Raw genomic sequence first — 56,689 nt, 5'->3', positions numbered from 1 at the left:
GCGGGGTGCTCCTCGCGGGCGGCGCGGTGCTCTTCGTCGTCCGCCGCCGACGGGCGGCGGCGACCGGCGCATGATCCCGCGCCCCGGCCGCGCCCTCGCGACCGCCGCACTGGCCGCGCTGCTCGTGGGCTGCGGCGGCGGCCAGGGGGACGCCGACACCGCCCCCGGCCGCCCGGCGCCCACGACGGCCACGGCGGCACCGCCCGCGCAGGCCCCCGCGAAGCCGGTGCGGCCCCTGGCGCGTTCGGTGCCCGTGGGGCTGCGCATCCCCGCTCTCGGGGTCGACACCCCGGTGATGGGCCTAGGGCTGGCCGCGGACGGCACGGTGGAGGTCCCGCCCGTCACGGACGACGACCGCGCCGGCTGGTACCGGCACTCGCCGACCCCGGGCCAGGTGGGGCCGTCGGTCCTCCTCGGCCACGTCACGGTGGGCAGGTACGGCGACGGGGTCTTCCGTCACCTGGCGCGCCTGCACCGCGGCGACCGGATCGAGACGCGCCTGGAGAACGGCACCGCCGCCGAGTTCACGGTCACGGCCGTACGGACGGTGGCGAAGGCGGACTTCCCGACGGAGGACGTCTACGGGGACGTGGCCGGACCGGAGCTGCGGCTCATCACCTGCGGCGGCCCGCGCGACGGCGAGGAGTACCGGGACAACGTGATCGTCTTCGCCGGACTGAGCGCCACCAAGGGCACCCGGCACAGGCCCTAGTACGCACCGCATACCCTCACGACCATGGAGAGCGTTGAAACGGTCCCGTGACAGGGCGGCGTCCGAGCTGTTCGCCGCCCTGTATCCGCGCCTCGCCGGCTGGTGCCGCCGGCTCGTCGACGACGACGAGACGGCCCACGAGATCGCCTCGGAGGCGTTCACCCGGCTCTGGGCCCGCTGGACGTCCGTGGAGGAGCCCCGCGGCTTCCTCTACGTCACCGCCGCCAACCTCGTCCGCGACCACTGGCGCAAGCTGGAGCGCGAGCGCCGGGCGGTGCGCCGGGTCACCGCGGAGGTCGCCGTGCGTCCGCACCCCGAACAGGCCGACCCCTCGGTGCGGTTGCTCGTACAGTCCCTGCCGGAGCGCCTGCGCGTGCCGATCCTGCTCCACTACTACGCCGACATGCCGATCCGGGAGGTGTCCGTGCTCACCGGACGCAAGGAGGGAACCGTCAAGGCCGACCTGCACGCGGCCCGCGAACTGCTCCGCGTCCATCTGAGGAGAAGCCTTGACCACACGCCTTGAGGACGAGATGGACGAGCCCGGCTTCGAACGCGACGGCGACGATCCGCTGCTGGTGGTCCTGCGTCCGGGCGCCGATTTCCTGGGGCCGCCGCCGGGCCGCTACGAGGCGATCCGCCGGGCGGCGTCCCGGCGCCGCCTGCTGCGCGCCGCCGCCGGTGCCGCCGCGACCGCTGCCGCCGCCGCACTGATCGCGCTGCCGCTGCACTGGGCGGCCCCCACCCCGTCCACGCGCCCGGCGCCCCCCATGGCCCCGGCCCCGGCCGCCCCGACACCCGAGGTCTCGCCGAGCCCGGCCCCGCCGAGGGACTCCACACGGGCGCCCGGCACCGGTGCCGCACTGCCGACCGAGGACCCCGCCCCGCCCGCCGCCACGCCGTCGCCCTCCGAGCCGTCCGTTTCCGAGCCGTCGGCCGAGCCGGGCGACCCGCCCGTCGGGCAGGCACCGTCGGGCACTCCCGGCACCGTGGCGCCCACGCCCTCGGCGCCCGACCCCGCCGAGCAGGGCGGCCCGGCCGCCGCGGACGGCGCGGCTGCTACAACAGGGCGATGATCTATCACGTGGTTCCGCTCACCGAGTGGAACGCCGACCCGGGGCAGCCGTACGCGCCCGCCTCCCTCGCGGAGGACGGGTTCGTCCACTGCTCGCCCGACGAGGAGACCACGCTCGCCGTCGTCAACGCCTTCTACCGCGCCGCGCCCCGGCCGCTGGTGGCGCTCCTCCTGGACGAGGACCGGCTCACCGCGAGGTGCGAGTGGGAGGCCGCCGACCCCGCGCCGCCCCCGGGCGTCGCCGCGGGCACGCGCTTCCCGCACGTGTTCGGCCCCCTCGACCGCGCGGCCGTCCAGCGCGTGCTGGAGGTCCGCTGGGACGACGGGGGCCGGGCCACGGGACTGTCCTGACCTCAGTGGTCCTGGGGGACGGTGGTGCCGCCGAGCAGCGCGGACGCCGTCTCGACCGGCGTGGGGGCGGGCGCCGAGGGCGCGGGCTCGGCGCCGGGGGCGGGGTGGCAGGTGAAGCCGAGGCGGGCCATGGCCCGGGTCACCTCGCCGCCGGAGAAGTCGCGTCGGTCCTGCCGGGTGATGACCTCGCCCACCTGCTTGACGGGGTAGCGGCGACGGCCGATCGTGACCGACTCACCGGTGACGGGTTCGGGCGTGACGCCCTTCATCGAGTCCAGGACCCCGCCCTTGGTGAGGTCGAACGGGTACCGGGCGATGACACAGCGCATGATGCCTCCACAAGCGGGATGGGGCGGGGGGTGGGTCCGGTCGGTCCTAGGGCGGGGCGTCCCAGGGGCCTTCCAGGGTTTTCCGGTGGTGTCCGAGGGATGTCCGAGCGGTCTCAGGCCGCCGAGCCGGTCGAACCGGCCGACCCGCCCGCGGACTGGCGGCGCGGCCTGCGGCGCGGGGCCTCACCGGCGGGCCGCCCCTGGCCGGTGCGCGGCTGCGCGGAGCCGGAGCGGCCGGCCTGGGCGCCGGCGCCCTGTCCGCCGGCGCGCCCCTGCGAGGAGGAACGGCCGCGGCGGCCGCGGGACGAGGAACCCGAGCCGGCGGCGGTGCGCCGGGGGCGCTCCACGACCGGCGCGGCGATGACGACGGGGACACCGGAGGGCGTCTGCGCACCGGTGATGCGGGCCAGGTCCGCCTCGCCCGAGCGGACCGGGGTGACCTGCGGGGTGATACCGGCCAGGGACATCAGCCGGGTCATCTCACGCCGCTGGTCCGGCGTCACCAGGGTGACGACGCTGCCGGACTCGCCGGCCCGGGCGGTGCGGCCGCCCCGGTGCAGGTAGTCCTTGTGGTCGCCGGGCGGGTCCACGTTGACGACCAGGTCGAGGTTGTCGACGTGGATGCCGCGGGCCGCGACGTTGGTCGCCACCAGCGCCGTCACCTGCCCGTCCTTGAACTGGGCGAGGGTCCGGGTGCGCTGCGGCTGGGACTTGCCGCCGTGCAGTCCGGCGGCGCGCACCCCGCTCTTCAGCAGCTGCTTCACCAGCCGGTCCACCCGGTGCTTGGTGTCCAGGAACATGATGACCCGGCCGTCGCGGGCCGCGATCTCCACGGTCGCGCGCTGCTTGTCCTCGTCGTGCACGTGCAGCACGTGGTGCTCCATCGTGGTGACGGCACCGGCCGAGGGGTCGACGGAGTGGACCACCGGGTCGGTCAGGTAGCGGCGGACCAGCCGGTCGACGTTGCGGTCGAGGGTGGCCGAGAACAGCATCCGCTGCCCGTCCGGCTGTACCTGGTCGAGCAGGGCGGTGACCTGCGGCATGAAGCCCATGTCGGTCATCTGGTCGGCCTCGTCCAGCACCGTGATGGCGACGTCGCCCAGGACGCAGTCGCCGCGGTCGATGAGGTCCTTGAGCCGTCCGGGCGTCGCGACGACGACCTCCGCGCCGGAGCGCAGCGCCCCGGCCTGCCGGCCGATCGACATGCCGCCGACCACGGTGGCCGACCTGAGGCCGACGGCGCGGGCGTACGGACCGAGCGCGTCGGTGACCTGCTGGGCCAGCTCACGGGTGGGGACGAGGACCAGGGCGAGCGGACGCCGCGGCTCGGCGCGCTTGCCGGCCGTACGGGCCAGCAGGGCGAGACCGAAGGCGAGCGTCTTGCCCGAGCCGGTGCGGCCGCGGCCGAGTACGTCCCGTCCGGCCAGGGAGTTCGGCAGGGTGGCCGCCTGGATCGGGAACGGCACGGCCACGCCCTGGTCGCCGAGGGCGGCCAGCATGCGGGCCGGCAGGTCGAGTTCGGCGAACGTCTCGACGGCGGGCAGCGCCGGGGTGACCGTCTTCGGCAGCGCGAACTCGCCGCCCTGGGGGGCGGCGGCCGGACGGCGGCCGGAGTTCTGCGGGCGGCCGGCCGAACGGGAGCGTCGGGGGCCTTCGCCGGAGCGCCTGCGGTCGTTGGTGCGTGTGCGGTTCATGGGGAACCTTCCTTGATATGGCACGTATCAAGGGAGACCCGCAGCGGACGAGCGGCGCAGGGAATCGCAAGAACGAGCCGACCCGGTCGATTTCGGCGTGATGCGCCGAGTGGACCGGGAGAATTGGTGAATTGCGGGAAACGCGGGTGAATCGAATGCGCGGGGGGAAATCGGTGACCCCCGCGGCGTGGCCGGGCGGCGGGCGCCCGGAAACGCGGCGAGCTGGGGCCCGCACCCCAAGGTGCGGGCCCCAGCTGCGGAGTATGCGTGAGCGTCAGGCCGGGGTGATGTTCTCGGCCGTCGGGCCCTTCTGGCCCTGCGCGATGTCGAAGGTCACCTTCTGACCCTCGAGCAGCTCGCGGAAGCCCTGCGCGTTGATGTTCGAGTAGTGGGCGAAGACGTCGGGGCCGCCGCCGTCCTGCTCGATGAAGCCGAAGCCCTTTTCGGCGTTGAACCACTTCACGGTGCCGGAAGCCATGTTTTCTCCTTCGGTACGGTGCTCGGAGTTCACCCTGTGTGCACTCCGGTCGCCGTGATGATCACCCCGTCGGAAAAAACCTTCAGGCAACCAACCACAACTGCAACTTCCGTCGACACTAGCACGCCGTGATCGGCCGGGTCCCGGCGATAATCCTGACCCGATCGGCCGCCCGGGGAATATTCCCGGGACGGCGACGGATTTTCTCCCGCCGTCGCGGCAGATATCGCCCCCGCCATGCCCCGGACGCCCCCGTCCCGAGACAAAGGACACGTTCGTACCGTCGGTCAGCCGAGGTCGGCCAGGTCCTCCGCGGTGAGGGTGATCGAACCGGCGGCCGTGTTCTCCTCCAGGTGGGCCGGGGAGCCGGTGCCGGGGATGGCCAGGGTGACGGGCGAGGAGGCGAGCAGCCAGGCCAGGGCGATCTGCGGCACCGTGGCGCCGTGCCGGTCCGCGACCTTGGCGATGCGGTCCCCGCGGATGTCGCTCAGGCCGCCGCCCAGCGGGAAGTACGGCACGTAGGCGATGCCGGCCTCCTCGCAGCGGGCCAGCACCTCCGTGTCGTCGCGCTTGTCGGTGTGGAAGTGGTTCTGGACGGCCGCCACGGGGGCGATCGCCCGCGCTTCGGCGAGGTGTCCGGCGTCCACGTGGCTGAGGCCCAGGTGCCGGATCAGGCCCTCCTCGCGCAGCGCGGCCAGCGCCTCGAAGCGGGCGGCGACGGACTCGCCCCGCGGTGGCGGTTCGATGCCGCCGATGCGGAGGTAGACCAGGTCGAGTCGGTCGACGCCGAGGCTCTCCAGGTTCTCCTCGACCAGTGCCCGCAGCGCGCCCGGGTCCGTGGTCGCCTCCAGGCCGCCGTCCGGGGTGCGCAGCGGGCCGACCTTGGTGGCGATCACCAGGCCGTCCGGGTAGGGGTGCAGGGCCTCGCGGATCAGGTCGTTGGCGCGGACGGAGCCGTCGTCGCTGGTGTAGAAGGCGGCGGTGTCGATGTGGTTGACGCCGAGTTCCACGGCACGGCGCAGTACGGCGCGACCGGTCTCCGGGTCGCGGGCCGGACCGTGGAAGCTGTTGGTGGGCAGGCGCATGGCTCCGAAGCCGATCCGTCCGATCGGAAGGTCGCCACCGAGGCGGAAGTCGTTGCTCATGGCCTCACCCTGCGCGGCGCGCTCCCTGCCGACGAGCCCGTGGCAGCTTGCTGCCAAGCGACCGGCAGCCGCCCCACCGGGCCGTGGTGAAGGGGGAGGACAGACGCCCGGCCGACGGGCCCACGCGGCACAATGGCCGTATGGCAGAGAGCATCACGGTGCACGGTGACACGGAGTTGCTGGCTCGCGCCGGGCATCTCTTCTCCTCCGTCCGGGAGGAGTTCGTCTGCGCCGCCCGCGACCTCGACACCTGGCCCCGCCCCGCCGCCCGGCAGGTCGCCCGGGCACGGGTGCGGGACAGCGGCGCTTCACGCGTCCGCAAGCTGCTCAGCCCCGCCGCGCTGGCCGACGAGGGCGGCAGGGCGCATCTGGGCGAGCTGGCCGCCCGGGGTGCCCGGGTGCGGATCGCGGCCAGTGCCCTGCCGCACGAGACGATCATCATCGACCGGCGCTGGGCGATCCTCGCCGGAGCGGACTCGCCCGGCGGCCGCGCGTACACCGTGACCGGTGCGCCGACCCTGGTCGGCGGCGTGCACGCCCTGTTCGAAGCCGCCTGGGAGGCGGCCACCGACCTCGCGTCGTTCCTCCGGGGCGAGCAGCCGCAGCTCGACGCCGGGAGCCGGACGGTGCTGCGCGCGCTCGGCTCGGGCGCCACGGACGAGGCCGCCGCGCGGGAGCTGGGCATGTCGCTGCGCACCTACCGGCGCCGGGTCGCCGCACTGCTCGACGCCCTCGACGCCGGGTCGCGGTTCCAGGCGGGGGTGCGCGCGGGCGAACTGGGCCTGAGCGGCTGACGGCACAACGGCCGAACGGCTCGCGCGGAACGGTTCGGCGTCCGGTTGCGTCGTCCCCTTTCAGGGTGCGGCGGGCGTGCCCCGGGGAGGGGCGGTGCGGTGGGTGGTACGGACGGGTTCGCCAAGTGGACGCGACGGTTCGAGGACGAGCGCGAGCGCAGAGCGGCGCGGGACGACCCGGACTGGGCGCGGGGCGCCGTGCTGCACCGGGCCGTGTGGGCCGGCATCCAGCGCTTCCAGGTCGGCGAGGACGGTGACGGTGCGAACCTCGTCGCCAAGGCGGAGGAGGCGGGCGACGCCGACTACGCGCGGGCCGTGCGGCTCTTCGTCGCCGAGGAGCAGAACCACGCCCGGCTCCTGGCCCGGCTGCTGGCCGCGGGCGGCAGGCCGACGCTGAGCGGCCACTGGAGCGACACCGCCTTCGTACGGCTGCGGCGGCTGCTGGGCCTGCGCACGGAACTGCTGGTGCTGATGATCGCCGAGGTCGTGGCGCTGCGCTACTACCGCGCCCTGCGGGACGGCACCGACGACGCGCTGACCTCGGAGGTGGCGGGCCGGATCCTGGCCGACGAGCGGCGCCACGTCCCCTTCCACTGCGCGCGGCTGCACGACTCGCTGACCGAACTCCCCGCCGTGACGCGCCGCCCCGTGATGGTCCTGTGGCGGTTGCTCCTCCTCGCCGCCACCCTCGTCGTCGTCGCCGACCACGGCGCGGGGCTGCGCCGCCTCGGCGTCGGACGGCGCCGTTTCGCGGCCGACGTCATGGCCTCCTCCGCCGAGGTGGTCCGCGCCGTACTGACCCCGCGGCCGGACGCGTGGACCCCCGGCGCCGGCGCCTGAGACCGGGCGGCGGGGGCGGCGGCGGACGGTCAGTTTTCGAGAAGCACCGCGGGCCCGCCCGCCCCTACCGTCGAGGACATGAACTCCATCGACTCCGTCACCCTCGAGGTGGCCGACACCGAGGCCGCCGCACGCTTCTACTCCGACGCCTTCGGACTCGACGGATCGCGGGTGCGGGTCCGCGCCGGTGACGCCCCGACGAGCGGGTTCCGCGGCTTCACGCTGTCGCTCGTGGTGGCCCAGCCCGGCAACGTCGACGCGCTGTTCTCCGCCGCCGTCGACGCCGGCGCCACCGTCCTCAAGCCCGCCGCCAAGCCGCTGTGGGGCTACGGCGGGGTCGTCCAGGCACCCGACGGCACGGTCTGGCAGATCGCCACGTCGGCGAAGAAGGACACCGCCCCGGTCACCCGCGACGTCGACGAGATCGTGCTCCTGCTGGGCGTCGAGGACGTCAGGGCCACCAAGCGGTTCTACGTCGAGCAGGGCCTGACCGTCGGCAAGAGCTTCGGCGGGAAGTACGTCGAGTTCGCCACCGGCCCGGGCACCGTCAAGCTCTCCCTCTACAAGCGCCGGGCCCTCGCCAAGGTCGCGGGCGTGTCCGCCGAGGGCACCGGTTCGCACCGTCTCGTCGTCTCCGGCGGCACCCGCCCGTTCGACGACCCGGACGGCTTCACCTGGCAGCCGGAACCCAGCCACTGATGGGCTAGTTTCCTGTGCATGTCATCACGGGAAACTCCGCGAATACCCGGGGGCGGGACGCGGGCAGGACTCTGGGCCGTGGCGGGTGCGGCGACCCTCGCGTTCCTCATGGCCCTGGAGATCGCCGCGCGCCGCTACGGCCTGCCGGGGCCGATGACCAACCAGGCCAAGGAGCTGGTGTTCGCCCCCGCGTCGGGACCCCTGCTCTACGCCGGTCTGGCGCTCACGATGGTGGTCCTGACCTGGCGGCAGCGGTTCGTCGCCGCGGCCGTCGCGGTCGGCGTCGACCTCACCATCGCGCTGGTGCGGTGGGCGGCGGACGCCAGCGTGTCCGGCAGCCACTCCTTCGGCAACGGCGCGCTGTGGGTGGTCCTGGGCTGCGGAGTCGTCGCCGTGACGCGGCGCACCGGAGCCGAACGGATCCTCCTGCTGAAGGGCGTCGGGCTCGGCCTCCTGCTGGTGGCCGGGCGCAAGACGGGCGACGCCTGGCTGCTGATCACCTCGAAGACCCGCCCCGACGTCCTCGACCCGTACGTGGCGACCGCCGACCACGCGCTGGGGAACCCGTCGTGGCTGATGGGACGGGCCGTGCAGGCCACCGGAGCGGTCGGTGAGCACGTACTGGACTGGGTCTACGTCCAGCTCGCGGTGGCCGCGGTCGTGGTCGCGCTGTACCAGCTGCGCAACGTGGCGGCCGAGCGCCGGTTCCCGCGCCACCACCTGGTCCGCACCTTCCTGCTGATCGGTCTGCTCGGGCCGGGCATCTACATGATCTTCCCGGTGGTCGGTCCGGTCTTCGCCTACGGCACCGGGGCCTTCGGCACCGGCGGCGCGGAGTGGGCGATCGCCGACCTGTGGCCGCACACGCTCCCGCCGATCGGCACGCCCCACCCGTTCACGTACGACGGGGTCACCCCCCGCAACTGCATGCCCAGCCTGCACACGGCCTGGGCCACCGTGATCTTCATCCACTCCCGGAAGGGTCCGCGCGTCCTGCGCTGGGCGGGAACGTTCTGGCTGGTCGCCACGCTCACCGCGACGCTGGGATTCGGCTACCACTACGCCATCGACCTCGTCGCGGGAGTGGTGTTCGCGGTCACGGTCGAGGCGGGGCTGCGTGCCCTGGACCGCGGCTGGGACCGGTCGGGAACCCTGCTGGTCGCCCACGGGGCGCTGGTGTTCACCGCGATCCTGGCGTCGACGCGCTACCTGTCGCTGGAGATGGCCCGGCACCCGTGGGTCTTCGGGCCGCTCCTGCTGCTGGGGATGGCCTCGGTGATCCACGGCTTCGTACGGACCGCGAAGGGCTGGGAACCGGCGACCGCGCCGCCCCCGGCCCGTCCGGAACCGCAACTCGAAGCGGCCTGAGGGGGCTTGAGGAGCCGGGGGCCGGACCGCCACCGGTGTGCGCCGCGCGGCACCACACCCGGTCACCGGCCCTCGGGCCCCCGGACCAGTACCTTGCACCCATGCCTGATCTGAGCCCCTCCTCCCCCGCCGAGGCCTACGCGGCGTTGCTGCAGGGCAACGCCCGCTTCGTGAGCGGTGACCGCCTGCACCCCAACCAGGACGCCGACCGCCGGTCGGAGCTGGCTCCGCGCCAGCATCCCTTCGCGGTGCTCTTCGGATGCTCTGACTCGCGGCTCGCGGCCGAGATCATCTTCGACCGGGGGCTGGGCGACCTGTTCGTGGTGCGGACGGCCGGCCATGTGGCGGGCGCGGAGGTGCTGGGCAGTGTCGAGTACGGCGTCGACGTGCTGGGCGCACCGCTCGTGGTGGTGCTCGGGCACGACTCCTGCGGCGCGGTCACCGCGGCCGCCGAGGCCGTACAGGGCGGCACCGCGCCGGCCGGTTACCTCGGGGACGTGGTGGAGCGGGTGATCCCGAGCGTGCTCGCGGGGCGCGCCCAGGGCCGTACCGGGATCGACGAGTTCGTGGACGAGCACATCCGCCGGAGCGTCGACGGGCTGGTGGGCCGCTCGGCGCTGCTGGCGGCCGAGGTGGCCGCGGGCCGGTGCGCGGTCGTCGGCCTGTCGTACCGCCTGGCCGGGGGAACCGTGAAGCGCGTGGCGGCCCACGGGCTCCCGGAGTAGCCGACCGCCCCGGTGCCTCCGTGATGCCACGCATGGCACCACGGAGGCATCCATCATTTCTGGAGCGTTTCCGCAGGTCGGAGGGCTGCTCCTGGCGGGCTCGCGAATGTGGTGCCATTGCGGCTTGCGTATGACGCCACTGTGGTGCCATGATGGCGTCATGGACCTCACCCCGTACGTCGACACACTTCGCCGCGAACTCGCGGTGGCCGCCGAAGCCGGTGGCGAAGAAGCCCGCGAGCTGGCCGAGCGGCTCATCGCTCCGCTGGACTCGGCGACCCGGCTGACCATGCTCAACGTGCTCTCCGCCGCGATGGACGAGATCACCCGCGAGCTGGCCCCCGGTTCGGTCGACGTACGGCTGCGCGGGCTCGAGCCCGACTTCGTGGTGACGCTGCCGCCCGCCGACATCGGCGGTGCCGCGGTGCAGGCCGCGCCCGTCGAGACGGTCAAGGCGCCGGCGCCCGGCGACGGCGACGAGGGCGGCACCGCCCGGGTCAACCTGCGGCTGCCGGCCCACCTCAAGACGCGCGCCGAGGAGGCCGCGAGCCGCGAGGGGCTGTCGGTCAACGCCTGGCTGGTGCGGGCCGTGTCGGCCGCCGTCGAAGGCGGCGGCGCCCCGCCCGCGCCGGAGCGGGCGAGCAGCGTCGGTCAGAGCTTCACGGGCTGGGTGCGCTAGCCCCTCGCACCCGCGCCCGGCCCGCACCCGGGCCCCGGAGAACCAAGCACAGCACAGCGCTCACACCACGTCCCACCAGCGGGGACACTCTACGGACCCAAGAGGACGGTACAGCCATGCCTTCTTTCGACACTCCCGGACCGATCGCCGTGACCGCCCACGTGGGCGCCGGTTCCATCCGGTTCACCGCGGGCGACCGGCTCGACACGGTCGTCGAGGTGCGCCCCGGCGACCCGAAGCGGGACAAGGACGTACGGGCCGCCGAGCAGACCGAGGTCTCGTACGCGAGCGGCGTCCTGACGATCAGCACGAAGGAGCGCCGCTTCATCGGCCCCACCGGCACCGTCGACGTGACGGTGGAACTGCCGGCCGGGTCGCGGGTCGACATGGAGGGCTCCTGGACCCAGGTCCTCGGCGAGGGCCGGCTCGGCGAGGTCCGGGTGAAGACCCCGGGCGGTGACGTCCGCCTGGACACGACCGGGCCGCTCCGGCTCGACGCCTCCCACGGTTCGGTCACCGTGGACCGGGTCGAGGGCCCGGCCGAGATCACCACCAGCTCCGGCAGCGTGCGCGTCGGCTTCGTCGACGGCACCGCGGTCCTGAAGAACTCGCACGGCTCCACCACCGTGGGCGTCGCGCTCGGCGACCTGCGGGTCAAGAACGCCAACGGCGACATCAACGTCACCCGCGCCGAGGCCTCGCTCACCGCCACCACCGCCCACGGGACCTTGCGGGTGGACGAGGTGGTCCGCGGCGAGGTCCGGCTGGAGACCTCCTACGGCGCCATCCAGGTCGGCATCCGCGAGGGCACGGCCGCCTGGCTCGACGCCCAGTCCAGCGGAGGGCAGGTGCGCAACACCCTCACCGCGTCCGGCAGCCCCGCGGCGACCGAGGAGACCGTCAAGGTCCACGCCCGCACCCGGTACGGCAACATCGACGTCCGCCGCGCCAAGGCCTGAGCCCCCGCTCTTCCCGCCGGCCGCCGTACGCCCGGTGTCCCCTCTCTCACCGCTCCGATCCGTCGTCCCCGATCCGTCATCCCCTCGAACGGGAGGGCTCCATGCCTTCATCTGTCATGCCCACGACCACCTCGGGATCCGGTCCGCGGGCGTCCGCCGCCGTCTCCGCCGTGGGTCTGCGCAAGTCGTACGGCGACAAGACCGTCCTCGACGGCATCGACCTGCGCATCCCGGCCGGGTCCGTGTTCGCGCTGCTCGGGCCGAACGGCGCCGGCAAGACCACCACCGTGCAGATCCTCTCCACCCTCGTCTCCGCCGACGGCGGTCAGGTCCAGGTGGCGGGCCACGACCTCGCCACCGACCCGCAGGCCGTGCGCGGCGCCATCGGGGTCACCGGGCAGTTCTCGGCCGTGGACGGCCTGATCACCGGCGAGGAGAACATGCTCCTCATGGCGGACCTGCACCTGATCCCCCGGCGCGAGGGGAGGCGGATCGCCGCCGAACTGCTGGAACGCTTCGGCCTCACCGAGGCCGCGAAGAAGCCCGCCTCCACCTACTCCGGCGGCATGAAGCGCCGCCTGGACATCGCCATGACCCTCGTCGGCAGCCCCCGGGTCATCTTCCTCGACGAGCCCACCACCGGGCTCGACCCGCGCTCCCGCCACACCATGTGGCAGATCATCCGCGAACTCGTCACCGGCGGCGTCACCGTCTTCCTCACCACCCAGTACCTGACCGAGGCCGACGAACTCGCCGACCGCATCGCCGTGCTCCACGACGGGAGGATCGCCGCCGAAGGCACCGCCGAGGAACTCAAGCGGCTCGTCCCCGGCGGACACGTCCGGCTCCGCTTCACCGACCCGGACGCCTACCGCGGTGCCGCCGCGGCACTGCCCGACGGCACCGGGGACGACGACTCCCTCACCCTCCGGATCCCCAGCGACGGCAGCCAGCGCGACCTGCGCTCCGTCCTCGACCGCCTCGACGGCGCGGGCATCGAGGCCGACGGGCTGACCGTGCACACCCCCGACCTCGACGACGTCTTCTTCGCCCTGACCGGCGGCGCCGGCGTCCCCGCCCAGTCCGACGTGACCAAGGAGACGGTCCGATGAGCAGCCTCGCCCTCGCCGCGCGCAACTCCTCCACCATGCTGCGCCGCAACCTCCTGCACGCCCGGCGCTACCCCTCCCTCACCCTCAACCTGCTGCTCACGCCGATCATGCTGCTGCTCCTCTTCGTCTACATCTTCGGAGACACGATGAGCGCGGGCATCGGCGGCGGCGCCGACCGGTCCGCCTACGTAGCGTTCATCGTGCCGGGCCTGGTGCTGATGACCATCGGCAGCACCACGGTCGGCACCGCCGTCTCCATCTGCAACGACATGACCGAGGGCATCGTCGCCCGGTTCCGCACCATGCCCATCCACCGCGGCTCGGTGATCACCGGGCACGTCATCGGCAGCGTGCTGCAGTCGGTGGTCAGCGTGGTCCTCGTCGGTGCCGTCGCCGCCGCCATCGGGTTCCGGTCCACCGACGCCACCGTCCTGGAGTGGCTCGCGGCCTTCGCGCTGGTCACCCTGTTCGCCACCGCGCTCACCTGGATCGCGGTCGGCATGGGCCTGATCAGCCCGAACGCCGAGGCCGCCGGCAACAACGCGATGCCGCTGATCTTCCTCCCGCTCATCTCCAGCACCTTCGTGCCCATCGACGCCATGCCGGGCTGGTTCCAGCCGGTCGCCGAGTACCAGCCGTTCACCCCCGCCATCGAGACCCTGCGCGGTCTGCTTCTCGGCACGGAGATCGGCCACAACGGCTGGCTCGCCCTCGCCTGGTGCGTGGCCCTGTGCGCGCTCGGCTACCTCTGGTCGAAGTCGGTCTTCAACCGCGACGCGAAGTAGGCGGCCCGCTGCGCGGGAGGCACCCGCGACCCGTTCCGCCCAAGGGCGGCGCCCCGACACCTCGTCGGGGCGCCGCCCTTGGCGTTGCCCGGGCGAGGGCGAGGTGGTGCAGGTGGCACATGAAATGGCTCCACATGGCGCCAAAGATGTGCCATAGTGGTGCCATCGATGGTGCGACGGAGGGGGACGGACCGACATGGACACAGCCCGGAGCAACCGACGGGCCACGCCCGGCGCCCTCGCGGCCTTCGCCCGCTTCGTGCTCTGCGGGGGCGGGCTGGGCCTCGCCTCCAGCTTCGCCGTGGCCGGCCTCGCCTCCTGGGTCCCCTGGGCCCTGGCCAACGCCCTGGTCACCGCGGCGTCCACGCTCCTCGGCACCGAGCTGCACGCCCGCTTCACCTTCGGCGCGGGCAGGCGTACGACCTGGCGCCAGCACGCCCAGTCGGCCGGATCGGCGGGGGCCGCGTTCGCGGTGACGTCCGTGGCGATGCTCGCCCTGCACCAGGTGGTGGCGGCGCCCGGTGCGGTGCTCGAACAGGCCGTCTACCTGTCCGCCTCCGCCCTCACCGGTGTCGCGCGCTTCGTGGTCCTGCGCCTCGTCGTCTTCGCGCGGTCCGGGGGCGTTCCGTCGGCCCCGTCGTCAGAGAGGTGTCAAGGGCGTTCGCGCCGCCGTATGGAAGCCGTCAACGGTGGCCGAAACCGGTCGGGAGGGGGCTCTCCTCTCCTTGTCAGCTTCTCTCCCGAACCTCTCTAGGAGCTAGCGATGGCCGACGTGGCCTTCGTCGTCACCACGATCGCGGTGTTCGCGCTCGTCGCCCTGGCCGCCAAGGGGGTGACGAGGCTGTGACCGCGGAGAACATCGTCGGTCTGATCGTGGCCGTCGCCCTGCTCGGTTACCTCGTCCTCGCCCTGATCCACCCGGAGAGGTTCTGAGCACCGCATGAGCCCCGTCCTCGCCGGCGTGCTCCAGCTGCTCGCGCTCATGGCCGCGCTGGCGCTCGCCCACGTCCCCCTCGGCACCTACCTGGCCAGGGTCTACTCCTCGTCCACGCACCTGCGGGTCGAGAAGTGGATCTACCGGGGCATCGGTGCCGACCCGGACACGGAGATGCGCTGGCCCGCGTACCTGCGCGGCGTCCTCGCCTTCTCCCTCGCCGGAGTCCTCTTCCTCTACCTGCTCCAGCGGCTCCAGGGCGTCCTGCCCGGCTCGCTCGGCTTCGCCTCCATCGACCCGGACCAGGCGTTCAACACCGCCGCCTCCTTCGTGTCCAACACCAACTGGCAGTCGTACTACGGCGAGCAGGCCATGGGCCACGTCGTGCAGACCGCCGGCCTGGCCGTGCAGAACTTCGTCTCGGCCGCCGTCGGCATCGCCGTGGCCGTCGCCCTCGTCCGCGGCTTCGCCAGGTCCCGCACCGGCGAACTGGGCAACTTCTGGGCCGACCTGGTCCGCGGTGTCGTCCGCGTCCTGGTGCCCATCGCCGTCGTCGGCGCGCTGGTCCTGGTGGCCTGCGGGGTCATCCAGAACTTCTCCGGCATCCACGAGGTCGGCCGGTTCACGGGCGGCTCGCAGCAGTGGAACGGGGGCGCGGTCGCCTCCCAGGAGGTCATCAAGGAGCTGGGCACCAACGGCGGCGGCTACTTCAACGCCAACTCCGCCCACCCCTTCGAGAACCCGACGCCTTTCACCAACCTGTTCGAGATCTTCCTGATCCTGCTGATCCCGGTCGCCCTGACCCGCACCTTCGGCGTCCTGACCGGCTCGGTGCGCCAGGGCTACGCGATCCTCGGGACGATGGCCACCATCTGGCTCGCCTTCGTCGCCCTGATGATGTGGACCGAGTTCGCCCACCACGGCCCGGCGTTGCAGGCGGCCGGGGGCGCGATGGAGGGCAAGGAGGTCCGCTTCGGCATCGGCGGCTCGTCGGTCTTCGCGGTGTCGACCACCCTCACCTCCACCGGCGCCGTGGACTCCTTCCACTCCTCCTACACCGGTCTCGGCGGCGGCATCACCATGCTCGGCATGATGCTGGGCGAGATCGCGCCCGGCGGAGTGGGCTCCGGCCTCTACGGCATGCTGGTCATGGCGGTCATCGCGGTCTTCATCGCGGGCCTGATGGTCGGGCGCACCCCCGAGTACCTGGGCAAGAAGACCGGCATCCGCGAGATCAAGTACGCCGCCTGCTACATCCTGATCACCCCGGCTCTGGTCCTGGTCCTGACCGCCGCCGCGATGGCCCTGCCCACCCCGGGCGACTCGATGACCAACAGCGGGGCGCACGGCTTCTCCGAGATCCTGTACGCCTACACCTCGGCCGCGAACAACAACGGCTCCGCCTTCGCGGGCCTGAACGCCGACACCCAGTGGTTCAACACCACCCTCGGCCTCGCCATGCTCCTCGGCCGCTTCCTGCCGATGGTGTTCGTGCTGGCCCTCGCGGGCTCGCTGGCCGGTCAGCGGCCGGTGCCGGCCACCCGGGGCACCCTGCGCACCGAGAAGCCCCTGTTCGCCGGGCTGCTGGTGGGCGCCGTCCTGATCATCACCGGTCTGACCTACTTCCCGGCCCTCGCCCTGGGCCCGCTCGCCGAGGGGCTGGCATGACCACCGACACGCGGAAGCAAGAGGACGCCATGTCCACAGTCACCATCCCGCCCCGGGCGCCGCACGGCGACGCACCCGCCGGGCCCCGGCCCGGGGAGGCCCGCGTCGGCGCGGGTCTCTTCGCCCCGAAGCACCTGCTCACGTCGCTGCCCGACGCGTTCCGCAAGCTCGACCCGCGCGTGATGGTGAAGTCGCCCGTCATGTTCGTCGTCCTCGTCGGCTCCGTCCTGACCACGGTCTTCTCCTTCACCGACCCCGGCGACTGGTTCGGCTGGACGATCAGCGCCTGGCTCTGGCTGACCGTGCTCTTCGCCAACCTGGCGGAGGCGGTCGCCGAGGGCCGCGGCAAGGCCCAGGCCGACACCCTGCGCAGGGCGAAGACCGACACCGTCGCCCGCCGGGTCGACGGCACCACGGTTCCCGGCACCCGACTCACGGTCGGCGACCTGGTCGTCTGCGAGGCCGGGGACGTCATCCCCGGCGACGGCGATGTCGTCGAGGGCGTCGCCTCGGTCGACGAGTCGGCGATCACCGGAGAGTCGGCGCCCGTCATCCGCGAGTCCGGCGGCGACCGGTCCGCGGTCACCGGCGGGACGAAGGTGCTCTCCGACCGCGTCGTCGTCCGGATCACCACCAAACCCGGCGAGACCTTCATCGACCGGATGATCAGCCTGGTGGAGGGGGCGGCCCGGCAGAAGACGCCGAACGAGATCGCCCTGAACATCCTGCTGGCCTCGCTGACCGTCGTCTTCCTGCTGGCCTGCGCCACCCTCCCGCCGTTCGCCGACTACGCCGGCACCCGTCTGGACCTGGTCGTGCTGGTGGCCCTGCTGGTCTGCCTCATCCCGACCACGATCGGCGCCCTGCTCTCCGCGATCGGCATCGCGGGCATGGACCGACTGGTGCAGCGCAACGTGCTGGCGATGTCGGGCCGCGCGGTCGAGGCCGCCGGTGACGTCTCCACGCTGCTCCTCGACAAGACCGGCACGATCACGCTCGGCAACCGGCAGGCCGCCGAGTTCGTGCCGGTGCGCGGGGCGACGGAGGCCGAGGTCGCCGAGGCCGCCCAGCTCTCCTCGCTCGCCGACGAGACACCCGAGGGCCGCTCCGTCGTCGTCCTCGCGAAGGAGAGGTACGGGCTGCGCGAGTGGCCGCAGGGCGAGCCGGCCGGCGCCGAGTGGATCGGGTTCACCGCCCGGACCCGTATGTCGGGCGTGGACGTGGACGGCCGCAAGGTGCGCAAGGGCGCGGCCGGTTCGGTCGTCGCCTGGGTCGAGGAGCGGGGCGGCAGGGTCGCCGAGGACGCCGCCGCGACCGCCGCACGCATCTCCCAGGCGGGCGGTACGCCGCTGCTCGTCGCGGTCGAGGACGAGCGCGGCGCGCGCGTCCTCGGGGTCGTCCACCTCAAGGACGTCGTCAAGCAGGGCATGCGGGAACGGTTCGACGAGCTGCGCCGCATGGGCATCAAGACCGTCATGATCACGGGCGACAACCCGCTGACCGCGAAGGCGATCGCCGACGAGGCGGGCGTCGACGACTTCCTCGCCGAGGCCACGCCCGAGGACAAGATGGCGCTGATCAAACGGGAGCAGGCCGGCGGCAAGCTGGTCGCGATGACCGGCGACGGCACCAACGACGCCCCCGCGCTGGCCCAGGCGGACGTCGGCGTGGCCATGAACACCGGCACGTCGGCCGCCAAGGAGGCCGGCAACATGGTCGACCTCGACTCCGACCCGACCAAGCTCATCGAGATCGTCGAGATCGGCAAACAGCTGCTGATCACCCGCGGGGCGCTCACGACGTTCTCCATCGCCAACGACGTCGCCAAGTACTTCGCGATCATCCCGGCGCTCTTCGCGGCCGTCCACCCGGGCCTGGACAAGCTCAACATCATGGGGCTGTCCTCCCCGTCCTCCGCGATCCTGTCCGCGGTGGTCTTCAACGCGCTGATCATCGTCGTACTGGTGCCGCTCGCGCTGAAGGGCGTGCGCTACCGGCCCATGAGCGCCGACCGGATGCTGCGCCGCAACCTCGCCGTCTACGGGCTGGGCGGCCTGGTCGCCCCGTTCGCCGGCATCAAGCTCATCGACCTGATCGTCTCCCTCGTTCCCGGGATCGGCTGACCGACATGAACACTTCGCTGACCAACGCTGCCCGGCTGCTCGCGGCGGGCCTGCGCGCCCTGCTCGTCCTGACCGTGGTCACCGGCATCCTCTACCCGCTCGTCGTCACCGGCGTCGCACAGGGGCTGTTCCCCGGAAAGGCCAACGGCTCGGAAGTCACCGCGGACGGCGGCCGGGTCGTCGGCTCGTCCCTCATCGGCCAGGCGTACGAACTGCCGCTGCGGGACGGCCGGAAGACCCCGGAGCCGGACCTGAAGTGGTTCCAGGGCCGCCCCCGGAACGGCCTCGGCGCCAACAGCGTCAACACCCAGTACGACCTCATCCTGTCCGGGGCCACCAACCGCTCCGCCGACGACCCGGAACTGGTCCGGTGGGTGAAGGACGCCAAGGCCGCCGTGGTGAAGGACAACTCCGTGCCCGGCCACCCCGTGCGGCCCGAGGACGTGCCCGCGGACGCCGTCACCTCCTCCGGGTCGGGACTGGACCCGGACATCTCCCCGCGGTACGCCGACCTCCAGGTGCACCGGGTCGCCGAGCGGAACGGCCTGCCCGCCGAGCGCGTCCAGCGGCTCGTCGACGAGCACACCACCTCCCGCACCCTCGGCTTCATCGGCGAACCGCGGGTGAACGTGCTGGAACTGAACATCGCGCTCAAGGAACTGGTGGCACCGGCGGCCGGGAACTGAGGCCTGGTTACAATCCGGGCCATGGCCCTGACCGTGCGCGACGTGGAACGGTTCGAGGCCTCCAGGCCCCGTCTGGAGGCCATCGCCTACCGCCTCCTCGGCTCCGCGAGCGAGGCGGAGGACGCCGTGCAGGAGACCTTCCTGCGCTGGCAGGCGACCGACGTCGAGCGCGTCGAGGTCCCGGAGGCCTGGCTGACCAAGGTCCTCACCAACCTGTGCCTCAACCAGCTCACCTCGGCCCGCGCCCGCCGGGAGACCTACGTGGGCCAGTGGCTGCCCGAGCCGCTGCTCGACGGCGACCCCATGCTCGGCCCGGCGGAGACGGCCGAGCAGCGCGAGTCGGTCTCCCTGGCGGTCCTCGCCCTGCTGGAGCGGCTCTCCCCGGCCGAGCGGGCGGTGTACGTCCTGCGGGAGGCGTTCGGGTACCCGCACCGGGAGATCGCCGCGATCCTCGACATCACGGAGGACGCCAGCCAGCAGACCCTGCACCGGGCCAGGAAGCACGTCGCGCGGGGCACGGCCCGCACCGAGGTCGACGAGGCCGCGGCCCGGCGGATCGTCGAGGAGTTCCTCGCGGCGGCCACCAGCGGCCGGACCGAACCACTGGTCCGGCTGCTCACCCAGGACGCCGTGTCCATCGGCGACGGTGGCGGAAAGGTCCCGGCCCGCGCCAAGGCGTTCGAGGGCGCCCGCGCCGTGGCGACGTTCCTGCGGGGCCTGTTCAAGCCCGGCAAGGCCAAGCGCGCCCTGACCGGCGGTCCCGCCGAGATCTACGCCGCCACCGCGGGCGGCGACCCCGCCGTCGTGGCCGTCGTACACGGCCGGGTCATCGGGATCATGTGCCTGGAGGTCACGCCCGAGGGACTCGCGGGCTTCCGCAACCAGGTCAACCCCGACAAGCTCGAACGCGCCACCCGTCGGTGGACGGCCACCGACCACGGAGAACCCCTGATCCGGGCCTTCTGACCGAATGTGGTGCGCGTCACTCCCCGTCCCTGTCAGGAATCGGCGGGCTGCCCGGTTCAAGGGGCGAGTCCCGCTGGAGAGACCCTCAGCGGCCGGAGACAAGGGAGCACGTCATGCAGCACACCCCGCGGCACCGCATCGTCGTCCTGGGCGCCGGATACGCCGGAGCCGTCGCCGCCGGCCGCCTCGCCAGGCGACTGCGGAGCGAGGACGCGGCCATCACCCTCGTCAACGCCGAGCCCCACTTCGTGGAACGGGTCCGGATGCACCAGCTCGCCGTCGGTCAGGAGCTCAGGACCCGGCCACTGGACGCGATGTTCGCCGGCACCGGGGTCGACGTGCGGATCGCGCGGGTCACCGGCGTGGACGCCGACCGCAAGGCCGTCTCCGTCACCGGTCCGGACGGTGCCGGTGAACTGGCGTACGACACCCTGGTCTACGCCCTCGGCAGCGCCTGGAACCCGCAGGACGTCCCCGGTGCCGTGGAGCACGCCCACGAGATCGCCGGCCGCCCGGGCGCGCTCCGGCTGCGCGAACGCCTGGCGGGGCTGGAGGCAGGGCGGTCCGTGGTCGTGGTCGGCGGCGGACTCACCGGCCTGGAGGCCGCGTCCGAGATCGCCGAGGCCCGCCCGGACCTGGACGTGTCGCTCACGGCGCGCGGCGGCCTCGGCGACTGGCTCTCCCCCCGGGGCCGCCGCCACCTGCGGAAGGTCTTCGCCGCCCTCGGCATCACGGCGTACGAGAACACCCCCGTCACGGCCGTGGCCGCGGACCACGTCGTCACCGCCGACGGCACGTCCGTACCGGCCGACGTGACGGTGTGGACCACCGGATTCGCCGTCCACCCCCTGGCGCGGGCCACCACGCTGGAGGTCACCGACACCGGCCGGATCGTGGTCGACGGGACCATGCGCTCGGTGTCCCACCCGGACGTGTACGCCGTCGGCGACGCCGCGCTCGCGGCGGGCCCCGGCGGCAAGCCGCTGCGGATGTCGTGCGCCTCGGGCGTCCCCACCGCCTGGCAGGCCGCCGACGCCATCGCGGCCCGGCTGACCGGCGGAAAGCTTCCGAACGTGACGCCGCGCTACTTCAACCAGTGCATCTCGCTGGGCCGCGGCCAGGGCCTGATCCAGTACGTCACCGCCGACGACCGTGCCGTGCGCGGGGCGCTGACCGGACGGCTCGCCGCCCTCTACAAGGAACTCGTCTGCAAGTCGGCGGCCTGGGGCGTCGCCAACCCGACCCTCGGCATCCCGACCCGGCGCCGCCCGGTCACGGCCCCGGCTCCGCAGCCGGCGACGACGGGCTGAGCGGCCGCCGCGCTCAGCGCACCGGGAACCCGAAGGTGTGGCCCTGCTCCTTCAGCCAGGGCAGGACCTGCCGCAGGGCCTCGACGGTCTGGGTGCGGTCGCCCCCGGCGTCGTGGAAGAGGATGGTCGGGCCGTTGGACAGCTCCCGCTGGACGGTGGTGACGATGGCGTCCGTGCCGGGCCGCTCGAAGTCCTTGGTGTCCACGTTCCAGCCCAGCGGGCGCATGCCGTGGGAGGCGGCGAGCTTGCGGCTGTAGGGGGTGAACGCCCCGCCGGGGGCCCGGTAGTACATCGGCCGGACGCCCCCGGACGCCTCGATGATCATGCGCTCGGCGTCCAGGATCTCCTTGGACTGGTAGGCCTCGGACTTCTTGTCCATGCCGGTGTCGTGCGACACCGAGTGGTCGCACAGCCGGTGCCCGGCGGCGACGACGTCCTTCACGAGGTCCGGGTGGGCCTGCGCCTGAACGCCCGTCATGCAGAAGGTGGCCTTCACCCCGTACTCGTCCAGCAGGTCCAGCACCTGGGGCGTCCACGCCGGGTCGGGACCGTCGTCGATGGTGATGTTCACGCCGCGGGGCCCGGCGTCCGAGGCGTGCGCGATGCTGATGTCGACCGGCTCGGCGGCGCCGCCCGGCATGGCCGACGCGGACGCCTCCGGCGCCGGACCGCCCCCGACGGAGTCGGCCTGCGCGGTCCACACCGAGGCGCCGACGGCGAGCATCGTCACACCGAGCGCCGCCCCGACCACCTTGCCGTACCAGCCCCGCCCACCACCGTGCCGCGCCATGTCCGCCGCCCCGCCTTCGCGTAGTTCCTCGCCGCCGGTCCCCGCTCACGTCGGGGACCACATGACAGGACGGCAGAACCCGGCCGCGGGATCCCGCCGTTACGGATCACGGACAATCCCGGGGGAGTTCGCGGACAACTCGGCGGGGCTACGGCTCACCCATGGGCGAGGTACTCCCAGAAACAGGCCGCCGCGCCTGTGCAAGCCGTGCACGACCCGACCATCCAGTACAGGGAGAAGGTGTTGAGGGGGACCTTGTCCCAGGGCTTCTCCTCCTGTTCCCGGATGTCGGCCGCGACCTTCTTGACGATCGGCGCCGGCATGACGACGAACGTGAACAGGACGCCGCTGTGGATGTAGAGGGTGTGCGGGACGGAGTAGCCCTTCACCGTGGCGTTGGGCAGCAGGAACAGCCAGCCGGCCAGCGGGCGGCGAACATGCGCAGCCGGGCCTTGGACGTCGGCATGCACCAGTGCATCGCGGCCGTGTGGACGACGGTGGCGCCGAAGGCGATGAGCCACCAGTCCTCCGTGCTCAGTCGAACAGACATGATCGCGGGCCCCTTTCGGACGGAAGCCTGGGCAGCCCGGCCGCTTCGGCGCCCGTGGCGGTCCCCGGCGCGCCCAGGGTGTGCAGGATGCGGGTCAGGTCGGCCGGGGCCGCCGCGAGGCGGACCGGGGCGCCCGCGTCGTCGAGTTCGGCGACGTGCCAGCCGCGGGGGACGAAGTCCCCGTCACCGCCCCGCGGGCGCCGTACGCCCTGGACGGTGAGCCGGTGCACCGGAATCGCTCTCGCCGCGAACCGCCCGGGACCGGGGTGCGGAACGACCGCGGGCGAGCCGTCGCCGAGCACGACGTGGGTGCCGAAGTGGTTCGGGTTGTAGTCGGTGCTCTCCAGGAAACGGGCGGCGAGGAACACGTCCCCGCCCTCGGCCCCGTCCTCGTCGCCGGGCTCCCCGGGTGCCGCCGCGGTGCCCGCGGGCGTATGGATCCGGGTCGCGCGCCAGGCCAGGACGAGGAGGCCCGCCGTGCCGAGCGTCCCCACGACCGCCCACGCGAGCACCCCGGGTGAGGTGGGCAGCCCCATGGGGTGGAGGTGGCACAGCGGCAGCAGCCACAGGGCCGTGGCGAGCAGGGCGCCCGCGAACGGAAGCGCGGACGGCAGGACTTCGTCGTCGGGGAGCCGACGCCCGCGCCGGTGCAGCAGCACCCGGGCACCCGGATACCCGGCCGCGAGGCCGAGCGCGGCGGCGAGGACGGCCAACGAGCCGGCGCTGGTGAAGTGCTCGCGCCATACGTGGTGTTCCGCCGCCACCACCCTCACCTGCCCGCGCCACAGGGTGAGTTCGACACGGTCACCGACCCGGAAACCCTGGGCGCCCTGTCGCGAGACCGTGAGCCGGTCCACCGGCCGGCCGTCGGCGAAGTAGAGCCGGCCGGGCTGCTTCGCCCGGCCCACCTCGGTCCGCGCGATCACGGCCGGCACCGTGGTCAGGCACGCGCCGCGCTCCGCGGACGGCGTCCCGGCGGCGCAGGGGACCGCCGAGTCCCACGCCTCCTTCGCGGCCCCCGTGACCGGCACGAACCACGCGGCCAGACCGGCCCCCGCGAGCAGCAGCACGCACAGGACCAGCGGCACGGCGGCGCCGCGCCCCGCGGTGCGCCTGGAGATGACGGCGAGGTGGTCCGACTCGGGGCTCCCGTGACGGCGGTGCAGGGCCCGCAGCGCGTCCAGGCTCGCGTCGAAGTCCGGCCGGTCGGCCCGGGACACGGACAGCGGCAGGGGCAGCCGCCGGGTCCGCCCGTCGCGCAGCAGCACGCCGACGCGGAAGTACTCCTCCCCGTGCCGCCCGTACTGGATGTGGACGCGCAGGTCGGCGATGTCGCCCCACGGCAGACTCCGGCGGCGGCGCACCAGCGAGCCGTACCGCACGCCGTACGCGTCGGCGCTCACCTCGAGGGTGGCTCCGTGGAGGGACGCGACGCCCAGGAGGGCGGCCGGCAGCCCCCCGCCCACCCACCAGTCCGCGACCCCACCCGAGTACAGCAGGCGCCCCGCGGCCAGCACGGCCCCGGCCGCGCCCAGTCCGACGAGGACCCACAGGGGCCGCGTGCGAAGGGGACGGACGCTCACTTCCCGGCCGACGGTCATGCGCGCATGGTGCCACCGGCCGCTTCGCGTCCGCCTGTACGGCGTCCGGCAGTCTTCCGGCCCGCGACACTGCCGGGGTCGGGCGAGCGGGCGGATCGGCGCGCCCGCCGGGTCACAGCGGACGCCAGGCGGCCCCCTCCCCGTGCTGACCAAGCCTCAAGGCTGCGCGCGGCCCTGCACCACTGGCCGGTGACGGCCCCCCGAGGCGCAGGGCCGTGAACGGCAGGTCCGGGCGGTCACTTGCGCCAGAAGAGATGGTGCGTCACGCCGCTCGGGCTGGGCACGACCTCTCCGTGGAACCGGTCCAGCAGCTGCTCGGGCGAGTCCCACAGCCGCAGTCCGGACCCCATCGTCACCGGCGCGACGACCACGTGCAGGGTGTCGACGAGGTCGGCGTCGAGGAACTCCCGGATGGTGGACACGCCGCCACCGAGCCGGACGTCCTTGCCCTGCGCGGCCTCCCGCGCCCGCGCGAGCACCGTGGCGGGGTCGCCGTCCACGAAGTGGAACGTGGTGTCGGAGAGCGTGAACGACGGGCGCGTGTGGTGGGTCAGGACGAACACCGGTGTGTGGAACGGCGGCTCGTCACCCCACCAGCCGCGCCAGTCGTGGTCCTGCCACGGTCCGCGCTGGGGCCCGAACTTGTTGCGGCCCATGATCTCGGCGCCGATGTTGTGACTGAAGTCCCGGGTGAAGTAGTCGTCGAGGCCCCGGCTCCCCCCTGGCTCGGTGCGGTTGGGCCAGCTCGCCGTGGCGCCGGCCCAGGCCATGAGCCGCGCCGGATCGATGGCGTGGCCGAAGGGCCGCTCCAGACTCTGGTCCTCGCCGGCGGCGACGCCGTCGCTCGAGACGGTGAAGTTCTGCACTCGCAGCAGCTGATCCATGCGTTCCCTCATCAGGTCCTGTGGGTTCCGGGCGATGCGTCCTCCATCAAGATGTCGAACGGGAGGCGACCGGATCGACAGCGCCGCGCGACTTCTTTCGAAGCGTGCCCGGCGCGCGACCCCCGCGCGCGGCCCTCGCGGTCTTCACTTGTCCCTCACATGTCATACGCTGCGTCTTCGGCAGCGCGCGCGCACCCGTCGTCGGGTGCGGGGGGACGCGCGGCCTCTCGTTCTCGCCCGGTGAGAACCGGGCTTCTTCTGTGGGGGTTCACATCACTGTGCGCACGCGCAGCATCGCGACCGCGACGGCACTCGCGGTCGTTCTCAGTTCCGCCGTCCTGGTGGGGGGCGTGGCGGGCCCGGCATCGGCGGACTCGGCGAAGGGCCTGCCGGTGAAGTCGGTCGGCGACATGGTCGTGGACGGAGCCCACCAGCGGGTCTACGTCTCCGACCCGACCGGCGGCAAGATCGTCGTCACCGACTACAGCGGCACCGTGAAGGCGACGCTGACCGGTCTCTCCGGTGTCTCCGGCCTGGCACTGTCCGCCGACTCCGGGCAGCTGTACGCGGCCGTGACCGGCGGCAACCGGATCGTCTCGGTGGCGACGAGCACGTACATCCGGACCGCGAGCTACCCGGTGGGCGCGGCTCCCGGCGACCTGGAGGTGGTGGACGGCCGGATCTGGTTCGCCCACGGGACGGACTTCGGCTCGTTGGACACCTCCGGCCCGGAACCCGTCGTGCACCTCGCCCAGCGCGGCGACGCCGGCTTCTACGGTGCCTCCGGGATGTTCCTGGCGTCGGACCCCGCGGTCCCGGGCGTCCTGGTGGCCGGCAACGGCGGCGACCTCGCCGTCTACGACGTCTCGGCGGACGGGGCCGCGCTGCGGGCCAAGGGCTCCATGGACACGGCCGTGAAGCAGCTGGACCTGACGCCCGACGGCAAGCAGGTCCTCACCTCGTGGGGCGCCCCGGAGTACGGCTACGGCCTCGGCTCCTACTCGACGGCCGACCTCACCGAGCAGTCGGGCTACCCCATCGACGCCTACCCGAACGCCGTGCGGGTCGCGCCGGACGGCAGCGTCGCGGGGGGCAGCTTCTCCTGGTACGAGCCCGACGTCCACGTCCACCGGCCCGGTGACAAGGTGCCCGTGCGGGAGTACGACTTCCCCAACACCGGCGACAGCAGCGGCGCCGACACCCTCGTGGACGGAGCGCTCGCCTGGGCGCCGGACGCGAGCCGGGTCTTCGCCGTCTCCGTGAACACCTACGGCACCCACACCCTGCGTGCCCTGACCGACCCCACCAAGGAACTGCCCTCCCTCAAGGTGGCGGCCCCGGCCAAGTCGGAACGGGCCAAGAAGCTCACCGTCACCGGCAGGCTGACCTCCAGGAAGCCCCTGGCCGCCGGCACCGGCCTGAAGGTGACCCGTACGGACGTCGAGTCGCCGAAGGGCAGGACGCTGGCCGCCGTCAGGACGAAGGCGGACGGCAGCTTCTCCTTCACGGACACACCGCCCGCCGGCGGCAAGGTCACCTACAAGGTCTCCTACGCGGGCGACGCCACGCACGCCCCGGCCTCCGGCTCGGACGCGGTGGACGTCTCACGCAGGACGGCCGCGCTGAGCCTGAACAACAACGGCAAGGTGTACGCGTACGGCAAGAAGGTCACCTTCACCGCGCACCTCGGCACGACGTACAAGAACCGGACCGTCTCGATCTACACGGACCCCTTCGGCACCGACAAGCCGAAGAAGCTGCTCAGGACGGCCGAGGTCAACTCCAAGGGCAACCTGTCGGCCACCGTGACCCTGACCCGCGACACCACCGTCTCCGCGGTCTTCACCGGCGACGCCCGCTACACCTCGAAGACCGTGAAGTCCACGGGGTACGCCCGGGTCAGGGTCTCCACCGCCGTCTCCAAGCACTACAAGACGGGCAGGATCGGCTCCACGACGTACTACTACTTCCACAAGAAGACCGATCCGGTGTTCACCACCACCATGAACTACTACAAGGGCCGCAAGCAGCGCCTCCAGCTCCAGGTCTACTACCGGGGAGCCTGGCGCGACTCCGCCTCCGAGTACTTCGCCCTGGGCACCGGGGGCAAGTCGGCCGTACGCCTGGAGGCCCCCGGCGAGTCCGGCCTCCGCGCCCGCATGCGCTCGTCGTACGTCAACGGCTCCTCCGGCGACACGATCAACACCACGACGCACGGCTCCTGGAAGTACTTCACCTTCACCAAGTAACCCACCCCGTCGCCGGTACTGCCCCCCGGGCCGCACCGGCGGCGGCCGTCCACACGGGCACGCCGGTCCGTGGCTTCTAGGCTCGGACGCGGGAGCGCCGGAGCGGTGCGCCGGCGTTGTGGAGGCTGGCGAGCGCCAGCCGGTACGAGGCGACCAACCCCGTCTCCGCGTAGTCGACGCCCTCTTCCCCGCAGTACCGCCGGACGATGGCGCGGGCCTTGCGCAGGTTGGGGCTCGGCATGCTCGGGAAGAGGTGGTGCTCGATCTGGTGGTTCAGGCCCCCGAGCGCCAGGTCGGTGAGCCGGCCTCCGTTGACATTGCGCGAGGTGAGCACCTGGCGGCGGAGGAAGTCGGGGCGGTCGTCGGCCGACAGGATCGGCATCCCCTTGTGGTTGGGAGCGAAGGCCGAACCGAGGTAGACGCCGAACAGGCACTGGTGGACGGCGAGGAAGGCGATCGCCATGCCCGGCGGCAGCACCCAGAACAGGGCGGTCAGGTAGACCGCGCAGTGCGCGAAGAGCAGGCTGCCGTCGAGTGCGCGGCGCTTGAGCCGGCGGTTGGCGACCGCCCTGCCGCTCGCCACGTGCAGGTTGAAACCCTCCAGCGTGAGCAGCGGAAAGAACAGGAACGCCTGCCAGCGGCCGAGCAGACGGGGGAGACCGGTGGCCGCGCGAGCCTGGTCCGGCGACCAGACGAGCAGGTCGGGGCCGATGTCGGGGTCGAGGTCCTCGGTGTTGGGGTTGGCGTGATGACGCGTGTGCTTGTCCTGCCACCAGCCGTAACTCATGCCGATCGACGCGCCGGCGATCCGACCGGACACTTCACTGGCCCGGCGGCGGCGGAACACCTGCCGGTGGGCCATGTCATGGGCGACCAGCGCGACTTGCCCGTACATGACGGCCAGGAAGGCGGCTACCGCCAGCGTCCACCATGAGGGGCCGACGAAGACGAAGGCGGCCCATCCGGCGGCGTAGAGCCCGGTCACGGCGGTGATCCGTAACGTGTAGTAGCCGGGGCGGCGTCTCATCAGACCGGCGTCCGCGATCTTCTTCGAGAGGCGGGCGAAGTCGCTGCCGGGGTGGTCGGAACGCGTGGTGGAGCTGGTGGCCATGGTCATGAGGGTGAAGCTCCCTGAGAGGCGGGCGGATGACTCGGAGCGGCGAGCGGGACAGCTGCGGGGACCGGGAGGCGCGTACCCGAACCCGCCCTACGGCGGCGCCTACCACCGAGGGGCACGGGTTCCCAACCCGGTGGGTCCCACACGGCTGCGAGGATCCGTCGCCGCCGTCGGCGACGGAGTGCGGGCTTCTCCGTCGGTGCCGGGTACGCGGCCTTCGAGTGCGGTGGCCATGAGGAGGGCGGCGGCTTCCTCCGTCGCGTCCGGCGACACCACCAGCAGGTCCCAGCGGCCGAGACCGGGGGAGAGCAGGGTGACCCTGTCCAGAGCGGGCGGCGAGGCCGGGGCCTTGTTCAGCCGAACGACCTGGTTGGCGACGAACATGCGCCCCGGTGCCGCCGACCAGGCCGCGGCGTCCACGGTGACGCCGACGATGTCGCCCCACGCGCTCGGCAGCGCGGCGAGCAACTGGGGGAGCTGCGTCAGAAGGTCGCGGGAATGCGGCCACCACACTCCGTCGTTCCGGCGGGGCAGCACGTCGCGTGGCGCCAGGCGCAGGCGGACGAGGGGCAGGGGGAGGGCGGACGGTGCGTCCGGAGCCGTGGTGGTCACGTGAGTTCTCTCTGACGATGTGGGTGTTTCTGGTACGCGGGGCGGCGAGGCGGTCCGGTGGGGTGCGGTGGACGTGGGCACCGGGCGCGGCGTAGAGGGATGCGGGGCACGGCGGCTGACGGCCCGCCCGCGCCTGTGGGGGCGGCGTACCGGGAGTCGCGCCCGTCTCTCGAGAAGAGCGGCGACGACGATCACCGAGGGCTCGTGGGAGGAGAGTCGGCGGGTATGAACGGAGTGAGAGGGGCGCCGTCCGGCGTGAGGAACTCCGTTGGATTCCGAGGGTGGAGCCGGCCCGCCGCCGGCGTGCCTGATGCCCTCGGTCCCCTCAGCCTACTCCCCGGCACGTAAAGGCGGCGTGACGGTCGGTCATCGGTGGCGCAGTGGCAGCAAGTGGGCGGACGCCGCCGTCGTCTCACGGCTTCGGCACGCGCAGGGCGAGCAGGGCCACGTCGTCGGTGCTGCCGGGAGGCACGTGGGCGAGTATCTGGTCGCACAGCGTGTCCAGCGGTTCGGCGGCGTGCGCGAGGACGTGCCGTCGCAGCCGGTCCAGCCCCGTGTCCAGGTCGCTGCCCGGTGTCTCGACGAGCCCGTCGGTGTACAGCAGCAGGGTGGAGCCGGGTTCCAGGGGGTGAGTGGCGTCGGGCCGGCCCGGGCCGGTGACCGGACCGGTGCCGAGGAGCAGTCCTTGACCGGCCTCCAGGTAGCACGCGGTGCCGTCCGGCGAGAGGAGCAGCGGAGGCGGGTGTCCCGCACTGGTCCAGCGGAGGGTCCACGGTCCCGTGTCCGGGTCCCCCTCGACGCGGGCGAGGACCAAAGTGGCCAGTGGGACGGTGGTGATGACAGGCATGGCGGCGTCGAGACGGTCGACGACGGCGCCGGGCGGTCCCGTGTGGTCCCAGGCCAGTGAGCGCAGGATGCCGTGCAGTTGCGCCATGCCGGCTGCGGCGGTCAGGTCATGGCCCACGACGTCACCGATGACCAGGGCGAGCGCGCCGTCCTTCAGTGCGAAGGCGTCGTACCAGTCCCCGCCGACCTGCGAACCCGCCGGGGCGGGCTGGTAACGGGCGGCCAGCCGGAGGCGGCCGGGCCGGGGCAGCGGGGCGAGCAGATTGCGCTGCATGGCCTCGGCGACGGCGCGCTGACGGCCGTAGCGACGGGTGTTGTCGATGACCAGGCCGACCCGGCGGCCGACGTCGCCCACCGCCTCCAGGTCGCCGCCGTCGAAGGGGTGTGCCGGATCGGTGCGCACCACCGTCAGTGCCCCGGTGATCCGGTCCTCGGCGCCGAGCGGCACCGTGACGGCGGAACTCGCGCCCACGGCATGCAGGAAGCCGCTGTGGAGAGCGGTCAGAGGGGACTGTCCGACGGGCGGTGCGACGGTTGCCACCCGCTGCGCAAGTACGGATTCACCACCGGTCAGCGCCCGGGCCAGAGGGGAGTCCTCCGCCTCACCGGCTGCCTCCGGGACGGGTGCGTGCCGGCCCTCGAATCCGGCGTCCCGCCCCTCGGGACCGCTCACCGCCACCCGGTGGACATCCCCGGAACCGGTCCGCAGATCCACCGCCGCCCAGTCGGCGAGGCGGGGCACCAGCAGGCGCACCAGGCGGGCCAGGGCCTCGTCGGTCTCCAGGGTCTGCCCCAGTACGTCCGTGATCTCCGCGACCAGGGACAGCCGCTCGTTGAGGTCCTCCAGCGCGCGCGTGCGTGCCGTTCGCTCCCGGTGGATGCGGCGGTTCCCGGTGGCATCCGTGAACAGCAGTGCCATACCCCTGACGGCGCCGTCCTCCGTGAGGGGGGACGCGGACCAGGAGACCGCCAGCAGGCTGCCATCGCCCCGCAGGTATGTGCCGCCCTCCCCGCGGGCCCCCTTCCCGTCGGCCAGCACCTGGAGCAGTGGGCACCGGTTCCGCGGCACCCTGTTGCCGTCCGCGTCCCGGTGCAGCAGATCGTGGGCGTCGGCGCCCCGCATCGCCGCGGTGGCGCGGTCCAGCAGCCGCTCGGCCGCCGGGTTCGCGGCTACCACCCGTCCGGCCGTGTCCAGCACCAGCAGCGCCGTGCCCAGCCGCTCGACGACCTGCGGCCAGAACCCCGGCTCGTCGGCCGACCACCGCCCCACGTCATCACCCACCGCATCACGTCCGTACTGCCCGGAGACTGCCTCACCGTCGATCGTCCTCCGACGCGAGTCTGTTCGCAGGACGACGTCGGCGCTGCCGCCGTCGAAGTAGCGGTCCGGGTCTTCCGGGTGGGCCCTGCCGAGTGACGAGAATCGAGATGATGGGTGTGCTTCTTCGTCCGCCGGGCGCACCACTCAGGCCCACGGAGGCCGGCTCGCCCTGAACCAGGCGCACCGCAGGTCCGAACGCCTCGCCTCGGTCACCCTGCTCGACCCGGGCGGCCTGGAGAGATCACGCGTCGCGCGTCAGTGGCAGTGACCGGGCTCGGTCGCCGGGCCGGTGCCGGTGGCGGTGGCGCCCAGGTCGTCGGAGCGGCCGGCGTCGACGCGGGGCCACTGTGCTGTGGGACGTCCACCCGGCCACTCCCGCAGAGGCGGCCAGTCGGGAGCCCCGCCCAGGGTCCGCGTCGCATGCCCGAGGCGCTGCCAGCCCGCCGGTGAGTCCTCCCAGTCCTCCTGACGCCCGAAGACCGTAAGGTCCATGAGCGCGTAGCTGTAGTCCACCGCTTCGGCCCCGCGACGCCTGGTCCAGTACGTCTCGAAGACACGGTCGCCGTCGCGCAGGTAGCACACCAGGTGGAACAAGCCGGGCTCCCGGCCGACAAGCAGCGACTCGAGCGAGGGCTGGGCGGAGTACCACGGCATGGTCCAGCCCATGAAGGAGCGGTAGCGCAGGCTCTCCTCGTACGACGTCTGCGCGTCCCCGAAGCCGTAGGCCGTGTTCCGCCCCTGACAGAACACGGCGAAGGTGATGTCGCGGGAGTGCAGATAGGCCCGCTCGCCCACGTGGCTCATCACCCAGGTACAGCCTTCGCACTGCTCAGCGGCCGGCCGGCCGGGCCACCACATGAAGTAGTAGGCGATCATCTGGCGTCGCCCTTCGAACGCGTCCAGGAGCGTCATGGGGCCGTCCGGCCCCAGCAACGGGCTGTCCGCGGCCACCTCGACCATCGGGAGTCTGCGGCGCGCTGCGGCGATCGCGTCGCCCTCGCGGGTGTGGGCCTTCTCCCTCGCCCGCAGCCCCTCCAACTGCTGCTCGAAGATCGCGCGGTCGACGACCGGTGGTTGCGCCGTGCTCGGGTTCTCGGACATCAGCGGCTCCTGGAATCGCTCCGTCGCGGCTGCGGGGCACTCCTCAGCAACGTAGGGGCCGGCCGGAGCGCCGTAGTGCACCGTCCGGCCTGGCTCCATTGTCGCCGAGCATGCCGACGACCGCTGGGTGGCCCGGCGTACCAACGCCTCCTGGTCCCACGGTTGACCGCCGGCGCACTGCCCACCGCGCTGACGCCCCATGGCGTCCAGCCGCGCCGTAGACCTTCCGCGCTGCTGCTTCGCGGAAGCTGTTTCGCGAGGAGTCGGCGAGCCCCGAAACGGGCGCCTTGTGGCTTCGTCGACCCCTTCATGTCGATCCCGAGAGAGCCCCCTGCCCCTGCGAGCCGGCCGTGGCGGGGCCTGTCGTGGGCACGGCTCTTCGCGAGGCACCGGGAGACCTGATGCCCGCCTGGTGCTGCGCCCGCAGCCGGCGAGGTCGAAGCCCCGGATGGGGACTCAACGCAGGGCGTGGCGGATCTTCAACCGTCCGTATCCCATGACGCCGGAGATTCGAATCGTCGGCCCGCCGGGCCGAGGACGCCGCGGGACCTTGTAGCGCAGGTCCTTCCACCCCGTGCTCAGTCCTTCGACGTCGACCACCGCGTCCCGGGGGACCGTGATCCGGGCTCCGCCGGTTCCCAGTTGCAGCTCGATGTCGACGACCGGGTGCTCGATGACCGCCCGGGACAGGTCCAGGCGCACCCTTCCATACGCTGACCCGACCTTGAGGACCCGAGGTACCCGCCACGCGCCACGCCGCTTGATCCGTCCACCGGCGGCGGCGATCGTGGCGATGCTTCCCGGTTGCTCCTCCGGGAGCGAGACCAGAACGGACGCGAGTTCGCTCTGCGTCTTGGCGCTGAGCGCCTGGTGAAGGCGCTCGTCCAACACCTCGTGTGCGATGAGCCCTTCCGCGTACGCCTCCTGCAGGCGTCGCACGGCTGCATCGCGGTCATCTTCACCGATCAGCGACGATTCTTCCGGTAAGGAGGCCACGGGTTCACCGTACTGCCGAGTCGGCGAGGTGAACCCGTCAAGGGAGGCCCGGAGGACGGTTCACCACCTGTCCCACACTTGGTCTAGACAACAAGCAAGGCCCAGGTCGATGACCTGGGCCCCCTTCATGGAGCGGGTGACGAGAATCGAACTCGCGCTCTCAGCTTGGGAAGCTGATGTTCTACCATTAAACTACACCCGCGTAAGACGCCGACCGAGGTCGGTGCCTGGACGCTCGCTCACTCTACCCCATGCCCGGCCCCCGGTGTTCGCGCCGTGGGGCCGGTGGTCGTTCCGGGGGGCGGGACGAGGCTGCGGGGGCTCCGAGTTGGGGCGTACGGTGGGGGTCCCGGAGAGGGTGCGCGTGAGGGCGGAGTGCCGCCTGGAGAGTCGTCTCTTTCATCCCGTACTGTGGCTTTTGTCGTCAGGGTAGTAAGCCAGACGCGGCTCTTGGGGAAGGGACTTGAAGGACTTGATGGAGCGCACCGTCGTCCGCTGTGCCGATGGGCACGTGTTCACCGCCACCTCGTTCCCGATGCAGCAGGCCGATCGACTCGGCCCCGGTCGGCTCGTCCGATGTCCGCGGTGTGCGCGGCTGCGGAGTGCCGTGCCGGTGGGCGCGGAGAAGCGGTAAGCACGGACACAGAGCGGGATCGGGCGCGCGGCGCGGCGGCGGTTGTCGCTGCTCCGCGCGCCTTGCGTATCCTCGGTGCGTGCTTCTCTCAGACAAGGACATCCGGGCCGAGATCGACGCCGGACGGGTCCGCATCGAGCCCTTCGACGACTCCATGGTGCAGCCGTCGAGCATCGACGTGCGTCTCGACCGCTACTTCCGGGTGTTCGAGAATCACCGGTACCCGCACATCGACCCCTCCGTCGAGCAGGTGGATCTGACCCGGCTCGTGGAGCCGGAGGGCGACGAGCCGTTCATCCTGCATCCCGGCGAGTTCGTGCTGGCCAGTACGTACGAGGTCATCACCCTGCCGGACGACCTCGCCTCGCGGCTCGAGGGGAAGAGTTCGCTCGGGCGGCTCGGGCTCGTCACGCACTCCACCGCCGGGTTCATCGACCCGGGTTTCTCGGGGCACGTGACGCTGGAGCTGAGCAATCTCGCGACCCTGCCGATCAAGCTGTGGCCGGGGATGAAGATCGGGCAGCTGTGCATGTTCCGGCTCACCTCGCCGGCCGAGCACCCGTACGGCAGCGAGCGCTACGGGTCCCGCTACCAGGGCCAGCGGGGGCCGACCGCCTCCCGGTCCTACCTCAATTTCCATCGGACCCAGGTATGAACCCAGTGATGAGCAGGACGCGCGCATGAGTGATGTTCGGGAGAATCTGACCTACGAGCAGTTCGGCCTCGCCGTGCGCGAACTCGCGCAGGCCGTCGCCGACGACGGGTACGAACCGGACATAGTGCTGTCCATCGCCCGCGGGGGCGTCTTCGTCGCCGGCGGGCTGGCGTACGCGCTGGACTGCAAGAACATCCACCTCGTGAACGTGGAGTTCTACACCGGGGTCGGGACCACCCTCGACATGCCCGTCATGCTCGCCCCGGTCCCGAACGTCATCGACTTCTCCGACAAGAAGGTCCTGATCACCGACGACGTCGCCGACACCGGCAAGACGCTCAAGCTGGTGCGGGACTTCTGCCTCGACACGGTCGCCGAGGTCCGCAGCGCGGTGATCTATGAGAAGTCGCACTCCCTCGTCCAGTGCGAGTACGTGTGGAAGCGCACCGATGACTGGATCAACTTCCCCTGGAGTGTCTTGCCTCCAGTACATAGGTCTGGCGAGGCGGCCAAGGCGAACAAGGAGGCGCTCTAAGGTTCTTGAGGGGCGGCACTGGTTTCCGCGCATCCCTGGTTGTCAGTGCCGACCGATATGCTTCTGCCGTGCACCTGGGTCGACGGTGGTCGGGATGGGAGCCTCCCACGCAGGCCCCAACGTGCCCGCGGTCGGCGATGGCGCCCCCTCCATCCCGGTGCCGGCCGATCCCCCGCCGGAGGCATCGTCTTTGACCGTCGCACGCTATGCGGGCACCGCCCAAGGGGCCTGCCCGCGCCTCGCGCGGGCCCTTGATGAGTCAGACCGCTAATCCGCAGCCCCGTAAGGCGGCGGTCGAGCGTGAGGTGATGACCACGGACGAGTGGCTGCGGATGCATCTTCGTCGGGCTCCCGAGCGGGACGAGGAGTGTACATCGTGCCCTCGTGTTGCAAGGGCGAGCCTGACGGTCATCGCCAGACGGGCTCAACCAAGCTGGGGTCGAATTTCCGGCGCCCTCGACCGGCCGGGTGGATGATCACGGCTGAAAGGCTGTGCAACACGATCTCTTGCTGACGCTCGATGGGCAGCTCGAAGAACTCCTCGACGGTCAGATTTGCCGCTTCGCCCTTTGCCTCGGCTTGCTTCTGATCCTTGTAGAAGCGGGCCCGTTCCAGTTTGAGTTCTTCGCGCAGCCGCTCCTTGGCTGGCAGGAGCTGCAAGAGCGTGCCCACCGTGATCTGCTTCGACCTCTCAGCCTCCACGAGCTGGGCAATGTCCTGGGTGACCTGCTCCAGCTCTTCCTCACGCGACCACCGTTGATCGACCGGCACAACGGTGACCGCCGCTCGTGCGCGCTGTTCTTCGAGCACGAGTTGAGCTATCAGCCTGTCGACGGGCTCGCCGGTGCGGCCGACCTTGCCGCATCCGCCGTTCACCACGGAGCACTGGTACGTGTATCTCGTGGCCTTCGATCCTGGCTGCCAGCGGTTGTTGATCTGCCCTCGGATCTTCGTCTTGCACAGTCCGCACCGGGCAATGCCCGAGAGCAGGTACTTACGGGCGAGGGACTTGCCGGGATGCTTTTGCTTCCGCTCGGCGATGGCCGCGCAGACGGCTTCCCACTCTTCCAGGGTGTTGATCCGCTCCCAATTCCCCTTGACGGGTTCGCCGTCTTCGCCGACCAGGATTTCGCCGTGGTACGTCCGGTAGCCGACCAGTCTGGGATTGGTCAGGATCTGCTCGACGTGATGGTGGGCCATGCGCTTGGTGCCTGCGCGCGGGTTGCCTAAGCCCTGTTGCTGCCACCGGGTCCGGATGGTTCCGATGCGGACGCCGGCCAAAACCTCGCGTTGTGCCTCTCGGATGGCTTCGGCGGCTTTCGGGTCGGCCTTGGTCCGATCGTCCTTGCTCCAGCCGTACGGCGCCGGCCCTCCGCTGTCCTTGCCTTGTTGGGCCAGCTCCAGGTGCTTGCGTTTGATCCGGCGTGACGCGTCGTGCGACGACTTGTTGGCGAACGCGACCATGATGCGGGCCATGGTGCGACCGTCCGGAGAGCCAAGGTTGATGTCGTTCGTGACGGTGGCGAACTCCAGGCGGGGCCGCTCGTCGAAGATCTCGATGAGGCGTTCCAGGTCCCGCGGTTGTCGGGCGAGGCGGTCCAGGTCGTATGCCACGATGCCGTCGATGAGGCCGGCGCGGAGGTCTCTCAGCATCAGCTCGAACTCGTCGCGCACGACGTTGCGCTTGAACGCCGACACGTCGTTGTCCTCGTAGGTCTTCACGACCTGCCACGATCGGAGGTCGGCGAGGCGTTCGCAGTCCTGCTGCTGCCTGGCGACTCCCAGAGACTCGCCCTCGTCGTCCCGCGAGATGCGGGTGTAGACCCCTACCTTGCGTGCCACGGTCGGCCCTCCCCCTGCCTCCTGAGCAGGGCCAGACTACTACCGTCATCAAGTCAAGTCAGCCGGCGCGGTCCTCCTGCCTGTCGTCACCGGGGACGGCGAGGTTCTCACCCCTTACTTCGAAGGAAGGGGCCCCCCCGGCGCCCCCACCCCCCCCCCAGGGCCCCTCTCCGTGCCCGCTCAGGTCAGAACAGGCCCTTGAAGGTGTTCCAGCCGCCGGTGCCCACCAGCACCCGGCCGCCGTACGTACCGTCTCCCGCGGACGCGTACCGCCACAGCTTCCCGGTGGTGTCCCGGGCCAGCAGGTCGGTGCGGCCGTCGCCGGAGAGGTCGCCGGTGCCGACGAGGGCGGAGTAGACGTTCCAGCCGCCGCCGACCCGCTCCCGCTGGGTCACGCCGCCGGCCGCGGTGCCGTAGTACCGCCACAGGACACCGGCGGAGTCGAGCCCGAGCAGGTCGCCGCGCCCGTCGCCGTTCAGGTCTCCGGCGCCGGTGATCGACTGGTACAGCTTCCAGTTCGCCTGGATCCGCACCCGGGACTTCAGGTGGTGGTCGGCGGTGCCCGCGTAGAAGTAGATGTCGCCGGTGGTCGTCTGGCGCGCGATCAGGTCGACGTGGCCGTCGCCGTTCAGGTCGCCCGGTGACGTCAGCCGGTCGTACTGGCCCCAGCCCTTGCCGACCGGCGTGTACGGCGACGAGGCGCCGACGACCTTGCCGCAGCCCGGACGGTAGGCCCGCAACTCGTCACCGACCCGCGCCAGCACGTCGGCGCACCGGTCTCCGTCCACGTCCCCGACGGGCACGAGCACCGAGCCGGTGGCGAAGGCGCCGGCGGACCCGGCGGTGCGGGAGGACACGGCGCCGGTCCCGGTGCCCCGGTACAGCGACACGGCCCCGGCGGAGTCCGTCGCCAGCAGGTCGCCGAAGCCGTCGTCGCCCGCCATGTCCCGCCACACGGCGGCGCCGCCGGTCACCGGCACGGTCCCGGAGACGGACAGGTCGGCCCCCGCGCCGTCGGCGGGCTTCGCCGTCAGGGTCCAGGTGTAGGCGCCGTTCGGGACGTACTTCCCGGCCGCGTCCCTGCCGTCCCAGGACGTCGAGACCAGGCCGCGGGCCTCGCCGCCGGAGAGGGTCCGTACGGTTTTGCCGCTCGCCCTGTTCTTCAGCGTCACCGTCCAGGAGGCCGCCGGCTTCGACAGCCACCAGCGGGGCTTCCACGCCCCGGCCCTGAGGTCGAGGGCGGGCGTCTCCGCGTCGATGACGGCGACCCGGGAGGCCGGGACGCCCGACGGGACGATCCGCACCCGGCGGTCCGTGCCCGTGTAGGCGACGTGCCCGCCGAAGCGGTCCACGGTCCACCCGGCCCGGCGCACGGTACGGTCGCCCAGTTCCGCCGCGGTGACGATCACCCGCCGGGGCAGGTCCGCCTCCGTGCCGCCGGCCTGGAGGCCCCCGTGCAGGTCGACGAGGGTCAGGCCGGTCGCGTCCGACTGGCGGACCAGGTAGCCGTCGCCGAGGAGCGTCTTGTCGGTGCCGAGCTTCACGGAGCGCTTGGTCTGCCGGTCGTAGACGCCGCCGCCCCGGTAGTTGGGCCAGGCGTCGTCGCACTGCCAGTACACCCAGCGGCCCACGGCCTGGAGCTCGCGGGGGACGCACCCCGCGTCGAAGGTCTCACCGGCGGCACCCGTCGACAGGTTCTTCGCCGCCACCGTGGTCGGGAGGTTCTGGCCGGGGTAGTCCCAGCTGCCTTCGGCGCTCCACAGGGTGCTGCCCCAGACGGCGGCCGCGACCGGCTCCCGCTCCTGGAGCACGCGGCCGGTGTCGCCGTCCGCGAAGCGCAGGACGGCCTGCTCACTGCCCCAGGCCTGGTCGACCACGCCGTACCGGCCGGACAGGTCGACGAGTTGCGGGCTGCCGAGTCCGGAGGTCACCCGCGGGCCCCAGGAGGGGTCGCCGTTGCGGTAGAGCATGGTGACGTCCTGCTCGGTGCCGGCCTTGCGGCCGTGGTGTCCGTCGCCGCTCGCGAACATGGTCACGCAGGGGCCGTTCTCGGTGTCGCCGCAGTCGTCGTCACGGCCGCTCACGAGGCCGTCGACGGTCGAGTTCAGCTCCTCGGGGCGGCCGGAGGTCTTCAGCCAGGTGCTGCGGTAGCCGCCGACGTAGGTGCCCGGCATGTAGAGGTTCGAGTCGTCGGCCGTGGTGAGGATGCCGCTGCCCAGCGAGATGCCGAACGGCTCGGCCTCCCGGTCCTCGATGTCCGCGACGCGCTTGCGGGTGACGGTGCCGTCGGCGGCGGGCGTGAGGAGGTAGTACCCCCAGTCGAGCGGGCCGTAGTCGGTGTCCTCCTCGGCGCCGGTCACCAGCAGTGAGCCGTCGGGCGTGCGGTGCACCGAGGGGGAGGCGACGGCCAGCAGGGACTTCGAGTTGCCCTCGGTGTCCTCCAGGAAGAGGTGGTTGCCGCGGTACTCGTTGTTCCCGGGGTTGGGCGGGGACACGGTGGCGAAGCCGTCGCCGAAGGGCAGGATGGTGTCCTCGTACGTGCCCACGTCCCGCAGGTCGAGGGTGGCCGGCTCCGCGTCCGGGTCGTCCCGGCGGTACACCTGGGCGGAGTAGGACTCGGGGGCGCCGAGGTGGAAGACGGTGTCCCGGTCGAAGGAGACGCGCTCGCCGCGGGCGGAGAGCGTCTTCAGGGACCCGGTGGCGAGGTCGACGACCCACCATCCCTGGGACTGCGTGCCGTCCTCCCCCCACTTGCCGCCGTGGACGGCCACGGACCGGGCGTCGCCGTCGCCGAGGGTGAGGCTCCAGCCCTCCGGCAGCCCTTCCACGCGGCGGTCCCGTACTTCGCCGTTCTCCGAACGCAGCAGGTGCAGGCTCGTCACGGCGTTCTCGGCACCGGTGCGGGTGACGACGGTGTCGCCGTAGGTCGCCACGTACGACTGGCCCTCCGGGAGGGGGACCGTGACCGTCGGCCCGTCGCCCGCCCGCTGCTGGAGCGTCACGTGCGGGGCGGGGGACGGCGCGTAGAGGGCCACGGCGTCGGAGCCGTGGCCGAACTGTCCCGGGTACCGGTCGAAGCGGAAGTCGTCGACGTCGTAGGAGAGCGGCGCGGGCAGCCGGTGGTCGAGGACGGTCGTCGCGCCGGTGGCGTAGTCGATCCAGCGCAGGCGGTCGTCGCCCTCCTGCGCGGTGAGGAAGCCGGTCTCGCCGGCGTTCAGGACGAGGGTGGCGCGGGGTACGAAGCGTGCGCCCGGGCTGACGACGACGGGGCCGGCGGACGTGGCGGGGGTGTCGGCGGCGGCCGTCGTCGCGGCGGTGCCGATTCCGGCGGTCACGGCGAGCGTGACGGTGAGAGCGATACGGCCGAGCGCACGCCGACGGCGCACGGCCCGCTTGTTCAGCGGACGAATCACGAAAGGAGTCCCTCCCCAGGGCGGTCACGCAGGGGGGCGTTTCACGTCTTCGCCGCTCGTCCCGCGTGAGCAGGGCGACAGTAGCAGGAGGTGATCACGGTGCGGCAGGGCAAGGGCCCCGGTGCGACGCACACCGGGGCCCTTTCGTACGCCTACGACTAGAACGTGCCGAGCTTCACGATCGACAGCAGGGCGATCAGCTGGATCGCGGACGCGCCGAGCGCCTTCGGCCAGGGCAGGTCGTGGGAGCGGCCGACCATCAGGGTCAGCAGGGCGCCGGCCGCGACCCAGGTGGCCCAGCCGAGGATCTGGACGAAGGGCGCGTCGCCGCCCGCGAACATCGCGACGACCAGGCGCGGGGCGTCCGTGAGGGACATGATCAGCATGGAGAGGCCGACCGTAGGCTGCCAGGCGCCGTCGCCGCCGAGCTGGCGGGCCAGGGTGTGGGTGACCACGCCCAGGACGAAGGCGCTCAGCACCAGCGCGACCGCCGTGGTCAGGACGATCGGGATGGCGTTCGAGAGGGTGGCGTTGATCGCCTCCTCGCGGGCGCCGTCGAAGCCGAAGACCGCGAGCAGGCCGTAGAGGAACGTCACGATGAGCGCCGGGGCCCACATCGCGTAGTCCCGCATCTGGAGGAAGGTCTGGTTGGGCGCGAGGATCACGCCCTTCAGGAGGTCCTTCCAGTGCAGGCGGGGGCCGACGGGGCCGGGGGCCGGGGCGGAACCGGCGCGGTAGGTGTCGCCCTGGTTGTAGGGGTCGTCGACCGTGAACGCCTGGGTGTGGCCCGGGTTGTTGGCCGCGTACGGGTCGTACGGGGCCTGCTGGGGGTGCCCGCCGGGGCCCTGTCCGTAGCCGCCGTCGCCGAAGTACTCCGGCTCGCCGTGTCCGCCCTGTCCGGGGTGACCGCCGCCGTGCGCCTGCGGCCACGGGGAGCCGCCGGGCGCGGGGGCGCCGCCCCCGTACGGCTGCTGCGGGTACGGGGGCTGAGGCGTCGCGGGGCCGCCGTACGACGGTCCCTGGGGCGCCTGCTGTCCGTACGGGGGGCGTTGCGGTCGCGCGTTTGGAGCGCCGTTGTCCCGGCCGCGTCCGATCCTGAATCCAGCCACGCCTTCGAACGTACCTGGTCCCGGAGAGTGACGTGCGGGGCCCGGCCGTTCGGGGGGTCCTTTGCGGCCGAGCTGTGACATCCCTTACGGATGCTCCCCGAGGAGTCCCCGAGGTCCGACCGGCGGACTCGCGGGGTCCGCCGGCCGGTCCCCTACGGGGCCAGGAACTGGGACGTCGAGAAGGTGACGGCGGCCCGGGCCGTCACCAGGTCCTTCGTCGTGCCCCGGTGGACCTCGACGGAGTCCTTCGTGTCGCTCGGGCAGGTGCGCACCACCAGGTCGGCGAGGCCGTCGCCGTCGAAGTCGCCGGCCGTCAGTACCCGCGTCGTGCCCGTCGTCGCGGGCCGCACCGTGACCGCGGCCCGGGTGGTGAGGCCGGCCTTGCGGCCGGGGACGACGCGTACGCCGGAGCCGCTGGAGACCAGCTCGCTCAGGCCGTCGCCGTCGAAGTCGGCGGCGTCGAGCGTCGAGCCCGGGGTGTCGAGGGCGGCTCCCCCACTGCTTGATGCGTGGGAGGTACCCCCAGCCGCGGTGGGCAGGTCGTAGCGCATCGCGGTGCCGTCCGGGCCGCCCACGGCCGCGTCGAGCGCCTTGCCCCTGCCGAAGGCGCCCAGCGCGATGTCGACGCCGGTGGGCAGGGTGGCGCCGGTGCGGGTCGGGCCGTCGGGGCCGCCCAGGACGAGGGCCGCCTTGCCGGGGCCCGCGGAGGTGCGGACGACCAGGTCGTCGTACCCGTCGTGGTTCACGTCGGCGGCGGGGCCGGTCGGCGCCTCGCCGGGGGACGGGACGGGCGCGCCGGCCCGGTGCGGGGCGCCCTTGCGGGTGAAGGGGCCGCGCAGATGGCTGAGGCGGCCGCCGGAGGCGTGGACGACCAGGTCCTCGGCGCCGTCGCCGTCGAAGTCGCCGCACACCGGACGTTCGGGCCAGTCGTTGCCGTAGCGGGCCCGGTCGGGGACGGCCAGCGGGACCGCGCGGCCGGTCGGGCCCGACGGGGAGCCGAAGAGGAGCTGGAGGGGGACCGGGGGGCGGCCCTGGCCGTCGTAGGGCGGGTCGGTGGTGACCACCAGGTCGGTGAAGCCGTCGCCGTCGAGGTCGCAGCTCGCCTCCGCCTCGAAGACGGCCGGCAACTGGCCGTCCACCGGCGCCGCGTGCTGCTTCGGGGTGAGCAACTGCCGGGCTCCCGGCACCAGTCCGCGTGGCGAGCCGTAGACGATCCCGATGCCCGCGTCGTCGGCGTGGCTCTCCGCCTTGACCAGGTCGTCGAGGACCAGGTCGCGGTGGCCGTCGCCGTTGAAGTCGTCGGGGACCTCGCTGCCCTCGCCGCGCGGGACCGGGAGCGGGGCGGGGGCCTGGGCGGCGCGTACGGGAGTGGGGGCGGCGTCCTCGGCGGCGGGTGCCGGGCCGTGGCCGCAGGCGGTGAGCAGCAGCAGGCAGCCGGCGGCGGCTGTGCCGGTCAGGGTGGTGCTTCTTCGCAGGCGCACCGTTCACCTCGTCCGTATCGACCCGTATCACCATTACCGACAACGACCGGGTAATGATGCACGTGTTCGACATACGACGACACCCCCGGGTTCGCAGGGAACCCGGGGGTGTCGGTCGAGAACGCGGCCGAAGGCGGCTACTTCACCGGCTCCGGCGTCGGCTCGCTCTCCGGCGTCGGCTCGCCGGTCGGGTCGCCCGGGGTCTTGACGGAGTCCAGCAGCAGCTGGGCGACGTCGACGACCTGGATGGACTCCTTGGCCTGACCGTCGTTCTTCTTGCCGTTGACCGAGTCCGTCAGCATGACCAGGCAGAACGGGCAGGCGGTCGAGACGATGTCGGGGTTGACCGACAGGGCCTCGTCGACGCGCTCGTTGTTGATGCGCTTGCCGATCCGCTCCTCCATCCACATCCGCGCGCCACCGGCGCCGCAGCAGAAGCCCCGCTCCTTGTGGCGGTGCATCTCCTCGTTGCGGACGCCCGGGACGGCGGCGATGATCTCGCGCGGCGGCGTGTAGATCTTGTTGTGGCGGCCCAGGTAGCAGGGGTCGTGGTAGGTGATGATGCCCTCGACCGGGGTCACCGGGACCAGCTTGCCCTCGTCCACCAGGTGCTGGAGCAGCTGCGTGTGGTGGATGACCTCGTAGTCGCCGCCGAGCTGCGGGTACTCGTTGCCGAGGGTGTTGAGGCAGTGCGGGCAGGTGGCGACGATCTTCTTCGCCGACTTCGGCTTGTGCGACTCCTCGGTGACCTTGCCGTCGTCGTCCATCTCCTCGCCGAAGGCGGCGTTGAGGGTCATGACGTTCTCCATGCCGAGCTCCTGGAACAGGGGCTCGTTGCCCAGGCGGCGGGCGGAGTCACCAGTGCACTTCTCGTCGCCGCCCATGATCGCGAACTTGACGCCCGCGATGTGGAGCAGCTCGGCGAAGGCCTTGGTGGTCTTCTTGGCGCGGTCCTCCAGGGCGCCGGCGCAGCCGACCCAGTACAGGTACTCGACCTCGGTGAGGTCCTCGATGTCCTTGCCGACGACGGGGACCTCGAAGTCCAGCTCCTTGAGCCACTCCAGGCGCTGCTTCTTCGCCAGGCCCCAGGGGTTGCCCTTCTTCTCCAGGTTCTTGAGCATCGTGCCCGCCTCGGACGGGAACGCCGACTCGATCATGACCTGGTAGCGACGCATGTCGACGATGTGGTCGACGTGCTCGATGTCGACGGGGCACTGCTCGACGCAGGCGCCGCAGGTGGTGCAGGACCACAGGACGTCGGGGTCGATGACGCCCTGCTCCTCGAGGGTGCCGATCAGCGGGCGCTCGGCCTCCGCGAGGGCGGCGGCCGGGACCCCGGCCAGCTGCTCCTCGGACGCCTTCTCCTCGCCCTCCATCGTCTTGCCGCCGCCGGCCAGCAGGTAGGGGGCCTTGGCGTGCGCGTGGTCGCGCAGGGACATGATCAGGAGCTTGGGGGAGAGGGGCTTGCCGGTGTTCCAGGCGGGGCACTGCGACTGGCAGCGGCCGCACTCGGTGCAGGTGGAGAAGTCCAGCAGGCCCTTCCAGGAGAACTGCTCGACCTGGGAGACGCCGAAGACGTCGTCGTCGCCGGGGTCGGTGAAGTCGATCGGCTTGCCGCCCGAGGTCATCGGCAGCAGCGGGCCGAGCGCGGTGCCGCCCTTCGCGTCGCGCTTGAACCAGATGTTCGGGAAGGCCAGGAAGCGGTGCCAGGCCACGCCCATGTCGGTCTTCAGGGCGACCGTGATCATCCAGATGAACGAGGTCGCGATCTTCAGCCCGGCGAAGAAGTAGACGAGGTTCTGGAGCGTGCCGAGGTCGGCGTCCCGGAGCGCGGAGACGACCGGGTACGAGATGAAGAACGACGCCTCGTAGCCGTCCACGTGGTGGAGGGCGCCCTCCAGCGCGTGCAGCATGAAGATGCAGACGCCGACGATGAGGATGACGGCCTCGACGAAGTACGCCTGGCCGAAGTTGGAGCCCCCGAAGCGGGACTTGCGGCCCGGCTTGCGCGGGTGGCTGAGCTGCCGGACGACGATCAGCACCAGGATGCCGAGCACCGTCATGGTGCCGATGAACTCGACGAAGACGTTGTACGGCGCCCAGTCGCCGATGACCGGCAGGATCCAGTCGGCCTGGAAGAGCTGGCCGACGGCGTTGACGATGGTCAGCAGCAGGGAGAAGAAGCCCACCGCGACGAACCAGTGCGCCACACCGACGATGCCCCAGCGGTTCATCCGGGTGTGGCCGAGGAACTCCCTGACCACGGTGACGGTGCGGTCCACGGGGTCGTTGGTCCGCGTTCCGGCCGGCACCGGCTGGCCCAGCCGCATGTAGTTGAAGATCTGCAGGACGGCGCGGCCGAACAGTGCGACGCCGACCACGATCAGGACCAGCGACACGATGATCGCGGCGAGTTGCATTTGGGGGCTCCTCGGGCCTGCGAGGTTGCGAGGGGGCGGTATTACTAAGCGGTAACTTATTCAGTCCGTTTGAGAGTACCCCCATCCTCCGCCGCACTGTAGTCGGACGTGCGGTGATCTGCGTCGCTGAGGCGACCCTGACCCCGCCGGGCCCGTACGGGGAATGGAGGGGGCGCGGCAGAGGGGTGTGGCAGAGGGGTGCGACACCACGCCGGTCCGGCGGTGCGATTCGTCGCAAAACATGATATTCGGCATAGCTTGTCCCCATGCTCTACGGGATCGCCGCCGCCACCGTCTCCTTCCTCCTCGCCACCGTCCTCGCCGCCCTGCTGCGGGCGCCCGCCCTGCGTCTGGCCCTCGTCGACCGGCGTCGGCGGCGGCCCGTCCCGCTGCTCGGCGGGGTGGCCGTCGCCCTCGTCACCGGGCTGGTGGCGTGGGCGGGAGACCGGTCCGGCGTCGTACCGCTCGGTCCGGCGGCCGGCCCGCTGCTCCTGGCCGCGGGCGCCGTCGGCGCGCTGGGCCTGGCGGCCGACGTCTGGCGGCTGCGCCGGCGGTGGCTCCTCGCCGGTACGGCCGCCGCGGCGGCCTGCGTGGTGCCGTACGGCGAGACGGGGCCGGTGGCCGGGGTGCTCGCCGTGGGCTGGGTGGCGCTGGTCGCCGCCGCCTTCCGGGGGCTCGACCACGCCGACGGGGTGGCCGGCGCGGTGGGTGTCGTGACCGCCTTCGGGATCGCCGCCTGCGCGGCGGCGGGACTGATGGACGGGCTCGCGGTGCTGCTGCTCGTGCTGGCCGCCGCGCTCGCCGGGTTCCTGCTGCACAACTGGCATCCCGCGCGGATCGCGCTCGGCGCGTGCGGGTCGCTGTTCACGGGTTTCCTGCTCGCCGGGGCCGCGGTGTCCGTGCGGGCGGGGTACGAGCCCGTAGGCGGGGCGGGGGTGCTGTGCGCGCTGACCGCCGTACCGGTGGCCGACGCCGTACTGGTTCTCCTCTCGCGCCGGCTGGCCGGGCGGCCCCCGGCGCGCGGTGGGCCCGACCACCTCGCGCACCGGCTGCGGCGGCTCGGGCTCACCGCGCAGGGTGCGGTGGTGGTCCTCGGCGGGGCCGCGCTGTGCGCGGTGCTCGTGGGGGTGCTGGCGCACACCGGCCGGGTGGGCGGCCCCGCGGTGCTGTGGGTGGCGGGCGGAACGGCCGCCGGGGTGCTGGGGCTGCTGCGGGTACGGGTCTACGGGCCGCCGCGGCTCCCGCGCGGCTCGGCGGCGAGGGCGTCGGTCCGGCGGGGAGCGGCGGCGAGAGCGTCGGCCCAGTCGGTTCGGCGGTCGGGCGCCGGGGTGTCCCAGTTGCCTCCCGGGGCAACCGGAGTCCCGGCTGGTGAGTCCTTCCCCGGGTTGGTTTTTCCGGTTCGTCAGGCCACGAGTACCGAGAACATGCAGGTCAGGACGCCGTTGCGTGTAAGGAACGGATAAGAGTTGAGTCCGCCCGACTCACCTCTGTTGACCCATCGCCGGGCGTCGTGCACACTTGAGCCTGTTCCACTCAAGTCAGCTGGAGGTTATTCACCATGGCACGTGCGGTCGGCATCGACCTGGGCACGACTAACTCCGTCGTCAGCGTTCTGGAGGGCGGCGAGCCCACCGTCATCACCAACGCCGAGGGCGCCAGGACCACGCCGTCCGTCGTCGCCTTCGCCAAGAACGGTGAGGTGCTCGTCGGCGAGGTGGCCAAGCGCCAGGCGGTCACGAACGTCGACAGGACCATCCGCTCGGTCAAGCGCCACATGGGCACCGACTGGAAGGTCAACCTGGACGGCAAGGACTTCAACCCGCAGCAGATCAGCGCCTTCGTGCTGCAGAAGCTGAAGCGGGACGCCGAGTCCTACCTGGGCGAGAAGGTGACCGACGCGGTCATCACCGTCCCGGCGTACTTCAACGACGCCGAGCGCCAGGCCACCAAGGAGGCCGGTGAGATCGCGGGCCTCAACGTCCTGCGCATCGTCAACGAGCCGACCGCCGCCGCGCTGGCGTACGGCCTGGACAAGGACGAGCAGGTCATCCTGGTCTTCGACCTCGGTGGCGGTACGTTCGACGTCTCGCTGCTGGAGATCGGCGACGGTGTCGTCGAGGTGAAGGCCACCAACGGTGACAACAACCTCGGTGGTGACGACTGGGACCAGCGCGTCGTCGACTACCTGGTCAAGCAGTTCCAGTCCGGCCACGGCGTGGACCTGGCCAAGGACAAGATGGCCCTCCAGCGCCTGCGCGAGGCGGCCGAGAAGGCCAAGATCGAGCTGTCCTCGTCCACCGAGACCACGATCAACCTCCCCTACATCACGGCGTCCGCCGAGGGCCCGCTGCACCTGGACGAGAAGCTCACCCGCGCCCAGTTCCAGCAGCTGACCTCCGACCTGCTGGAGCGCTGCAAGACGCCGTTCCACAACGTCATCAAGGACGCCGGCATCCAGCTGTCCGAGATCGACCACGTCGTTCTCGTCGGTGGCTCCACCCGCATGCCCGCCGTCGCCGAGCTGGTCAAGGAGCTGACCGGCGGCAAGGACGCCAACAAGGGCGTCAACCCGGACGAGGTCGTCGCCATCGGCGCCGCCCTGCAGGCCGGTGTCCTCAAGGGCGAGGTCAAGGACGTCCTGCTGCTCGACGTCACCCCGCTGTCCCTCGGCATCGAGACCAAGGGCGGCATCATGACCAAGCTGATCGAGCGGAACACGACGATCCCGACCAAGCGCTCGGAGATCTTCACCACCGCCGAGGACAACCAGCCCTCCGTGCAGATCCAGGTCTACCAGGGCGAGCGCGAGATCGCGGCGTACAACAAGAAGCTCGGGATGTTCGAGCTGACCGGTCTGCCGCCGGCGCCCCGCGGCGTCCCGCAGATCGAGGTCGCCTTCGACATCGACGCCAACGGCATCATGCACGTGACCGCGAAGGACCTGGGCACGGGCAAGGAGCAGAAGATGACCGTCACCGGCGGCTCCTCGCTGCCGAAGGACGAGGTCGACCGGATGCGCCAGGAGGCCGAGAAGTACGCGGAGGAGGACCACGCCCGCCGCGAGGCCGCCGAGTCCCGCAACCAGGGCGAGCAGCTCGTCTACCAGACGGAGAAGTTCCTCAAGGACAACGAGGACAAGGTCCCCGGCGAGGTGAAGACCGAGGTCGAGTCCGCCGTCGCCGAGCTGAAGGAGAAGCTCAAGGGCGAGGACACCGCCGAGATCCGCACCGCCACCGAGAAGGTCGCCGCCGTCTCGCAGAAGCTGGGCCAGGCCATGTACGCCGACGCCCAGGCCGCGCAGGCCGCCGGCGGCGAGGCCCCGGGCGCCGACGCCGGTGCCGAGGGCAAGGGTGCCGACGACGACGTCGTCGACGCCGAGATCGTGGACGACGAGCGCAAGGACGGTGCCGCGTGACGGAGGAGACCCCGGGTTTCGACGAGAAGCCCGACGTCCCCTCCGGCGCCACCCCTGACGACGCCGAGCCGCAGGCCGCCTCCGAAGAGGGGGCGGCCCCGGCCGGGGACGCGAGCGAGAACGCGGGCCTGGTGGCCCAGCTGGACCAGGTGCGCACCGCGCTGAACGAGCGCACGGCGGACCTCCAGCGCCTCCAGGCCGAGTACCAGAACTACCGCCGCCGGGTGGAGCGGGACCGCGTCGCGGTCAAGGAGGTCGCCATCGCGAACCTCCTGTCCGAGCTGCTTCCCGTGCTCGACGACGTCGGGCGCGCCCGGGAGCACGGCGAACTGGTCGGCGGCTTCAAGTCCGTCGCGGAGTCGCTGGAGACCACGGTCGCCAAGCTGGGCCTCCAGCAGTTCGGCAAGGAGGGCGAGCCCTTCGACCCGACGATCCACGAGGCCCTGATGCACTCCTACGCGCCGGACGTCACCGAGACGACGTGCGTGGCGATCCTGCAGCCCGGGTACCGGATCGGCGAACGCACCATCCGCCCCGCGCGGGTGGCGGTCGCCGAGCCGCAGCCGGGCGCCCAGACGGTCAAGCCGGCCGAGGCCGGCTCCGAGGGGCAGGACGCCTCCGACGCGGAGGACAACGCCGGGACCAAGGAGAGCGGTGGCCCGGACGAGGGCTGAGCTTGAAGTGACGAGGAAGCCGAGGAAGGAGGGACGTCGGGGATGAGTACGAAGGACTTCATCGAGAAGGACTACTACAAGGTTCTCGGCGTCCCCAAGGACGCCACCGAGGCCGAGATCAAGAAGGCGTACCGGAAGCTCGCCCGCGAGAACCACCCGGACGCCAACAAGGGGAACGTCAAGGCGGAGGAGCGCTTCAAGGAGATCTCCGAGGCCAACGACATCCTCGGTGACCCCAAGAAGCGCAAGGAGTACGACGAGGCCCGCGCCCTCTTCGGCAACGGAGGTTTCCGTCCGGGGCCGGGCGCCGGTGGCGGCACCTTCAACTTCGACCTGGGCGACCTCTTCGGAGGCGGCGCCCAGGGCGGGGGCCAGGGTGCCGGCGGCTTCGGCGGCGGTCTCGGCGACGTCTTCGGGGGCCTGTTCAACCGCACGGGCGGCGGACCCGGCACCGGCACGCGCACGCAGCCGCGGCGCGGGCAGGACATCGAGTCCGAGGTCACCCTGAGCTTCACCGAGGCCATCGAGGGCGCGACCGTGCCGCTCAGGATGTCCTCGCAGGCGCCCTGCAAGGCCTGTTCCGGCACCGGCGACAAGAACGGCACGCCGCGCGTGTGCCCGACCTGCGTCGGCACCGGCCAGGTCGCCCGGGGCTCGGGCGGCGGCTTCTCGCTCACCGACCCGTGCCCGGACTGCAAGGGCCGCGGCCTGATCGCCGAGGACCCCTGCGACGTCTGCAAGGGCTCCGGACGCGCCAAGTCCTCGCGGACGATGCAGGTCCGTATCCCCGCCGGGGTGTCGGACGGGCAGCGCATCCGGCTGCGCGGCAAGGGGACGCCGGGCGAGCGGGGCGGCCCGGCGGGCGACCTGTACGTGGTCGTGCACGTCAAGGAACACCCCGTCTTCGGCCGCCGGGGCGACAACCTCACCGTCACCGTCCCGGTCACCTACGCCGAGGCGGCCCTCGGCGGCGAGGTCCGGGTCCCGACCCTGGGCGGTCCGCCGGTGACGCTGAAGCTGCCGGCGGGCACGCCCAACGGCCGCACCATGCGGGCCCGGGGCAAGGGCGCGGTCCGCAAGGACGGCACCCGCGGCGACCTTCTGGTCACCGTGGAGGTGAGTGTTCCGAAGGATCTGACGGGGAAGGCTCGTGACGCGCTGGAGGCGTATCGCGAGGCGACCGCGGACGAGGATCCGCGGGCGGAGTTGTTCCAGGCCGCGAAGGGAGCTTGACGGGAATGGACGGTCGGCGACGCAATCCGTACGAACTGACCGAGGACACCCCGGTGTACGTCATCTCGGTGGCGGCCCAGCTCTCCGGCCTCCACCCGCAGACCCTGCGTCAGTACGACCGCCTCGGCCTGGTCTCCCCGGACCGCACGCCCGGCCGGGGCCGGCGCTACTCGGCCCGCGACATCGAACTGCTCCGACAGGTCCAGCAGCTGTCGCAGGACGAGGGCATCAACCTGGCCGGAATCAAGCGCATCATCGAACTGGAGAACCAGGTCGCCGAGCTCCAGGCCCGCGCGGCCGAGCTGGCCGCCGCCCTCGACGGCGCGGCCACGGCGATGCGCCAGCGCGAGGCCGCGGTGCACGCGTCGTACCGCCGTGACCTGGTTCCCTACCAAGAGGTACAGCAGACCAGCGCCCTGGTGGTCTGGCGGCCCAAGCGCCACGGCCAGACCTCGGACTGACAGGCGGCACAAGGGAAACGGCACCGGAAGCCCCGGAGGACGCACTCGTCCTCCGGGGCTTGTTCACAACGGTGCTGTCTCATTGGTCTAGTACTTCTTGACGATTTGGTGAAGACAGCGTTGGCTTCCTTCACCCGGGTCACCTGGGTCCCTCGGTACCAACTACACCCGTGTGTCGGAAGGTCTAGCGCAGTGAGCAGCCGTGCCCGTCGAACCGCCATATCCGTGGCCGCGTCCCTGATGACCTTCTCGCTGGCCTCCTGCGGTGTGCTGGGCGCGTCGGAGAGCGGCGACGACGCGAGCCCGTCCAAGGGCAACGACCTCCTGGTCGGGTTGCTGCTCCCGGAGAAGGAGAACACGCGCTACGAGCAGTTCGACTACCCCTTCTTCAAGAAGAAGATCGGCGAACTCACCCGGGACGAGGGCATCGTCAAGTACGCCAACGCCGAGGCCAGCGCCACCAAGCAGGCCGATCAGATGCAGCAGATGATCGAGGACAAGGTCGACGTGATCGTGCTGGACGCGGTCGACTCGCACGGCATCGGCGCCGCCGTGCAGAAGGCCAAGGACGCCGGCATCCCCGTCATCGCCTACGACCGGCTGGCCGAGGGCCCGATCGACGCGTACATCTCCTTCGACAACGAGCTGGTCGGCGAGGTCCAGGGGCGTTCCCTCATCGAGGCGCTCGGCGGCGACCCGTCCAGCTCCGACAAGATCGTCATGATGAACGGCTCGCCCACCGACCCGAACGCCAAGCAGTTCAAGGCGGGGGCGCTGTCCGAGCTGAACGGCAAGGTGACGATCGCCCAGTCCTTCGACACCAAGGACTGGAAGCCGGAGAACGCCGAGGCGAACATGACCGAGGCGATCGAGAAGATCGGCAAGAGCAAGATCGCGGGTGTCTACTCCGCCAACGACGGCATGGCGGGCGGCATCATCAAGGCCCTGGAGGACGCGGGCGTCACCGACCTGCCGCCGATCACCGGCCAGGACGCGGAGCTGGCGGCGGTGCAGCGGATCGTCGCCGGCGAGCAGTACATGAGCGTGTACAAGTCCTACCCGCAGGAGGCCGAGAACGCCGCGGAGATGGCCGTGGCGCGGGTCCAGGGCCGGGACATCCAGTTCGACGCGCTCGCCCGCGACAAGGTCGACAGCCCCACCCACAAGGGCGTCCCCGCCCAGCTCGTCCCCGTCGTCGCCCTCACCAAGGCGAACATCGAGGAGACGGTCGTCGCGGACGACTTCTACAAGGTCACCGACATCTGCACCGCCAAGTACGCGGACGCGTGCGAGGAACTCGGCCTGAAGTAGCCCGCGTGTCTTCCGGGTTCCACCGTCGGGTCATTCCGGTCGCAACCAGCTCTTTTCGTTCCCCGTGCGGGGCGGAGCCGTGTTGCGGAGCCGGACCGGGCCGCGCATAGTTGCGCTGCGGAAGAGCCGGAACCGGGGGTGGGATGGGCGATGGCCGGGCACGGGGCTCAGGAACACCCGCACGGGGCCGACCGGCTGTGCGCGGCCGGGGACCGCGTGTACTCCCGGGCCGTCCGGCGCGGGAGGGTGCCGCGCCAGGACGCCGAGCCGGTTCCCTGCCTCCTCGAACTGGCCCTGCTGCACCCCGACCCCGACGACATGGACTGGCTGGTGCCGACCTCCCCGCAGGAGGTCATGACCCGGCTGCTGCGCGGGGTCCACGACGAGGTCAGCGCCAGCCAGCGGCGGGTGGGCTCGGCCGTGGAGGCCTTCGAGTGGTACGCGGACCTCGGCAGGCTGCTCCAGACCCCGGCCGGCACGGAGAGCACGGCGATCCGGGTCCTCGACGGCCTGTCCCGCATCCAGGCCGCGATGGACGAGGCGACGCAGGCCTGTACGACGGAGGTGCTCACCGTCCAGCCCGGCGGCATCCGGCGCGAGCACGAGCTGTCCGAGGGGCTGCACCGGGCGCTGGCGCTGCGCGGGCGCGGGGTGCGGATGCGGGACCTGTACACGCACGTGGCCCGGCACGGGCAGGGCCTGCTCAACTACCTCGAACTCATGGGTGACGCGGTGGAGGCCCGCACCCTGGACGAAGTCATCGACCGCCTCATCCTCTTCGACCGCACGGTCGCCTTCATCCCCGCCAACACCGACCGCACGATGGCCCTGGAACTGCGCCATCCCGCCCTCATCGCCTACCTGGTCACGGTCTTCGAACGCCTGTGGCGCCTGGCGATCCCGCTGACCGCGCCCCTCCCCGACACCGGCATCGAGGGCATCTCCCACCGCGAGCAGTCCATCGCGGCGCTCCTCGCCGAGGGCCACCAGGACGCGGTGATCGCGGAACGCCTCGGCATCAGCGTCCGCACGGCCCGCGCGCACATCGCCCGCCTCTCGGAGACCCTGGGCGCGGCCAGCCGCACGCAGTTGGGCGTCCGCATCGCCCAGGCCGGCCTGGACGGCGCACCGCGCGGCACCCCGGCCCCCGTCATGCTTCCTGGTCGAGAATCCCCGACTGCCCGATGAGATACCCGAGCTGAGCCCGGCTCTCGCTGCCGAGGGTGGCGGCGAGCTTGGCGATGTGGACGCGCGCGGTGCGGACGTTCATGCCGAGCCGGTCGGCGATGTCGCTGTCGGTGTGGCCTTCGACGAGGAGCGAGGCGATGGTGCGTTGCCGCGATGTGACGCCGTTCAGGGACGGGCGTGGGGCCGCCTGCGGATGCATCGGTGTGGCGAGCCGCCAGAGGCGGTCGAAGGTGGTCACGAAATAGGTGATCAGGGCGGGGTGACGGACCTCCAGGGCGAGGGTCGCCTCGTCGTCCGCGGGGATGAAGGCGACCCGGCGGTCGACGATGATGAGGCGGTCGGTCACCTCGTCGAGGGAGCGCGCCTCGGCGTCCCCGCGCAGCTGCTCGTAGCGGGCCCGGACCAGCGGCAGGTGGCGCTGCGTGTGCTGGTAGAGGGTGCGAATCCGCCCGCCGCGGTCGAGCATGTCCTGATCACGTCGCAAGGACAGGTGCTGGGACAGTTGGCCGCGCCGGTCGGCGTAGTGGGCGTTGGGCTGGATGCACAGCAGTTCGTTGGTCGCGTCCGCCATCACGTCGCTGATGGCTTCGTTGATCTGTGGGATGCCGCTGAGGACGCGTACGGCCCCGGTATCGGCACCGGCCGTGCGTCGGCCGTCGACCTGCATGAGCGGTTCGAACATCGCGGACAGTCGGGCTTCCCGCCGCCTCTCCTCGGCGACCCGCTGTGCGGATGCGTCCAGCATCCGGTGCAGGGCGACGGCCGGAGCGACCGGCTCCAGCCAATCGGGTTCGCCGACGCGGGGCTGCAGCAGTCCATAGGCCCTCAGGCATGGCGTGGCGGCGGCATCTGGGGCCGGTATGCGGCCCTCACGCAGTGCCTGCGTGTACAGGAGGGTCCCGGCGGCGCAGAGGTCCTCCGGGCCGTGCTCCTGATGCGTCTCGTGCGATACCGCCGCGCGCTCGTGTGCCTGTCCCGTCACAAGCCGTCCCCGTCGGTGACGTCCTGGTCTTCCTGCTCCAGGATTCCCGACTGCGCGATGAGGTAGCCCAGCTGAGCGCGACTGCCGCTCCCCAGTGCGGACGCCAGTTTGGCGATGTGCGCGCGGCACGTGCGGACGTTCATGCCCAGGCGCCGGGCGATCGCCTCGTCGACGTGGCCTTCGACCAGGAGCTTGGCTATGGAGTGCTGGATGTCGGTGATGCCGTCGGGAGCGGTCTCGTACGGGGCGCCGGCGGTGAGCGGCACGGCTCGACCCCAGATGAATTCGAACACCTTGATCAGATAGCGGACCAGCCCGGGGTGGCGGATCTCCAGCGCTACCTGCCGGTCGTCCCGGATGGGGATGAAGGCCACGGTCTCGTCGCAGATGATGAGCCGCTCGACGAGTTCGTCGATGGTGCGGTACTCGGCCTTCCCGTTCGGGAACTGGTCCACGTAGGCCATGCGCTCGGGGCTGTACCGTGCCGTGTGCTGATAGAGGGTGCGGATGCGCACACCACGTTCGATCAGCGTCCTGTCGCGCTCCAGCCCCTCGATGAGCCTGCGCTCGGGGTGCCGGGCACTCGGCTGGACGGTGAGCATCTCGACCACGCACTGGTCCGTCGCCAGGTCAAGGGCCGCGTTGATGCGGTCGAGCCCCTCCAGCACGGTGATCGAGTGGGTCGGTGCCGCCCCCTGCGCGCTGAGGGCCATGAAGGGTTCGAAGGCCGCAGCAAGCTTGATCGAGGTGCGTCGGCGCTCGGATATCTCGTGCTCGATCGGATTCAGCCGCCGCGCGAGGGCGACCGCCGGAGACACGGGCAGGAGCCAGCCGGCGTCGTCGGGATCGGGATGCAGGAGTGCGAACTCCATGAGGCAGGGGACGTGATCCGCCTCGCCGCGGGCGATACGTCCGGTGCGCAGGGCGTTCGCGTAGAGGCGTGCCCCCTCCTCGCACAGTTCAGTAACTGCATGGGGATGTGTCGCTTTGGTCTGATTTGTTGGCAAATCTCCACCCCCCAGGGTCCTGAACGTGCAGGAACATGATGCACCGATTGTGTGGCCATGACGTGCCTATATGAGCCATCGTCTTATCCGACGGGGGAAGAGGGGACCTTCAAGTGAGGACGAAGCCGACTATGTCTAAGAGAATGCTTCGCTCGGTGCTTGTCGCCGCCTTCTCCGCCGTTGTGGCCTTCGGAACTCTGAGTGGCCTCTCCGTGGCGAAGGGCGACGCCCGAGCGGACAGCGTCTGGTCGCTTACGACGGTGACCGCTACGCCTGCCGGCGCGGACGGGGAAGCTCTCACAGACGACAGTGTGTGGTCTTGACATGACGACTCCACCCGACGACCGCTCCTTCCGGCGGGAAATGGCCACCGCCTACCGCTCCGGCTGGCACTTCATCGACCTGGTCACCGCGATCCCGCACGCCGGTGACTCCCTGATGGTGACCGTCTTCGGCGAGCCGGTCGTCGTCACGCTGGACGAGGACGGCGACGTGCGGGCGTACCGGTGTCTGCGGCGGCCTCGGGGGGCGCCGCAGCCTGTGCGGTGTGCCATCCGCTACGGAATGATCTTTGTGAACCTGGACCAGCGGGACCACCGGCTCGAGCAGCCGGAGATCCCCGAAGTGAGGACCATCTCGGCCACCCCCCGCAGTGCCTGACGCGATTCCCCCGTCGTAACAAATCGCTCAGGTGCTTCCCCCCGGCAGCGGCGTCACCGTGACCTGAACACGGTGACGCCGCTGTCGCATGTGCGGACATCTCGCCATACCCGACGGTCCCGCGTGTGGCCGAAAAGTCTCTCGTGCGGCGCGGTCCGCTCCCCTTGAGC

At 71.8% G+C, this 56,689-nt stretch carries 52 protein-coding genes, 1 tRNA gene and 1 pseudogene (1 of these 54 cut by a window edge); 33 read left to right on the top strand and 21 right to left on the bottom strand.

What is annotated here, in order from left to right; translation table 11 throughout:
• The 5 genes in view from ACZ56V_RS13985 to ACZ56V_RS13965 are tightly spaced (at most 34 nt apart) and all read left to right on the top strand, a layout consistent with a single transcriptional unit that may run on beyond the window.
• Positions 1 to 74 carry the final stretch of an LPXTG cell wall anchor domain-containing protein gene (locus ACZ56V_RS13985; protein ID WP_467378895.1) on the top strand. 322 nt of this gene lie to the left of the window's left edge, so the window shows 74 of its 396 coding nt (coding positions 323-396); the start codon falls outside the window, past its left edge; the stop codon is at positions 72 to 74.
• A complete protein-coding gene (locus ACZ56V_RS13980) occupies positions 71 to 712 on the top strand; it encodes a class F sortase (RefSeq protein WP_467378896.1) in 642 nt (213 codons plus the stop codon). The genes ACZ56V_RS13985 and ACZ56V_RS13980 overlap by 4 nt, the downstream gene beginning before the upstream one ends.
• A 34-nt stretch (positions 713 to 746) precedes the next feature.
• A complete protein-coding gene (locus ACZ56V_RS13975; protein WP_003975205.1) occupies positions 747 to 1,238 on the top strand; it encodes an RNA polymerase sigma factor in 492 nt (163 codons plus the stop codon).
• Positions 1,222 to 1,788: a hypothetical protein gene (locus ACZ56V_RS13970; RefSeq protein WP_468942183.1), complete on the top strand. Its 567-nt coding sequence runs from the start codon at positions 1,222 to 1,224 to the stop codon at positions 1,786 to 1,788. The genes ACZ56V_RS13975 and ACZ56V_RS13970 overlap by 17 nt, the downstream gene beginning before the upstream one ends.
• On the top strand, positions 1,785 to 2,138 hold the full coding sequence (locus ACZ56V_RS13965) for a DUF952 domain-containing protein (RefSeq protein WP_356367364.1): 354 nt from the start codon (positions 1,785 to 1,787) through the stop codon (positions 2,136 to 2,138). The genes ACZ56V_RS13970 and ACZ56V_RS13965 overlap by 4 nt, the downstream gene beginning before the upstream one ends.
• A 2-nt stretch (positions 2,139 to 2,140) precedes the next feature.
• On the opposite strand, the gene ACZ56V_RS13960 is transcribed toward ACZ56V_RS13965, so the two are convergent.
• From ACZ56V_RS13960 to ACZ56V_RS13945, 4 genes are all read right to left on the bottom strand, one after another.
• Positions 2,141 to 2,467, bottom strand: coding sequence for an SCO5918 family protein (locus ACZ56V_RS13960; RefSeq protein WP_467378899.1), 327 nt, complete (start codon positions 2,465 to 2,467; stop codon positions 2,141 to 2,143).
• 113 nt (positions 2,468 to 2,580) lie between these two features.
• A complete protein-coding gene (locus ACZ56V_RS13955) occupies positions 2,581 to 4,161 on the bottom strand; it encodes a DEAD/DEAH box helicase (protein ID WP_398911596.1) in 1,581 nt (526 codons plus the stop codon).
• Between the two features lie 274 nt (positions 4,162 to 4,435).
• Complete coding sequence (locus ACZ56V_RS13950) at positions 4,436 to 4,639, bottom strand: cold-shock protein (protein WP_003975209.1); 204 nt, start codon at positions 4,637 to 4,639, stop codon at positions 4,436 to 4,438.
• Positions 4,640 to 4,926: 287 nt separating this feature from the next.
• Positions 4,927 to 5,784, bottom strand: a complete 858-nt coding sequence (locus ACZ56V_RS13945) for an aldo/keto reductase (protein WP_467378901.1) — start codon at positions 5,782 to 5,784, stop codon at positions 4,927 to 4,929.
• A gap of 140 nt (positions 5,785 to 5,924) precedes the next feature.
• Between ACZ56V_RS13945 and ACZ56V_RS13940 the strand changes: the two genes are divergently transcribed.
• The 16 genes from ACZ56V_RS13940 (at position 5,925) to ACZ56V_RS13865 (ending at position 21,432) form a co-directional block, all read left to right on the top strand.
• Positions 5,925 to 6,578 (top strand): DNA-binding response regulator, encoded by a 654-nt coding sequence (locus ACZ56V_RS13940; protein ID WP_468942178.1) that lies wholly within the window; start codon positions 5,925 to 5,927, stop codon positions 6,576 to 6,578.
• A 99-nt stretch (positions 6,579 to 6,677) separates the two neighbouring features.
• Positions 6,678 to 7,418, top strand: a complete 741-nt coding sequence (locus tag ACZ56V_RS13935; RefSeq protein WP_468942175.1) for a ferritin-like domain-containing protein — start codon at positions 6,678 to 6,680, stop codon at positions 7,416 to 7,418.
• A 78-nt stretch (positions 7,419 to 7,496) separates the two neighbouring features.
• Positions 7,497 to 8,117 (top strand): glyoxalase, encoded by a 621-nt coding sequence (locus tag ACZ56V_RS13930; RefSeq protein ID WP_468942172.1) that lies wholly within the window; start codon positions 7,497 to 7,499, stop codon positions 8,115 to 8,117.
• A 78-nt stretch (positions 8,118 to 8,195) separates the two neighbouring features.
• Positions 8,196 to 9,485 carry a phosphatase PAP2 family protein gene (locus ACZ56V_RS13925; protein ID WP_398911601.1) on the top strand — a complete coding sequence of 430 codons (1,290 nt, stop codon included), beginning with the start codon at positions 8,196 to 8,198 and terminating at the stop codon, positions 9,483 to 9,485.
• Positions 9,486 to 9,586: 101 nt separating this feature from the next.
• A complete protein-coding gene (locus tag ACZ56V_RS13920) occupies positions 9,587 to 10,210 on the top strand; it encodes a carbonic anhydrase (RefSeq protein ID WP_467378904.1) in 624 nt (207 codons plus the stop codon).
• Between the two features lie 160 nt (positions 10,211 to 10,370).
• Positions 10,371 to 10,889 (top strand): hypothetical protein, encoded by a 519-nt coding sequence (locus tag ACZ56V_RS13915; protein WP_356367346.1) that lies wholly within the window; start codon positions 10,371 to 10,373, stop codon positions 10,887 to 10,889.
• A 116-nt stretch (positions 10,890 to 11,005) separates the two neighbouring features.
• On the top strand, positions 11,006 to 11,848 hold the full coding sequence (locus tag ACZ56V_RS13910) for a DUF4097 family beta strand repeat-containing protein (RefSeq protein WP_467378907.1): 843 nt from the start codon (positions 11,006 to 11,008) through the stop codon (positions 11,846 to 11,848).
• Between the two features lie 101 nt (positions 11,849 to 11,949).
• On the top strand, positions 11,950 to 12,960 hold the full coding sequence (locus ACZ56V_RS13905; protein WP_467378909.1) for an ATP-binding cassette domain-containing protein: 1,011 nt from the start codon (positions 11,950 to 11,952) through the stop codon (positions 12,958 to 12,960).
• Complete coding sequence (locus tag ACZ56V_RS13900) at positions 12,957 to 13,745, top strand: ABC transporter permease (protein ID WP_398911606.1); 789 nt, start codon at positions 12,957 to 12,959, stop codon at positions 13,743 to 13,745. Before ACZ56V_RS13905 ends, ACZ56V_RS13900 begins: the two co-directional genes overlap by 4 nt.
• 196 nt (positions 13,746 to 13,941) lie before the next feature.
• Positions 13,942 to 14,499 carry a GtrA domain-containing protein gene (locus tag ACZ56V_RS13895; protein ID WP_467378912.1) on the top strand — a complete coding sequence of 186 codons (558 nt, stop codon included), beginning with the start codon at positions 13,942 to 13,944 and terminating at the stop codon, positions 14,497 to 14,499.
• An 89-nt stretch (positions 14,500 to 14,588) separates the two neighbouring features.
• The gene (gene kdpF / locus ACZ56V_RS13890) at positions 14,589 to 14,678 is read left to right on the top strand and encodes a K(+)-transporting ATPase subunit F (RefSeq protein WP_037922167.1); all 90 of its coding nucleotides are present in this window, start codon (positions 14,589 to 14,591) and stop codon (positions 14,676 to 14,678) included.
• Positions 14,679 to 14,685: 7 nt separating this feature from the next.
• Complete coding sequence (kdpA, locus tag ACZ56V_RS13885; RefSeq protein ID WP_468942165.1) at positions 14,686 to 16,347, top strand: potassium-transporting ATPase subunit KdpA; 1,662 nt, start codon at positions 14,686 to 14,688, stop codon at positions 16,345 to 16,347.
• Entirely contained in the window at positions 16,344 to 18,470 is a 2,127-nt protein-coding gene (kdpB, locus tag ACZ56V_RS13880) for a potassium-transporting ATPase subunit KdpB (protein WP_468942163.1), read from the top strand. Before kdpA ends, kdpB begins: the two co-directional genes overlap by 4 nt.
• 5 nt (positions 18,471 to 18,475) lie before the next feature.
• Complete coding sequence (locus ACZ56V_RS13875; RefSeq protein ID WP_468942161.1) at positions 18,476 to 19,156, top strand: potassium-transporting ATPase subunit C; 681 nt, start codon at positions 18,476 to 18,478, stop codon at positions 19,154 to 19,156.
• Positions 19,157 to 19,177: 21 nt separating this feature from the next.
• Positions 19,178 to 20,122, top strand: coding sequence for an RNA polymerase sigma factor SigJ (sigJ, locus tag ACZ56V_RS13870; RefSeq protein ID WP_398911611.1), 945 nt, complete (start codon positions 19,178 to 19,180; stop codon positions 20,120 to 20,122).
• Positions 20,123 to 20,235: 113 nt separating this feature from the next.
• On the top strand, positions 20,236 to 21,432 hold the full coding sequence (locus ACZ56V_RS13865) for an NAD(P)/FAD-dependent oxidoreductase (RefSeq protein WP_468942158.1): 1,197 nt from the start codon (positions 20,236 to 20,238) through the stop codon (positions 21,430 to 21,432).
• Between the two features lie 13 nt (positions 21,433 to 21,445).
• Here ACZ56V_RS13865 and ACZ56V_RS13860 read toward each other — a convergent pair whose 3' ends face one another.
• The 4 genes from ACZ56V_RS13860 to ACZ56V_RS13845 all read right to left on the bottom strand — a co-directional run bounded on the left by ACZ56V_RS13860 (position 21,446) and on the right by ACZ56V_RS13845 (position 25,257).
• Positions 21,446 to 22,222, bottom strand: coding sequence for a polysaccharide deacetylase family protein (locus ACZ56V_RS13860; RefSeq protein WP_398911613.1), 777 nt, complete (start codon positions 22,220 to 22,222; stop codon positions 21,446 to 21,448).
• Positions 22,223 to 22,377: 155 nt separating this feature from the next.
• The gene (locus tag ACZ56V_RS13855; RefSeq protein WP_468942155.1) at positions 22,378 to 22,692 is read right to left on the bottom strand and encodes a hypothetical protein; all 315 of its coding nucleotides are present in this window, start codon (positions 22,690 to 22,692) and stop codon (positions 22,378 to 22,380) included.
• Positions 22,693 to 22,756: 64 nt separating this feature from the next.
• Positions 22,757 to 24,373 carry a PH domain-containing protein gene (locus ACZ56V_RS13850; RefSeq protein ID WP_468942152.1) on the bottom strand — a complete coding sequence of 539 codons (1,617 nt, stop codon included), beginning with the start codon at positions 24,371 to 24,373 and terminating at the stop codon, positions 22,757 to 22,759.
• A gap of 236 nt (positions 24,374 to 24,609) precedes the next feature.
• A complete protein-coding gene (locus tag ACZ56V_RS13845; protein WP_356367323.1) occupies positions 24,610 to 25,257 on the bottom strand; it encodes a dihydrofolate reductase family protein in 648 nt (215 codons plus the stop codon).
• A 278-nt stretch (positions 25,258 to 25,535) separates the two neighbouring features.
• Here ACZ56V_RS13845 and ACZ56V_RS13840 point away from each other — a divergent pair, with 278 nt between their 5' ends.
• Entirely contained in the window at positions 25,536 to 27,506 is a 1,971-nt protein-coding gene (locus tag ACZ56V_RS13840; protein WP_468942149.1) for a YncE family protein, read from the top strand.
• Positions 27,507 to 27,582: 76 nt separating this feature from the next.
• Here ACZ56V_RS13840 and ACZ56V_RS13835 read toward each other — a convergent pair whose 3' ends face one another.
• The 3 genes from ACZ56V_RS13835 to ACZ56V_RS13825 form a co-directional block, all read right to left on the bottom strand.
• Positions 27,583 to 28,623, bottom strand: coding sequence for a fatty acid desaturase family protein (locus ACZ56V_RS13835; protein WP_467378928.1), 1,041 nt, complete (start codon positions 28,621 to 28,623; stop codon positions 27,583 to 27,585).
• A 102-nt stretch (positions 28,624 to 28,725) separates the two neighbouring features.
• Positions 28,726 to 29,235, bottom strand: coding sequence for a DUF5994 family protein (locus ACZ56V_RS13830; protein ID WP_468942146.1), 510 nt, complete (start codon positions 29,233 to 29,235; stop codon positions 28,726 to 28,728).
• A gap of 412 nt (positions 29,236 to 29,647) precedes the next feature.
• Entirely contained in the window at positions 29,648 to 31,363 is a 1,716-nt protein-coding gene (locus ACZ56V_RS13825; protein WP_467378931.1) for a PP2C family protein-serine/threonine phosphatase, read from the bottom strand.
• Positions 31,364 to 31,550: 187 nt separating this feature from the next.
• Between ACZ56V_RS13825 and ACZ56V_RS13820 the strand changes: the two are divergent.
• Positions 31,551 to 31,643 (top strand): annotated as a pseudogene (locus ACZ56V_RS13820) (alpha/beta fold hydrolase); the annotation flags it as partial.
• A gap of 14 nt (positions 31,644 to 31,657) precedes the next feature.
• On the opposite strand, the gene ACZ56V_RS13815 reads toward ACZ56V_RS13820, so the two are convergent.
• From ACZ56V_RS13815 to ACZ56V_RS13805, 3 genes are all read right to left on the bottom strand, one after another.
• Complete coding sequence (locus ACZ56V_RS13815; RefSeq protein ID WP_398911619.1) at positions 31,658 to 32,503, bottom strand: DUF899 family protein; 846 nt, start codon at positions 32,501 to 32,503, stop codon at positions 31,658 to 31,660.
• Positions 32,504 to 32,959: 456 nt separating this feature from the next.
• Positions 32,960 to 33,499: a DUF1707 SHOCT-like domain-containing protein gene (locus ACZ56V_RS13810; RefSeq protein WP_468942143.1), complete on the bottom strand. Its 540-nt coding sequence runs from the start codon at positions 33,497 to 33,499 to the stop codon at positions 32,960 to 32,962.
• Between the two features lie 128 nt (positions 33,500 to 33,627).
• Positions 33,628 to 33,701, bottom strand: a tRNA-Gly gene (locus tag ACZ56V_RS13805).
• Between the two features lie 511 nt (positions 33,702 to 34,212).
• Here ACZ56V_RS13805 and dcd point away from each other — a divergent pair.
• Both dcd and ACZ56V_RS13795 read left to right on the top strand, forming a co-directional pair.
• Positions 34,213 to 34,788, top strand: coding sequence for a dCTP deaminase (gene dcd / locus ACZ56V_RS13800; protein ID WP_398911621.1), 576 nt, complete (start codon positions 34,213 to 34,215; stop codon positions 34,786 to 34,788).
• Between the two features lie 25 nt (positions 34,789 to 34,813).
• A complete protein-coding gene (locus ACZ56V_RS13795) occupies positions 34,814 to 35,323 on the top strand; it encodes a phosphoribosyltransferase (protein WP_467378935.1) in 510 nt (169 codons plus the stop codon).
• A gap of 408 nt (positions 35,324 to 35,731) precedes the next feature.
• Here ACZ56V_RS13795 and ACZ56V_RS13790 read toward each other — a convergent pair whose 3' ends face one another.
• The 5 genes from ACZ56V_RS13790 to ACZ56V_RS13770 form a co-directional block, all read right to left on the bottom strand.
• Positions 35,732 to 37,165, bottom strand: coding sequence for a recombinase family protein (locus ACZ56V_RS13790; RefSeq protein WP_467378937.1), 1,434 nt, complete (start codon positions 37,163 to 37,165; stop codon positions 35,732 to 35,734).
• Positions 37,166 to 37,350: 185 nt separating this feature from the next.
• Positions 37,351 to 40,578, bottom strand: coding sequence for an FG-GAP-like repeat-containing protein (locus ACZ56V_RS13785; RefSeq protein ID WP_468942139.1), 3,228 nt, complete (start codon positions 40,576 to 40,578; stop codon positions 37,351 to 37,353).
• A 158-nt stretch (positions 40,579 to 40,736) separates the two neighbouring features.
• Complete coding sequence (locus tag ACZ56V_RS13780; protein WP_398911625.1) at positions 40,737 to 41,768, bottom strand: Yip1 family protein; 1,032 nt, start codon at positions 41,766 to 41,768, stop codon at positions 40,737 to 40,739.
• A gap of 71 nt (positions 41,769 to 41,839) precedes the next feature.
• Entirely contained in the window at positions 41,840 to 43,168 is a 1,329-nt protein-coding gene (locus tag ACZ56V_RS13775) for an FG-GAP repeat domain-containing protein (RefSeq protein WP_468942136.1), read from the bottom strand.
• Positions 43,169 to 43,305: 137 nt separating this feature from the next.
• A complete protein-coding gene (locus ACZ56V_RS13770) occupies positions 43,306 to 45,588 on the bottom strand; it encodes a heterodisulfide reductase-related iron-sulfur binding cluster (protein WP_468942133.1) in 2,283 nt (760 codons plus the stop codon).
• Positions 45,589 to 45,854: 266 nt separating this feature from the next.
• On the opposite strand from ACZ56V_RS13770, the gene ACZ56V_RS13765 reads away from it, so the two are divergent.
• From ACZ56V_RS13765 to ACZ56V_RS13735, 7 genes are all read left to right on the top strand, one after another.
• The gene (locus tag ACZ56V_RS13765) at positions 45,855 to 47,051 is read left to right on the top strand and encodes an MraY family glycosyltransferase (protein ID WP_468942130.1); all 1,197 of its coding nucleotides are present in this window, start codon (positions 45,855 to 45,857) and stop codon (positions 47,049 to 47,051) included.
• Positions 47,052 to 47,146: 95 nt separating this feature from the next.
• Complete coding sequence (dnaK, locus tag ACZ56V_RS13760; RefSeq protein ID WP_003975268.1) at positions 47,147 to 49,003, top strand: molecular chaperone DnaK; 1,857 nt, start codon at positions 47,147 to 47,149, stop codon at positions 49,001 to 49,003.
• On the top strand, positions 49,000 to 49,677 hold the full coding sequence (grpE, locus tag ACZ56V_RS13755) for a nucleotide exchange factor GrpE (RefSeq protein ID WP_104636109.1): 678 nt from the start codon (positions 49,000 to 49,002) through the stop codon (positions 49,675 to 49,677). The genes dnaK and grpE overlap by 4 nt, the downstream gene beginning before the upstream one ends.
• 42 nt (positions 49,678 to 49,719) lie before the next feature.
• Positions 49,720 to 50,910 carry a molecular chaperone DnaJ gene (dnaJ, locus tag ACZ56V_RS13750; protein WP_052836527.1) on the top strand — a complete coding sequence of 397 codons (1,191 nt, stop codon included), beginning with the start codon at positions 49,720 to 49,722 and terminating at the stop codon, positions 50,908 to 50,910.
• A 5-nt stretch (positions 50,911 to 50,915) separates the two neighbouring features.
• Positions 50,916 to 51,371: a heat shock protein transcriptional repressor HspR gene (locus ACZ56V_RS13745; RefSeq protein ID WP_467378947.1), complete on the top strand. Its 456-nt coding sequence runs from the start codon at positions 50,916 to 50,918 to the stop codon at positions 51,369 to 51,371.
• Positions 51,372 to 51,563: 192 nt separating this feature from the next.
• Complete coding sequence (locus ACZ56V_RS13740) at positions 51,564 to 52,682, top strand: substrate-binding domain-containing protein (protein WP_398911630.1); 1,119 nt, start codon at positions 51,564 to 51,566, stop codon at positions 52,680 to 52,682.
• 150 nt (positions 52,683 to 52,832) lie between these two features.
• Complete coding sequence (locus ACZ56V_RS13735; protein WP_398911631.1) at positions 52,833 to 53,870, top strand: helix-turn-helix transcriptional regulator; 1,038 nt, start codon at positions 52,833 to 52,835, stop codon at positions 53,868 to 53,870.
• Here ACZ56V_RS13735 and ACZ56V_RS13730 read toward each other — a convergent pair.
• Positions 53,833 to 54,852 (bottom strand): helix-turn-helix transcriptional regulator, encoded by a 1,020-nt coding sequence (locus ACZ56V_RS13730; protein ID WP_468942121.1) that lies wholly within the window; start codon positions 54,850 to 54,852, stop codon positions 53,833 to 53,835. The two genes, ACZ56V_RS13735 and ACZ56V_RS13730, sit on opposite strands and share 38 nt — an antisense overlap.
• Positions 54,849 to 55,859, bottom strand: coding sequence for a helix-turn-helix transcriptional regulator (locus tag ACZ56V_RS13725; RefSeq protein ID WP_398911633.1), 1,011 nt, complete (start codon positions 55,857 to 55,859; stop codon positions 54,849 to 54,851). Before ACZ56V_RS13725 ends, ACZ56V_RS13730 begins: the two co-directional genes overlap by 4 nt.
• A 324-nt stretch (positions 55,860 to 56,183) precedes the next feature.
• Here ACZ56V_RS13725 and ACZ56V_RS13720 point away from each other — a divergent pair, with 324 nt between their 5' ends.
• Positions 56,184 to 56,519: a Rieske (2Fe-2S) protein gene (locus ACZ56V_RS13720; RefSeq protein WP_003975277.1), complete on the top strand. Its 336-nt coding sequence runs from the start codon at positions 56,184 to 56,186 to the stop codon at positions 56,517 to 56,519.
• Positions 56,520 to 56,689: the final 170 nt, after the last annotated feature.

The organism is Streptomyces sp. NPDC034099, from assembly GCF_055575415.1.
Note: the sequence above shows the minus strand (reverse complement) of the source record. Positions and strands in the feature narration are given on the sequence as shown.

Coding starts and splice junctions, on each gene's coding strand:
- dnaJ (WP_052836527.1), top strand. CDS start 49,720: ATGAGTACGAAGGACTTCATCGAGAAGGACTACTACAAGGTTCTCGGC.
- ACZ56V_RS13835 (WP_467378928.1), bottom strand. CDS start 28,623: ATGACCATGGCCACCAGCTCCACCACGCGTTCCGACCACCCCGGCAGC.
- ACZ56V_RS13950 (WP_003975209.1), bottom strand. CDS start 4,639: ATGGCTTCCGGCACCGTGAAGTGGTTCAACGCCGAAAAGGGCTTCGGC.
- ACZ56V_RS13860 (WP_398911613.1), bottom strand. CDS start 22,222: ATGGCGCGGCACGGTGGTGGGCGGGGCTGGTACGGCAAGGTGGTCGGG.
- ACZ56V_RS13955 (WP_398911596.1), bottom strand. CDS start 4,161: ATGAACCGCACACGCACCAACGACCGCAGGCGCTCCGGCGAAGGCCCC.
- ACZ56V_RS13960 (WP_467378899.1), bottom strand. CDS start 2,467: ATGCGCTGTGTCATCGCCCGGTACCCGTTCGACCTCACCAAGGGCGGG.
- ACZ56V_RS13965 (WP_356367364.1), top strand. CDS start 1,785: ATGATCTATCACGTGGTTCCGCTCACCGAGTGGAACGCCGACCCGGGG.
- ACZ56V_RS13940 (WP_468942178.1), top strand. CDS start 5,925: ATGGCAGAGAGCATCACGGTGCACGGTGACACGGAGTTGCTGGCTCGC.
- ACZ56V_RS13770 (WP_468942133.1), bottom strand. CDS start 45,588: ATGCAACTCGCCGCGATCATCGTGTCGCTGGTCCTGATCGTGGTCGGC.
- ACZ56V_RS13910 (WP_467378907.1), top strand. CDS start 11,006: ATGCCTTCTTTCGACACTCCCGGACCGATCGCCGTGACCGCCCACGTG.
- ACZ56V_RS13930 (WP_468942172.1), top strand. CDS start 7,497: ATGAACTCCATCGACTCCGTCACCCTCGAGGTGGCCGACACCGAGGCC.
- ACZ56V_RS13745 (WP_467378947.1), top strand. CDS start 50,916: ATGGACGGTCGGCGACGCAATCCGTACGAACTGACCGAGGACACCCCG.
- ACZ56V_RS13900 (WP_398911606.1), top strand. CDS start 12,957: ATGAGCAGCCTCGCCCTCGCCGCGCGCAACTCCTCCACCATGCTGCGC.
- ACZ56V_RS13845 (WP_356367323.1), bottom strand. CDS start 25,257: ATGGATCAGCTGCTGCGAGTGCAGAACTTCACCGTCTCGAGCGACGGC.
- kdpB (WP_468942163.1), top strand. CDS start 16,344: ATGACCACCGACACGCGGAAGCAAGAGGACGCCATGTCCACAGTCACC.
- ACZ56V_RS13895 (WP_467378912.1), top strand. CDS start 13,942: ATGGACACAGCCCGGAGCAACCGACGGGCCACGCCCGGCGCCCTCGCG.
- ACZ56V_RS13780 (WP_398911625.1), bottom strand. CDS start 41,768: ATGTCACAGCTCGGCCGCAAAGGACCCCCCGAACGGCCGGGCCCCGCA.
- ACZ56V_RS13850 (WP_468942152.1), bottom strand. CDS start 24,373: ATGACCGTCGGCCGGGAAGTGAGCGTCCGTCCCCTTCGCACGCGGCCC.
- ACZ56V_RS13720 (WP_003975277.1), top strand. CDS start 56,184: ATGACGACTCCACCCGACGACCGCTCCTTCCGGCGGGAAATGGCCACC.
- ACZ56V_RS13920 (WP_467378904.1), top strand. CDS start 9,587: ATGCCTGATCTGAGCCCCTCCTCCCCCGCCGAGGCCTACGCGGCGTTG.
- ACZ56V_RS13905 (WP_467378909.1), top strand. CDS start 11,950: ATGCCTTCATCTGTCATGCCCACGACCACCTCGGGATCCGGTCCGCGG.
- dnaK (WP_003975268.1), top strand. CDS start 47,147: ATGGCACGTGCGGTCGGCATCGACCTGGGCACGACTAACTCCGTCGTC.
- sigJ (WP_398911611.1), top strand. CDS start 19,178: ATGGCCCTGACCGTGCGCGACGTGGAACGGTTCGAGGCCTCCAGGCCC.
- ACZ56V_RS13915 (WP_356367346.1), top strand. CDS start 10,371: ATGGACCTCACCCCGTACGTCGACACACTTCGCCGCGAACTCGCGGTG.
- ACZ56V_RS13765 (WP_468942130.1), top strand. CDS start 45,855: ATGCTCTACGGGATCGCCGCCGCCACCGTCTCCTTCCTCCTCGCCACC.
- ACZ56V_RS13865 (WP_468942158.1), top strand. CDS start 20,236: ATGCAGCACACCCCGCGGCACCGCATCGTCGTCCTGGGCGCCGGATAC.
- ACZ56V_RS13735 (WP_398911631.1), top strand. CDS start 52,833: ATGGCCGGGCACGGGGCTCAGGAACACCCGCACGGGGCCGACCGGCTG.
- ACZ56V_RS13795 (WP_467378935.1), top strand. CDS start 34,814: ATGAGTGATGTTCGGGAGAATCTGACCTACGAGCAGTTCGGCCTCGCC.
- ACZ56V_RS13945 (WP_467378901.1), bottom strand. CDS start 5,784: ATGAGCAACGACTTCCGCCTCGGTGGCGACCTTCCGATCGGACGGATC.
- ACZ56V_RS13875 (WP_468942161.1), top strand. CDS start 18,476: ATGAACACTTCGCTGACCAACGCTGCCCGGCTGCTCGCGGCGGGCCTG.
- kdpA (WP_468942165.1), top strand. CDS start 14,686: ATGAGCCCCGTCCTCGCCGGCGTGCTCCAGCTGCTCGCGCTCATGGCC.
- ACZ56V_RS13980 (WP_467378896.1), top strand. CDS start 71: ATGATCCCGCGCCCCGGCCGCGCCCTCGCGACCGCCGCACTGGCCGCG.
- ACZ56V_RS13815 (WP_398911619.1), bottom strand. CDS start 32,503: ATGTCCGAGAACCCGAGCACGGCGCAACCACCGGTCGTCGACCGCGCG.